Genomic DNA, 40,419 nt, shown 5'->3' on the forward strand with positions numbered 1-40,419 from the left:
ATAACTTTAGTGATGAAGAATTTATTGCTCAGTCAGCGGCTTATCGTTATTCTAAAGCTAAGGGTTCACAAAGGTTATGTAACAGATGTTGCAGCAATTTTGGCGTAGGTTTTCAGGTCAGGCTCCGGGCGTTAGATCCTTGCTGGTACTACATCTGCAGGAACACCAAATTCATCTCTTGTCGGCGCGGGCGGATAAGCTTAAATCCGGCTTATCTGCCCCGGTAAGCCGGCTTGTGCCGTTACAGGGCGCGACAGTGTTAACGGCCTTGCCAGCCCTGTTAAAAGAGTTGCCGGCGAGTGCGGTCAGTATCGTATTGGGTCCGGAGCATTATCAGTTACTGCCGCTGGATAAACCCAATATCCCTGCCGCTGAAATGCATCAGGCTTTGCCCTGGCTGCTGAAGGACATCTGTAATTTACCACCGGAAGATATGCAGCTCGACTATCTTGATATGCCGGCAACTGCCGGTGCCAGTGCTAAGGTGAATGTGGTGGTTGCCAGTAAAGGTTTTTTACAGCAACTCTGTAAGCTGCTGGTCGACGCCGGCCATCAGCCTCAGCAAATTCTGGCCGAAGAATTGTTAAGTCGCGATCTGTTACCGTCGCAGGGGCCGACCCGGTTAATTGTGCAACAACAGCCCGGTCATGAAGTGATTTTAAAGGTCGTTCGCGACGGCCAGCTCTGCTTTAGCCGGCATTTACGCGGCTACCAGCAGCTGTTGAAGAGCAGTAGCACTGAGTTACAGTTTGGCTTGCTGGATAACTTGCTGCTGGAAGTGCAGCGCTCGATGGATTTTATTGAAGCCCAGCTGAAGTTACCTCCGGTGCGTGAAATTTTGCTACTGCTGGCGCACCCGCAGTTAGCCGAGCTGCCGGCGTTATTTCAACAAGCCGGCTTTAATCAGGCCAAGGTGCTGACCCTACCTGATAATTGGCAGTGGGCACGACAGCTGGAGCTGCCATTACACTGGCCAGCGATAGTGGCGCTGCATCGTCTACAGCAACCGGTAGAGGTGACCCTTGAAGCAGCAAGTTAATCTCTTTTCTGCCAGCTTATTGCCGGCACAACCGGTATTGCCGCTGCGCAATCTGGGGATTTATAGCGCCGTATTAGTCGGGCTTATGCTGCTGTTGATGGCAGCATTAAGTTATCTGAGCCAACAGCAATTACAGACAGTGCAGGCGTTACAATTACAGCAGCAACAATTACAGCAACAAGCCGAAACCTTGCAACTGGCTTTATTGCAACGACAGCCAGACAGCCAGTTGCAGCAGCAATTGCTGCTGGCGCAGCAGGATCAGCTGCGACGTCAGGCCTTGTTACAGTTTCTGTTACAGCAGCAAAACGGTACCCGTTTTAGCCCGGTACTGACGGCATTAGTAAAAATAGACCGGCCGGAGCTTTGGTTAGAGCGCTTTCGTCTGAGCAGTAATGGCAGCAGTTGGCAGGGACTAACCCAACAACCGGCCAGTGTCGCGCTCTGGTTAAATGAGCTGTCACAAATCAGCGAATTAAAAGGCCAGCAATTTCAGCAGGTGCAATTACAACAACAGGCAGAGTCATCCTTAGTGCAATTTAAGTTGGATAGTCACCCGGGAGCAACGCCATGAGCGCAACCAGTTGGCAGCAATTAAATTCGCGTTATGACGCACTGAAGCTAAGAGAAAAACGGCTGGTTTTCTTCAGCCTGCTGTTAGTGCTGGTTTATTTGTTACTGATATTGTTGATAGAGCCTGCCTGGCTGCGCTATCAGCAAGCCCAGCGCCAAACCGCGCAGCTACAACAGCAACTGGCGGCATTAACGGCGCAAAATGAACAGCTGGCTCAAGAGCTTAGTGTTGATATTAACCAGCCGCTGCGCCAACAACTGGCACAGCAACTTGAGCTGAATCAGCAGCAGACAGAGCAACTTAAACCCTTTCAGGCCCGTTTTATCACCGGTAGCCAAACTGTGGCGCTGTTACACGATGTCCTTGCCGAACTGAAAGCCTTACAGCTAGTGTCATTACAAGCAGCTCCCGCGCAGCCCATGCATCTGCCGGGACAAGACAGTGCTGAACCGCCGGCTCTGTATCAACACCTGACCACTGTCGTGGTGCAGGGGACATATGACGAGCTGCAGCAGTTAGTGCAGGCATTAGAACGCTTGCCCTGGCTGCTGCGCTGGCAACAACTGGACTATCAGGTCCAACAATATCCGCTGGCGCATCTGACGCTGCAACTGGCTACGGTAAGTGAACATGAAAGCTATATTCAGTTTTAGTCTGTTGCTGTTGGCACTGCCACTGCAGGCCGATCCAACCCGACCACCGGCAACAGTGCAGGCCCAGCAGCAGGGCGCTCAGAGCATGGCTGCGCCAGGGCCGCGGCTGGAGCTGATTATTGAGACAGCCAATGGTTATCAGGCTATGCTAAATGGCAACTTAGTCAAAGCCGGCGATCGTTTCGGGCACTACCGGGTGCAGAGTATTACGGCTGAACGTGTCGTGTTGGTTGGCGATAGCGGGCAGTTACAACTTTCGATTAATAATAAAAAGATCAAAACCTATGAACCTTAGTCGTCTGAGTTATTCCGTTGTCGCCGTATCCTCGCTGCTGTTAGCCGGTTGCAAGATCACACCGGATCCCAAGGTCACTGCCGATGCCACTAATCAGTTATCGCAGGCGGCGTCTATGCCGGCACCTGTGGTGGCAAATCCTGCGGTACCTTTAGCGGTGCAACAGGAAGTGCTGGCCGAATCGCTGCGGCCGCTGCTGCGCAATGAACCCCGATTTAATGTGAATGCGCAGGATGTGGCCTTGCCGGATTTTCTGCGCTCGCTGGTGGCGGATACGCCATACAGTATGGTGGTACACCCCGAGGTGAGCGGCCGCATCAGCCTGCAGTTAAAGCAGGTTACGTTGGCCGAGACGTTGGAGCAGGTCAGACAGCTGTTTGGCTTAGATGTGCGGCAAAGTGGCAGTATCTTTCAGGTATTTCCGGCGGCGCTGCGTACCGAAACTATCGCCGTTAACTATTTGATGTTACAGCGTCAGGGCTTGTCGGCCATTACCGTGAACTCGGGTGGCGTCTCGCAAAACAGTAATAATCAAAGTAATCAGAATAACCGTGGCAATTTTAATAGCAATAATCTGGGTAGCAGCAATAGCCTGGGAAACCAGGGCTCGATGGGTAATCAGCAGCAGTTTAGTGGCAGCAGTATCCAAACCGAGAACCGCACTGATTTTTGGAAAGATTTAGAGCAAACGCTGCAGGCCTTTTTAGCTCAAGCACCGGAGCGAATGGTGGTGGTTAGTCCGCAGGCTGGCCTGGTAACAGTACGCGCCATGCCGGATGAAATTGCGGCCATCCGTGCCTTTCTGGGGCAAACTGAGCAGCATTTGCAGCGCCAGGTGGTACTGGAAGCACGGATTATTGAAGTTACACTTAATGACGATTACCAGCAGGGGATTAACTGGCAAAATGCCCTGGCCTCTATTCGCAGCACCGAGTTTAACTTAACGACCTCTGGTATTACCCCGGCAAACGCCTTAACTGCTCAGCTGGGCGGCGTAACGGCGATCAGTTTTAATAATGCCGACTTTAACGGTGTGATTAACCTGCTGCAAACGCAGGGCAATGCCCAGGTCTTATCCAGCCCTCGGGTTACGGCGATGAATAATCAAAAGGCGGTGATTAAGGTTGGCCAGGATGAGTACTTTGTGACCGATGTGACCAGTAACACTACCATTGCCGGCACCGGTGCCACCACCACCTCACCCAACATCAGTTTACAGCCGTTTTTCTCCGGTATCGCACTGGACGTGACACCACAAATTGATGCCCAGGGAGCGGTGATCCTGCATGTTAACCCGTCGGTAACCGAAACCTCGGAGCAAAGCAAAACCATCCGTTTTAGTGACGAAACCGTGGTGTTGCCGCTGGCGCAAAGTAATATCCGCCAGTCGGATACCCTGATCCGCGCCCGTAGCGGTGAGATAGTGGTCATCGGTGGCCTGATGCAAACGGTAAAGTCTGATTCAGTCTCACGTACGCCAATCCTGGGTGCGATTCCGGGGCTGGGCCAGCTATTTACCAGCAAACGGCAAATCGAACAGAAGAAAGAGCTGGTGATCCTGTTAAAGCCGACGGTTGTCGAGCCGGGTGTCTGGCAGCAGCAAATTGGCCAATCCAGCGAGCAGCTGCAGCGCTGGCAGCAAGGGCAATAACGCATGTATACCGGCTATTTTCAGCTGACGCAGATTCCGTTCAGTCTGACGCCGGATACCGCTTTTTATCTGCAGTTACCTCAGCATGAAGCCGCGCTGACCACCTTGCGTACCGCTATTGACAGTGGCGAGGGCTTTATCAAGGTTACCGGTGAAGTCGGGACCGGTAAAACGCTGCTTTGTCGTTTGCTGCTCAAGCACGCGCCAGCCAGTTGGCAGTTGGCTTATTTGCCGGATCCGGCGCTGACACCGCTGGAGCTACGCTGGGCGCTGGCGCAGGAACTGGGGTTGAAATACTCAGCGAATATCGATACCCCGCAGTTACTGCAATTATTACAACGTCAGCTAGTTTTGCTGGCTGGGCAGCAAAAACGGGTGGTGCTGGTCATTGATGAAGCTCAGGCACTGCCGGATGATACGCTTGAAACGCTGCGGCTATTAACCAATCTGGAAACCGAGCAGCAAAAACTGTTACAGGTGGTGTTGTTTGCTCAGCCAGAGCTTGATAAAAGGCTGGCGAGTTCTGCTTTTCGCCAGTTACAACAACGTATTACCTTTTCGCAGCAACTTACAGGAATGACCGCAGCACAGCTGCAGCATTATGTGCAGCACCGCCTACAGATCGCCGGCTCTACGCAGCAGCGTTTTTCTGTTACGGCATTAAAGCTGCTGCATGTATACAGCCGGGGTATTCCCAGGCTGGTGAATATTCTGGCGCACAAATGCCTGATGCTGGCTTATGGCGAGGGCGCCGCGCAGGTTAACTGGCGTCATATCCGTTTTGCCGCGGCAGATACGGCAGCAGTGCGCTGCCGTTCACATCACTGGCCGTTGCTGGGCCCGGCTTTACTCTGGTTAACGGCATTAAGGGTAAGCGGATGAGTGTGATTAATAAAATGCTGCAGGATTTAGAGAAGCGCCAGGCCAGCACTAATGCTATTGGCCATTCTGCTGCGTTAAGTACCGACGTCCGCGGCGATAAGCCTTCGCAAAGTCATTGGCGACGTAATCTGCTGCTATTTGTGCTGGGCTTTTTAAGCTATCAGCTGGTGAAGTACTTTTGGTTTGATACTGATAAGTCTCTGGCTTTGCCGCAGTTCCAATCCCAGCCTCAGTCCCAGATCAGCGTGGCCTCACCGGCATTAGCTGTTACTGACACTGTCGCGCCTGAGCCAGTGGCAGCTTTGCCAGTTACGCTAACCGAACCTGAGGCTGGGGGCACGTCAACCGATGCTGTGATGCCGGCAGCAGCGCAGAACACGGCTGCCATTAGCAGCCAAAATGCGGTTGTGCTGGTTGCGTCGGCGCAGCCATTAGCAGAGCTATCTGTAATAGAGAACCCGGTAACAGAGAACCCAACTAAGCGGCAAACAGTACAAGAAGACGATGCAGCCTTGGGATCTGAGCCAACAACACCTGTTGCTGTTGCAACAAGGCAGCCTCAGGCAGCCGCCAAGCCGCAGCCGGCAGCAAACCGTGGTGCCGGACAACAAGCACCAACTTCAACTCAAGCCGGTAGCGGTCAGCTGGCGATTGAGCAAAGCCGGCCATCCTACTTAGAACAACAGATGTCGCAGGCCGCGGCCTTAGTAGCAGCCGGGCAGTTACAACAGGCTTTGCTTGAGCTTAATTCGCCTGTTTCGGCCAGCGAGTTTCCGGAATATCTGGCGCTTAGGGCTGCGATCCTGCAGCAACAGCAGGACTGGCCGGCTGCACTCTCGCTATATCAGCAGCTATTAACGGTTGAGCCGGCGCATCCAGGCTGGAACCTGGCGGCCGGAATAGCGGCAGCGCAGCAGGGGCAACAGGCATTGGCCAGGCAGTATTATCAGCAAGCCTGGCAACAACAGCAGCGTTTGGCACCGGCCAGCCAGCAATTTTTACAACAACAACTGAATCAGATGAACTAACACCATGCAAAAACCAAAACTTAAAATGCGGCTGGGCGATCTGCTGGTTCACGAAAAAATTATCAGTGAACAGCAACTGCTGGAAGCCTTAAAGCGGCAGCAGGAAAGCGGTCGCAAGTTAGGGGCGACGCTGATTGAGCTGAATTTCCTGTCGGAGCAGCAGCTATTACAATTTTTGGCGCAGCAGCTGCAGCTGCCTTTTTTGGATATTGCACAGCGGCGGATTGAAGCTAAGGATGCCCAGCTATTATCCGAAGTCCAGGCGCGCCGCTTTCGGGCGCTGGTGCTGGAGGCCAATGAGCAATCCGTATTACTGGGAATGAGCGACCCGGCGGATCTGACGGCGCTGGATCAGTTATCGCAGTTTCTGGCGCCGCGGGAGATCCGACTCGCGGTAGTGCGGGAAAGCCAGCTAATGCAGGCGTTTGATACCCTGTATCGGCGCACCAAAGATATTGAAAGTTTTGCCACCCAGCTAAAGCAGGAATACGGTGCTGCGCCTGAGCAGGAATTTGCACTGGCCGAGCAGTCGGAAGCCGACAACACCATCTCGCGGTTACTGCAGTCGATTTTTGAAGACGCAGTGCAGGTCCGCGCTTCAGATATCCATATTGAACCGGATGAAAAAGTGCTGCGCATTCGCCAGCGGATTGATGGCGTACTGCAGGAAAATATTCTGAATGAGGTCAGTATCGCGTCAGCACTGGTATTGCGCTTAAAGCTGATGGCCAGTCTCGATATTTCGGAAAAACGCTTGCCGCAGGACGGTCGCTTTCAGATCACGGTAAAGCAACATAAGATTGATGTGCGGATGTCGACCATGCCGGTGCAATATGGCGAGTCGGTGGTTATGCGCTTACTGGATCAATCAGCCGGGGTGCTGACGCTGGAAGATACCGGTATGCCGGAGCAGATGCTGCGCCGGCTCAGACGCATTATGCAAAGCCCGCATGGTATGTTGCTCGTTACCGGGCCGACCGGCTCCGGTAAAACCACTACTTTGTATGGCATGTTAAGTGAACTGAATCAGCCGGGCAGTAAGATTATTACGGTGGAAGATCCGGTGGAATACCGCCTGCCAAGGATAAATCAGGTGCAGGTAAACCCAAAAATTGATTTAAGTTTTAGTAAGGTACTCAGGACCACCCTGCGGCAGGACCCGGACATTATTATGGTGGGGGAAATGCGCGATCAGGAAACAGCTGAAATGGGCTTGCGTGGCGCCTTGACCGGCCACCTGGTGTTGTCTACCCTGCATACTAATGATGCGGTAACCAGTACGCTACGCTTAATTGATATGGGGGCCGCGCCTTATCTGGTAGCCAGTGCACTACGCGCTATTATTGCGCAGCGCCTGGTACGTCGGCTGTGTGAATATTGTAAAACCCCATACCAGCCAGATGAGCTGGAGCAAAACTGGCTGCGCCATCATAAAATTCCGGAAGGCACGTCTTTCTGGCATGGGCCCGGTTGTCAGTCCTGCAATAATACCGGTTACAAGGGGCGGCTCGGGGTGTTCGAGCTGCTGGTACTGACTAAGCCGCTGGCTGATGCATTGAGACGAAACGATGCTGAGGCCTTTACCAGCCTGGCGTACCATAGCGAGGGTTTTGTCAGCCTGGGACTGATGGCGCTGGACTACGCCCGTAAAGGCGTGACCAGCCTGGAAGAGGTGATGAAGGTGTCGGAATATCTGGAGTCAGACCCGCAAAGCGCCTTTAGTGCGCTGTTAGCAGAGAGTTAAGCCGATGCCCGGTTTCCAGTATAGCGCCCGTGATTTAAAAGGGCAGCCGGTAGCGGGGCAGTTAGAGGCTGCGGATCTGGCCGCTGCGGCCAATACGCTGCGTGAACGCGGCCTGATCCCTGTTGCGATTAACCCGCTGGCAGAGAGCAAGGGCGCAACCTGGTTTAGTTGGCAGGCTAAAGTTGGGCTGGATGAACTGATTATCTTTTCCCGGCAAATGTACTCGCTAAACAAAGCGGGGATCCCGATTATCCGCGCCATTAGCAGCTTACTGGAAAGTGCCCGTTCGGTGGCGATGCAACGGGTACTGACAGACGTGCTGGAGCAATTGCAAAATGGCCGTAATTTATCCACAGCAATGGCGGCACATCCGCAGGTATTTAACCGGCTGATTATCAGTATGGTGCATGTTGGCGAGAATACCGGCCGGCTGGATGAAGCCTTTATGCAGCTCAGTTTTTATTTTGAGCAGGAGCAGGAAACCCGTAAACAGATCAAACAGGCCAGCCGTTATCCGACCATGGTGCTGATTGCCTTGTTGGTGGCGGTCGTGATTATGAACCTGTTCGTGATCCCGCAATTTGCTGCCATGTTCAGCCGCTTTAATGCGGAACTACCCTGGTCTACCAAGGTTCTGCTGGCCAGCTCAGGCTTTTTTACCGCTTACTGGCCCTATTTGTTATTTAGCAGCGTGGTACTGGTTTTCTGGTGGCGGCATTATCTGCAAACGGCCGCGGGCAAGCTCTGGTGGGGGCGGATAAAACTGCGCTTGCCACTGGTCGGCGATATTATTAACCGCGCCACGCTGGGGCGCTTTGCCCGCAGTTTTGGCATGATGTTAAAGGCCGGGGTACCTATTACTACCGCGTTAAATCTGGTGGCAGAGGCGGTGGACAACGATCATCTGGGCGAGCTAATTCGCGAGATGCGGCGCAATATTGAACGCGGCGAGAGCCTGTACCGGGTGGCGCAGCAAAGCGGTATCTTTACGCCGCTGGTGCTGCAGATGTTATCGGTAGGCGAGGAAACCGGTCAGATGGATGAAATGCTGACGGAAGTGGCAGGCTTTTATGAGCGGGAAGTGGGCTTTGATTTAAAAAGCCTGACCAGCAAAATCGAACCGATTTTAATTGCGATAGTGGCAGCGATGGTCCTGATTCTGGCACTGGGCATCTTTACCCCAATGTGGGATATGCTGGATGCCTATAAAGGGCGTTAGCTTAGTCCGCCAAAGACCCCAGCTGGGTTAAAACTGTACTGGCGCGTATCAAGGTTATCGCGCATAATCAATTAAAAGGGCAGTGGATACACTAAGATGTTAAAGCGTAACGGTTTTACCCTGATTGAAATAGTGATCGTGATCATCATCCTGGGCTTATTGGCTGCGGTGGCTTTGCCACGTTTTATCAGCGCGACCAAGGATGCGGAAGAGGTGTCTATTGAAGCTGTGGCCAGCGCCTTTGCCTCGGCAGTAAGTTTAACCCGTAGCCAGTGGGAGTTGGCAGGGCGTCCCAGCGGGCAGGTATTGTTAGAGGGAACGCCAATTTTGGTTAGTCCCAACGGCTACCCAACCGGAGGTGGTTTACCACAAGCCATGACTGCACAGCAGTGTTTACTTGTGCTGGACAGCATTATGCAAAGCCCGCCACGGGCCACCACCTCGAGCAATATCGAGGATATCCGCCGCGCCCGGCTGTTTGTCCGGGTCGATACCCAGCTATTTGCCCCGGATCACGCCTGCACTTACTATCAAACAGCGGGGTTGGTAGCAGCACCAACTAATCAAATTAATCTGAATGGTTTTGTTTATGTCCCGGCCACCGGTCGGGTAAGTACTTTTATTAATAAGAACTGAGGTATCAGCATGAAACGGCAACAAAGTGGCTTTACGTTAATTGAATTAATTATTGTGATTGTGATTCTGGGGATCCTGGCGATTACAGCGGCACCGAGGTTTTTTAATTTTGGTAGCGATGCCAGAAAGTCAACCTTGAGTGGTGTCAAGGGTGCTTTAGAGTCAGCATCAGCATTGGTATATGGTAAGGCTGTGATTGCAGGAGTACAAAATCAGCCCACTCTTGCAGCTGATGCTGTTACAAATCCAACAAATGTTGCTTTGGTTTTTGGTTATCCCGCTGCAACAGCAGTTGCGATAAGAGCTGCTGTAGATTTGGATTCAGATGACTGGAATATCGTACCAAGTACTGCAGATAATGTACCAGCTTTTGGAGCACAAGGTACTGTAAGCGTTGTGATATCTGCAGCTGGTACAGCTTTAGGTACAACCGAAGCAACTTCTTGCCATGTCATTTACGTTCAAGCTGAGGACGTAGCTACAAAGCCATCAGTAAAAGTCTTCGCGGATGGTTGCTAGCAAAAAATGAATAAGCAACCACACGGCTTTACACTAGTCGAGCTTATCGTGGTCATTATTATTATCGGGGTACTGGCGATAAGCCTGGTACCCCGTTTTTTTTCATCTGCTGGTAGCAGCGAATATTTGCTGCGTGAGCAGGCGGTCGCGGTACTGCGGCGTGCGCAGCAACAGGCGATGCAGTGTACTGCAACTAACCCGGCAATTTGCCCGCCGGTTAGCATCCGGCTGACCTCTGATCGCCTGGGTACGACAACGGCATGCTTAAATGATGCCAGTCATCTGTGTATCACCGATGGCAGTGTGCAACTCAGTAGCCAGCCAGCGAATTTAACGGAACTTAACTTTGATAGCTGGGGCCGGCCGGTGCAATGTCAGGCTATCGGCTGTCAAATTCAGTTACAGGGCCAGGCTGCACTTAGCCTGTGCCTGGAAAGCGAAGGCTTTATCCATCTATGTTAGCCTGTACCGCCTCTTTCACCGCAATAACTCAGGCCCTGCGTAAACAGCAGGGGGTAACGCTGGTTGAGTTAGTGGTAGGCATAACGGTGCTGGCGATAGCGCTTACCCTGATCACCTCGATACTAAGCCCGTTATTTGTGCGCAGTACCGATCCCTGGCATCAGGTGCGGGCGGCAGAGCTTGGGCAAAGCTTGCTTAATGAAATTCTTGCCTTAAGTTTTGATGAAAACAGTAATCGCAGCGGCGGCTTGCTGCGCTGTGCTGAGGCCGGTGCGCCTGCCTGTACATCTGTGGGGCAGTTTGGTCCGGATGGCAGCGAAACCCGGCTTAGCTATAACGATGTGGATGATTTTCATGGCTTTGTCGGTAATGCCAGTGAGTTAAGTTCGTTATTGGGTGAGGAGCTGGCCAGTGTCTATCTGAACTATCAGGTAATGGTGACCGTGAGTTATCCGGCGCCGGAGCAGGTTGGTGGTATCAGTTTACCGGCTTTTAGTGCTAAGCGCATCACAGTGGCAGTGACCACGCCGACAGGTAGCACCCTGCAGTTTAGTGCCTATCGGGGGAATTGGTAATGGCGCGCGGTTTTACGCTGATTGAGCTGGTGGTGGTAATGGTATTGCTGGCGTTGTTAGCCCTTGGTACCAGTCGCTATCTGGGCACCGGTGCCCGCATGTTTAGCGATGCCGCCGAGCGCGAGCAAATTTTAAGTGCCGGGCGTTTTGCTGCTGAGCGACTGGTGCGGGAGCTACGCCAGGCTGCACCGAATAGTGTACGGATTGCTACTGCTGCGCCCTGGCATTGCCTGGAGTTTACGCCACTACTTAGTAGCGGCCTGTATCAGCAGGCACCGATAGCGCCGGACAGTGGTAGTCAGTTGCTTTTGCTGCATGCTAACTGGCAAGCCAATTTTGTTGGTTTGCCGTTTAGTATTTATCCAAGACAACCGGCCGATATTTATCAGCAGGGTGGGGCGACGATTTTACTTAGCGGCGCGCTGGCGCCGGATAGTGATGCTAACCCCGGTACTCATCAGTTTAATCTTAGTAGCAATCACAGCTTTCCGGCTGGCTCGCCGGAGCAACGTTTTTTTATTCTCGCTGACAGCCCGGTAAGCTTTTGTTATAACGCAATAAGCCGGGAGCTTAGACGTTTTAGTGGCTATGCCTTTAATGCGGCTCAGCCCTTACCTCCCGCGGGTAGCGGCGTGCTGATGGCAAAACAGCTGGCCGAGGTGCGTTTTAGCCAGCAAGAAGTATCGCTGACGCGCAATAATGTGGTCAACTTATTACTGCGTTTTGCATCTCAAAGCGGCGACGATTTGTTTTTTAACTATGAGGTGCATCTTTACAATGTACCCTAAATCGCACCCTGAATCGTACCCTGAATCGCGCCAGCCAACTTATTACCCTGCTACGGCATTTAAGCAGCGCGGCAGTGCCCTGGTGATTGCCGTTTTTATTATTGTGGTGATGCTGGCGGTGATCTTAAGTTTATCGCGGTTATTGTTAAGCTCATCTGAGTCGTTGGTATATGAAGTGCAGGGCAGCCGGGCGTTTTTTGCCGCACAAAGCGGGCTTGAGCTGGCGCTAACCCGGGTGTTTCCGTTAACAGGAGCCGCCAGTTGCGGTGCACAGAGTTTAAATTTTAGCGATGATGGCTTGCGTGGGTGTCGCGCCGAGGTAAGTTGCCAGGCGCTGAGCTTACCCGCTGGGAATGTGGCAACGGTGTTATATCAGCTTAGCAGCACCGGTATCTGCCAGGCGGATAACTTTGTCACCAGCCGCGAATTGGTGCTGGAGGTCAGGCAATGAGGGGGGCAGTGTTACGTCTGGTGCTGGTGAGCTGGCTGTTGGGGCTGCCAACCCTTGCCTATGCGGTAAATTGTAATGAGATCTGGACTCAGGCAATCCGGCCCAACAGCCCCGTGCCAGGAGGGATTAGCTTTCCGGCAGCTAATCCGAATTTTCCGCAGCCACTGACGAACACCGACTACTATTATGATCAGCCTGGTAGTTATCAAATTCAGAACAGTACGACTCGCACTACCAGCGGCCCTACCAGCCGGCTGTTTATTAACGGTGACCTGACTATTGGCGCCAATACGCAGCTAAACAGTGCGGGGCCGCCGGAAAATCTGATTATTGTCGTCAGCGGTAGCCTGGCTATTCAGAATAATGTGCAGATAAATGGTTTTATTTATGCAGCTGGCGCCATTTCTATCGGCAATGATACGGTGATTTCTGGTGGCGTTACCGCCGGTGGCGCCATTGCCGCGCCGGGCGCACTGGTTCAGTTTGAGCAGAATGCGTTAATTCGTTTAAATGGCGGAACTTTCTGTGCTCTGGGCCTGGGATGTGGCGTTGATAGTTTTAGTGATGCTGCACTGTCTGATAATTGGGTTACAGCGACCAGCAGTGGCAATTTTACTCCGCAAATTGTCAATGGTCGCTTGCGCATGACGCAGGCTGTAACCAATCAGGCAACTTCCGTTACCTATCAGCGGCTCTATCCGGCGCGAGATAACCTGGTGATAGTAGAGTTCGACTATCTGGCCTATGGTGGCAATGGTGCCGATGGTATGGCGGTAGTGTTATCTGACGCCGCTATTACACCTCAACCAGGTGCTTTTGGGGGACCCTTAGGTTACGGTTTTAAGCCCGGGATCCCAGGTTTTGCCGGTGGTTGGCTCGGTTTTGGCCTGGATGAATTTGGTAATTTCTCTAATGAGGGCGGTAGCACGAATGTCGGGCGGCGGCGCCAGGCTGTTGCTGTGCGTGGTTCAGGCAGTGGCACCAGCGGTTACCGATATTTACGCGGCACCTGTAATAATGGCACCGTCAACCCCAACGGCAATTGCCTGAGCCCGGCCGTTGATGGTAATCAGAATAATCCACATCGCTATCGTATTGTGGTTGATTCGCGCAGTGGCAGCAGCACCCTGGTGTCAGTAGAGCGTAATACCGGTTCGGGTTTTACAACGCTGATTGCTCCTTTTGATGCGCAATCTCAAACTGGCCAGGCGCCGGTGCCGGAGAATTTCTTTCTGTCATTGACGGGCTCAACTGGGGGGTCAACCAATATTCATGAGTTAGATAATGTCAGTATCTGTGCCTTACGATCATTGCCAGTGGGACAGCAGATCGATCATTTTGAATTCGATTACAGCAGCACACCGCTGACCTGTAAAGCAGAGAGCTTTACGGTCAGAGCCTGTGCCAACCCAGCCTGTAGTGAATTGGTTACTACGCCGGTTACCGCAACCCTGGCGCCGGCAACGCTGGCGAATGGTGGTTGGGTTGGCGGCAATGTGATTAGCTTTAGCGGGGGATCTACGCAGGTCACTTTGCAAAATCGCACAGCGTCTTCGGTAACGGTAGGGGTGACCAGTTCGCTGCCCGCTACCCGGCCACTGAGTCAAACGCTATGTCGTCGTGGCAACAGTACGCTAACAGCGCAAAATTGTAATGTTCCCTTCGCTGCCAGTGGTTTTATCTTTGATGTCCCTGATGATATTGCTGGTCGGCCGCGCTCGAATATTACATTGTCTGCGGTAAAGCAGGACGATGTGAGCCAGCAGTGTATCCCTGAATTTGCGAATGTCAGCCGTAATATCAGTTTCTGGAGCAGCTATATCAATCCCGGGCCCAGTGGCCGGCCGGTAAGCTTGCCGGTGCAGGTGAATTTGAATGATGTGGGTCTTAGTCAGGCGCAGGCAACGACTATACCGCTGAACTTTAATGCCCAGGGGCGGGCGACCATTAGTGTGAATTACCCGGATGCCGGACAGATGGAGCTCAATGCCCGTTATGTCGGATCTGCTGCAACCAACGATGCCGGCCTGATTATGACCGGATCAGATCGCTTTATTCGTCGCCCGGCGGGGTTGTGTGTCAGAACCACTGCCACATGCAATGCTGCCGACGCCAGTTGTCCGGCCTTTGCGGTGGCGGGAGACCCGTTCCCGCTAACGATCACTGCCCACAGTTGGGGTAATGGCAATCTGAATTATTGCGAAAATCCGATAACGCCTAATTTCGAACGTACCGCCATACCATTGCAGCTCCAGCTTTTGGCTCCCGCTGCAGGTGCGCTGGGTAGTCAGGGGGTGGCGCAGTATAACCATAGCCGTAACAGTCAGGCACAGACGGTGGTGCAGCAGTCTGTCTCCGAGAGTGGGGTATTCCGTTTTGGTACCAGCGCCTTTAGTTATCTGGGGATGGCAGAGCAGGTACCCCAGGCATGGAGTAATAGCACCGGACGTTTTGTGCCTGCTCGTTTTCGTTTATCGGAGTTAGAGCTGCTTCGGACGCCGACGTGTAACGTAAATGATAATTTGTATATGCGACAGAATCTTGCGCTGAGCTATCGCCTGACGGCGTTAAACCGGCAAGGCAATGTCACCACCAATTACCACTCGGGCTTTGTCCGCGCCACCCCGGTATTGGGTGCAGCCAGTTTATCTCCGGCCCAGAATCTGGCGGATCGTTTGCATTTTCAGGCTAACGCTGGCAGCTGGGCAGCGGGATCAGCTTTTTATACTACAGCAAGTCTGGCTGGTGAGTCACAGCTCTGGCTTAACCGGCAAAGCAATGGCCAGCCCGATGGCCCCTATGAAAATACGGTGCTGGCGCTACAGGTGTTGGATGGTGAAAACCCGCAACTCGCGGCAATCGAGAATCCGGATTTTAATGTCCTGATCCCTGGTTGTACCGGTGCCCAGTGTAATAGCCGGCGCCTTGCGACGTATACGCTGCGCTATGGCCGCCTGGCGCTCGATAACGCCTTCGGGCCGGAATTTGACGCCTTACCGCTGGTGTTACGGGCGGAATACTGGCAACAGGGACGCTTTATTACTAATCCGTTTGATCAATGTTCGGTCGTAGAGTCCGGTCGTTTAAGCTGGGTGAGTGGCGATTTTAATCTTGCTGCCAGTGGTGGCAGTACCGTTTTGGCAAATGGCATCAGTTCACCGCTGGCATTACTATTGGCTGCGCCCGGTCAGGCGGGCAGTGCCCGTTATCGTTATCAGGCACCACCCTGGCTAACTTACGATTGGGCACAAAGTGGTAGTTTTAACCAGCATCCGCAAAATGAAGTGATCTTCGGCCGCTACCGCGGCAACCCACGCCAAATCTTCTGGCGCGAACGCTAACTTATCCACAGCACTCCGGTACCGGTCAGAGGTCAGACCGGTACCGGAGTGCTGTGGATAAGTGTTGTGTGATATGGTTTTGCGTGTTTGCAGTTTTGCAGATACACTGAAGTTATCTGGTTTTGCAAGCCGAGGTACGCTTGACTGAGCCGCATCCCCCCGCAGATAGCTTTTTTAATATGGTCGCCACCATTTCGGGCGCTTTTGTCCAGGCGACGGCGGCTGACGTGGACGAAGTGATTAACTCTGCACTAGCGGCTATTGGCCGTTTCTATCAGGCAGATCGCTGCTACTTATTTAAGTTTTCCGCTGATTTAACAACCGCCAGTAATAGCCATGAGTGGTGTGCGCCAGGCGTGAGCCCGCAGCTGGAGCAGTTGCAGCAGTTGCCTTCTGCCGCTTTTGGTGACTGGTATCGGCAATGGACAGCAGGTTTGCCATCGATTCTTTGTGATATCAATAGTTTACCGCATGATTCCGCTGAGTATCAGTTATTAGCTCCGCAAGGGATCCAATCTTTACTGATGTTGCCGCTAAAAAGCCGGGACCGTCTGCTTGGGATGTTTGGTCTTGATATAGTGCGTGGTTTACAACAATGGTCTGCTGAACAAATTGCTGGGCTGCAGCTCATTGCGGGTAATATTTGTAGTGCCTTGATCCGGCAACAAATTGAACATCAAGCCGAGAGCCTGGCTTTTTATGATCCGGTAACCGGGTTGGCAAACCGGCAACTGATGCTGGACAGGATCCTACAGGCGCAGCTGCAAAGTAGCCGCAGCCAACATTACGCGGCTTTACTCTTTATTGATATCGATGATTTTAAAACCCTAAACGACAGTTTGGGATACAACACCGGTGATCGGGTTCTGAAATTGGTCGGGCAGTCGCTGCAGGCGGTGCTGCCGTCCGGTGATACCGTGGGTCGTTTAAACGCTGACGAGTTTCTGATCCTGACCGAAATGCTCTCAACCCAGCGGGCGGCGGCAGTGCAGGAGGTGACAGATTTGGCTGCCGCGCTGCAAGCTGCTGTGGCGCAGAATGTGGCACTAACTCAGTTACGACCGAAGAATACCCTTAGTATAGGCGCGACCTTGTTTTTAGGTGATCAGCTGGATACTGATGTCTTGATCACCCAGGCGGATATGGCAATGCATCAGGTTAAAGCTGTGGGAAACGGTTTGGCGTTTTTTGACGCAGAGATGCAGTTACAAGCCAGCCGCCGTTTGTTATTGGCGCATGAGCTGCGTGAGGCCATCAGCAATGATCAGTTTGAGTTGTACTTTCAGCCACAACTGGTGCATCCGGGCGTGGTAACCGGTGCTGAAGCGTTGTTACGCTGGCGACATCCAACACGTGGCATATTGGGACCCTATGAATTTATTGATTTCGCTGAGGAGAGTGGCCTAATTCTTCTAATAGGGGAGTTGGTATTGCGCAAGGCTTGCCAGCAGTTGGCGCTTTGGCAGCGTCAGGCTGGAACCAGCCGGCTCGAGCTGTCAGTTAATATTAGTGCCCGGCAGTTTCAGCAACCCGATTTTACGGCTCTGGTTATTGAAATCTTGCAGCAAAGCGGTGTTGATGCGACGAGTCTAAAACTAGAGCTTACCGAAAGTATGTTGGTAGATAACTTTGAGCAGGTCGTGGCCAAGATGCAGCAATTACGGGCTTTGGGTATTCGTTTCGCGTTAGACGATTTTGGCACTGGCTATTCGTCTCTGGTTTATCTGAAACGTTTACCGCTGTACCAGCTTAAAATTGATCGCGGTTTTGTCGATGAGTTGGTTCAGGACGATAATCAGCAAGCGATAGTGCGTACTATTATCATGCTGGGACAAACGCTTGGTCTGGAAGTATTAGCTGAAGGTGTTGAAACGGAGGCTCAGTTAAAATCACTTTTGCAATTAGGATGTTACCATTATCAGGGATACTATTTCGCCCGGCCTCTACCACACTCTGAGTTTGAACACTTTCTACGTCAACATCATGCCGGTTTAGGCTACTAACTTATCCACAGCACTCCACAGCACTCCGGTACCGGTCAGAGGTCAGACCGGTACCGGAGTGCTGTGGATAAGTTAGCCGGCGATGGTGTGGTAGTGAATCATCTGCTCGCGGATGGCGCCTGACAGGTCTGATTGTAAATGGGGTTCTGCTTCGCTGAATGGCACGCGCAAACCTGTGACCAGATTTATCTGATTACGGCCGTTTACTTTGCTGAGGTATAGCGCCATATCGGCTACCTGAAGTACCCGCTCCCAGTTAAATTGATGCTCTGGCACGCCTGCAAAAGGCAGGTTGATAAAACCGCCGCTGATTGTTACCGGAATCGTCTTACCTTCAAATTCGACTGGTAACTCGGACACTTTTCGCAACAAGGTTTGGCAAAGGTCATCGATAGCCGTTTGTTGCGGACGCTGTAGCACCAGTAAAAACTCTTCGCCGCCCCAGCGAATCACCAGTTCATTTTCCTGGCAAAGTGCGCTTAATCTTTTGCTGATTTCGACTAACACCGCATCGCCGGCGGCGTGGCCGTAATGATCGTTAATATGCTTAAAGAAGTCGATATCAAGCAGTAATAAACTGCAATGTTCAGCCTGAGGTTCCTGATGGCGTTTTGCCATCTTTTCCTGCATAGCACGGCGGTTAAACAAACCGGTAAGCGGGTCGCGGATGGACTGATATTCTAACTGCTTATTCATCTCCCGCAGGCGTAGGTTGGAACGGCGTACTTTGCGGTATAGTTGCACCAGCATTACCGCAGCCAGTGACATTAACAGTATAAACAGCAAGGTAATGCGTTGTTGTAACTGCTTATTCTCCAGTAACTGCTGCTGTAGTTCGTTTTGTTGCTGCAGTATCGTAATGCGCTGCGTCTGGGCTTTCATATCATAACGGGTTTGCAGATCGCTGATGCTTTTCTAGCGTTTTTCCGACATGATTTCTTCGCGCAATCGCAGTTGCCACTCCAGCGTGTCGGCGAGCTTTTGATAGTCTTTTAGCTCGCGATAAGCGTTGGCGAACCAGGTCAGATAGCCTTCAATCTCTGCTTTATTGCCTTTTTTCTGATAATAAGAAAACGCCTGATGCATTTCTGCCAGTCCTTGCTCGGCATCGTCTTGTATTGCTTTAATATAGCCGAGGTTAAAACGGATAATCTGTTCATTATCAGGATCGTTTAATGGTAGAACTTCGGTAAGCGCCTGAGTGAGTACCTGACGTGCTGACGGGTAATCTTTATGCTCAATATAGATAGAGCCGAGATTATTGAGAAAAGTCAGCGCCAGCAGCTGATTATTTTGCTGGCGGGCACCCTCAAGCCCCTGCTTATTAATAGCCTCCGCCGCGGTATAATCTTTTTGACCAGCTAACACATACCCCAGCGATAAATATAAGTCAGGTAGGATCTGCGTCTGATTTTGCTGTTTGGCCTCGCTAACCAGCTCTTCCATTAGCTGGCGGGCACGTTGCCAGTTTTGCAACTCTGAGTGAACCAGGGCTATTTGCAGATTCAAGTAACTGCGGCGGGTTAGGGTGCGCTCATCATTAGTTGTCATTAAGGCCACCAGTGCTGCATCATAATGCACCAGCGCCTTATCATACTGACCGTCGATGCGGTATAAACGCCCTAACAGAGCATGCACCCAATAAAGTACCCGTGGGTTTCGGGCATCCGCCAGCAATTCACTTAGGCTATCAGCCAAAAGATAGGCTTCATTTAGTTGATTCCGTTGTATATGTACTTCTAATTCCGCTGCAATAATCTCGGCTAGCGCATTAGCGCCCGGCTGCTGTTGTTTTATCGCCAGTAAATCATCCAAGGCTTGCTGTGTCTGTGGTTCCTGGCGTTGATACAAATAGCTAAATAACAGATAGGTTTGGGCCCGTACCCTTGTTTCTAAAGGGGTTTGCTCACTCATTGAATCGAGAATGGCTTGAATTTGCTTGACCGCGACATCGGCGTCAAAAGATTGTTGAGTTAAATACTGGTCAAGCTGACGCTCCAGAACAGGATCGGTTCCGGGAGGTGGATTGTCAGCCCAAGTGTTGAAGCTAAAGCTTAAACACAGAAGCATAAATAATAAAGCCGGCTTTAACATAATTATAATAGTGCCGTAAACAGCAGATTTATCTGATATTTGTAACGAAATTTTACGCCAAAGTCTAGGTTGTCAAAAAATATACTTTCAAATCGCGTATAATCAGCAACAATATTCGGGCATCAGGCCCGAATTGATGGATGTAACGGAACACCTATGACCACCCTCGAATACTTATTAATTATGTTTATGCTGGTCGCAGCCAGTGCCTTTTTTTCTATTTCAGAGATTGCGCTGGCGGCTTCGCGCAAAATGCGGCTGCGGATGTTAGCGACTGAAGGGGACCTGCGGGCAGAAAAAGTGTTGCAGTTACAGGATCATCCCGGAAATTTTTTTACTGTGGTGCAGATTGGTCTGAACGCCGTGGCGATCCTTGGCGGTATTCTTGGTGAATCGGCCTTTACCCCCTATTTCGCGGCGTTGTTAGGGTTGCTTAGTGCCGAAGCCTGGGTGCAGCCTGCAGCCTTTACACTCTCGGTATTTTTTGTAACCTCGTTGTTTATTCTGTTTGCCGACCTGATGCCTAAGCGGCTGGCGATGATTGCACCAGAGCAGATCGCACTGCGCATAGTGTCACCTATGTTATTGCTGGTGATGTTGCTACGTCCTTTCGTCTGGTTATTTAATGGCCTGGCCAATCTGTTTTTCAGTTTGTTTAAAGTTCCGACCATGCGTAAAGATGACATCACCCCAGATGATATCCTGGCGATGATGGAAACGGGCGCGCAGGCTGGTGTGCTACAACAGCACGAGCACCAGCTACTGGAAAACGTCTTTGATATGGAATCGCGTACTGTTACCTCGGCGATGACGGCGCGGGAGAGTCTGATTTTCTTTACCAAAGATGAGTCACAAGACAATATCAAACTGAAAATTGCCGAGCATCCACACGCCAAGTTTTTAGTCTGCGATAAAGTTCTGGATCAGGTTGTCGGCTATGTTGATACCCGGGATATTCTAATGCAGGTGCTACACAACCAGCCGATCTCACTTAGCAAAGATGGCATAGTGCGGGCACCGCTAATTATTCCCGATACGCTTACCCTGTATGAGGCACTGGAGCATTTTAAATCGGCTGGTATTGATTTTGCGATTATCTTAAATGAGTACGCGCTGGTGGTGGGGATTATCACGCTTAAAGATGTGATGAGTATTGTGATGGGGGAGCTGGTCAGTTCTGAGGAAGAACAAATTGTCGCCCGTGATAACAACTCCTGGCTGGTCGAGGGCTTGACACCTCTGGCTGATGTAATGCGGGTACTGGATATTGATAGCTTTCCGGATGAAGAAAATTATGAAACGATTGCTGGATTTATGATGTATAGCCTGCGTAAGATCCCGAAACGGACAGACTTCGTCTTGCATGGTGGTTATAAGTTTGAAGTGGTCGACATTGATAGTTATAAAATCGACCAGTTGCTGGTTACCCGCATCGAGTCTTTGCCAGCGGCCAGAGCCGAATAGGGCATGTGATCAGGCCCTCGATACTGAACGAGGGCCAGCTTGTTCAAGTTAGCTTTTCGACTGTTCTGCTTGCTCGGGTTGCTTAAAGCTATCCAGCATCTGCTCCCGGAACTTCTGTAATCCCTGCATCACCAGATTATAGGTAGTATCGACACCGCTTTTTACTTCACCACTAAAAACCTGTAATCCCTCCAGAATTTTGATAGCATCAGCGAAGCCTTGCTCTATACCTTTACCTATCACATCCATAAAGTCGTTCAGCTGTTGCTCTTGATCATCTGACGGACGCTGCTGCTGGTAAAGGGTAAATAGACTGGTGGCAAAACCGACGATGCGCCCTGCGGTTGCTTCTGGCGAGGTGTCGATGCCGGAGTCATAAATTTTTTGCGCCGCATTACTACCGAAAATCGGTTCCAGTTCTTTGTTAATGCCTTCCAGCGCGGTTTTATATAGCAAGCTAAGCGATTTGTTACCGCTTTGCAGCGCAACCTTCTCGTTGGCTTGCATAATGGATTGGTTAAGCACATCTTTACCCGTTTTCTGCAGCATCTGGCTGTAGTTTTCCTGAGCCTTTGCGTTCGCTGTAGCCGGTAATTCGGTCTTATAACCACTGGGCCGACTGGCGTTTACTGCGGCATCCGGTTTAATGGTACTCATCTGGGCGCTCCTGTTACATTTTGGCCTTAACGGGTTAACGGCTGCCCGTGATTAAACTTTAGCTTTTTTTTGCTTGTTTTTTGTGCTGCGGCAATAAAAAAAGGGAGCGTTACTCGCTCCCTCTTTTTATTGCTGCTTAATCAGCGTTAACCGGCACTTTTGCTGGTAATGCTATCCAGGCCATGACCTGTTGGCCCTTGTTCGGTGCGCCATAGTTTATAAGAGAAATATAAACCCAGTGACGCCAGCGCCGTATACAGCCACATACCCGGAGTATAGCCAGCAATATTTTCTGGCCCGGCCAAAAAGCGATCGTTTAAGAACCCGATAGTCAGCGGCACTATTGCCCAGCCAATTTGCTGACAGAACGTCATCAGCGCATAAGCAGACCCCAGGCGACGGCCATCGACGATATAGGCGACAGAAGGCCACATTACTGCCGGGATCAGCGAGAAGACGATCCCCAGTACTGTGATAACAAGCAATAAGGTTAGCGGTACGACGGCACTGCCGATCAGCGGAATACTAATACCAACCAGCGGACCGGCCGGTGCATAGGTTACTATTAAGAATAGTGGTAACAACACCAGTGAGCCGGCAGCCATAAAGAGGGCGCGCTTACCAATACGGTCTACCCACAGACCAAACAGTGGCGTGGCGATAATGGCGGAGACTGGCAGAATGCTGCTTAAAATGCCGGCAGCTTCGCGGTCGAGGCCATGCGCTTGTTGAAAGTAGTCGATGGCAAAGCTGCGAAACGGAAAGACGGTGGCGTAAAACACGACGCACAGCGCGACCACATACCAGTAAGAGGCACTAAAACTGTACAGGCCTTTAAATTCCAGTTTTTCGTTATTTTCCGCCACACCCAGGCTATAACGGCCTTCGGCGCGGCGCTCTAAAATCCAGTAAAGGATAGCGGCACTGACCGAGATACCGGCTACCGCAGTGGCCAGCCATAATGGATCTTGCCAGTTGGCATACAGCGGGCTGGCAAAACCGGTCGACCAATCGGCGGCAGTCGAGCCTAAGCGGGCAATCGACAGGTTAATACCAAAGGCAAAGCTCAGTTCCTTACCTTTAAACCATTTTGCCAGCACTGTGGTAGCTGCCACAATCAGCGGTTCTGCTCCCAGGCCCAGTAAAAAACGGCCGGCTAGCATCATTTCAAAGTTTGGGCTCCAGGCAGTTACGATGGCCGCAAATAAGCAAATGAGCGCGAATAGTGTAATAGCCCTTTTGGTGCCCCAGCGGTCAATCAGATAGCCACCGGCCAGTAATACCAGCAGCGCAGCGACGTTATAGGCGGTGGAAAGCCAACCAATTTGTTGATAACTAAAGCCGCGCTGTTCGCGCAGTAAGTCAACAATAGGCCATAAGGAGTCATAGATATAGTAGTTACCAAACATCGCCAGGCTGACAAACAGCAACACCATCCAGCGATAGAAAGGCGTGGGCGGGGGTAAGTCCCGCCAGGATGCATCATGCATAAAGTCATTTCTCGTTATTAGTATATAAAGGTAAAAAGGGGCCAGATCTGCCGATCTCACCCCATTCTTGACCTGATAACTGTACCCGAGCTGACAGCCAGCTGCAAGCAGGCCGCGATAACGCAGCTCAAACCCCTTCTGGTAGCGGTGTGAGCTGCGCTTTTCGCTTTAAACACCGGCCCGCGGATAATCGGTATAGCCTTTGGCATCGTGGGTGTAGAAGGTGGCAACGTCGGGCTGGGCCAATGGCAGGCCTTGTGCCAGCCGCTCGACCAGATCCGGGTTAGCGATAAAGGCACTGCCAAAAGCTACCGCATCAGCTTTGCCAAGACCAATCACCTGATTGGCTTCAGCCAGATCATAGCCCATATTTACCACCAGTTGCCCCTGGTAATGAGCGCGGGCAGCGCTCACGACATCGCCAAATTGCAGGCCGGCAAAGTCGGCGCGCATCAGGTGCAGATAAGCCAGCTTTAATGGGCTTAATGCTTTGGCCAAATAGCTGATCAGGCCAATAGGGTCACTGTCTTTGGCACTATTAAAGCTGTTTAGCGGTGATAAGCGCAGGCCCACCCGATCGGCGCCCCAGACACTGATGACCGCCTGCAGCACTTCCATTAAAAAGCGTGCGCGGTTTTCCAGACTGCCGCCATAACGGTCAGTGCGATTATTAATGCCATCACGCAGGAATTGGTCAATTAAATAGCCATTGGCGCCATGCACTTCTACACCGTCAAAGCCGGCTTGTTTGGCATAGATCGCCGCCTGGCGGAATTGCTCGACCACCTCTGCAATCTCAGCAGTCGGTAATTGCCGCGGCGCGGTGTAGCTTTTTTTACCTTCCGGCGTGTGGGTGTAATCGTCGATGGCGTCGGTGCCCGCTGAAACCGGCACCTTGCCGTTATTTAAGGCCGGATGACAGGCACGGCCGCCATGCCAAAGTTGCAGAAAAATCTTACCATCTTTCGCATGTACTGCCTGAGTAACCTGCCGCCAGGCATTGGCATGTGCGGCCGAGTAAATGCCCGGTTCGCGGTAAAATGCAGAGTTGCCTTCCGCAATCATGGTGGCTTCCGCGATTAATAAACCGGCACTGGCACGCTGGGCATAATGCTCGGCCATCAGTTCGGTGGCATAGTGGTCCAGGGTGGCGCGGCAGCGGGTTAAGGGTGCCATCAGGATGCGGTTTTTTAGCGCCACAGCGCCCAGTTTTATTGGTGAGAAGACGGTATTCATAGCACTCCAGTTAGTTTAGGGTTGTTAATTACAGTCCAGGCTAGATATGGGCGCGGTTGCGGTAAGACCAGTGCAATAAATCCAACTAATCTTTCGATTTTCTGCACTTTTCAGCCTGGACTGGGTTTTAAGTCGATATTGGCGCTAACTTTGCCATTACGCATCCGACGGCGCCCGGGATCGGTTACAATAAGGCTCTGAGTAGAAACAGGATCACCGGCTTTGATTGAATATAAATCGGCAGCGTTTTATCGCAGTGCATTGGCGCTTTGTGTGGCCGCCGCTGCGGTATTTGCCAATTTGCATCTGATGCAACCGCTCTTGCCGGAGTTAAGCCGACAATTTCAGCTCTCGGCGTTAACGGTAAGCTGGGTCTATACCATAGGTACCCTGTGTCTGGGCTTGTCGTTACTGGTGTATGCCGCACTATCCGATGCCTGGGGCCGCAAAAAACTGCTGTTAATCACCCTGATTGGGATGACGCTCAGTACACTGATCCTCAGTCAGGTTTCGTCATTTCAGGCGTTGCTGTTCTGGCGTGCGGTACAGGGGCTCTTTCTCGGTGGCCTGCCGGCTATTGCCATTGCCTGGATGGGCGAAGAGTACAGCAAACCCGCGCTGGTCAGTGCGGTTGGGCTTTATATCAGTGCCAATTCTCTGGGCGGTATCAGCGGCCGTTTATTATCGGGCGCCATGGCTGACCTTGGCCACTGGCAGTGGGTGTTCTATCCAATGACGCTGCTGGGTTTGCTGAGTTGCTGGCTGGTATGGCGTTATTTACCCGCCTCGTTACAATTTCAGCGCCAACCATTCCGGCTGAAACAAGCCTTGAGTGATAACCTGTTTCATCTGCGCCAGCCGTTGTTGTTGCTGGTGTACTTGATTGGCGGCCTGAATTTTCTGGTGTTTTTAAATCAATATACCTATATCGCTTTCGTGCTGGCGGCAGCACCGTTCTCCCTTGGCAGTAGTTTGATTGGCTTGCTGTTTGTCACCTATTTAACCGGCACTGTTGGCTCTGCACTATCGGCAAAAATTGCGGCGCGCTTGTCTGCACCCGGTGCCATGGCGGCTGGTATTCTGATTATGATGCTGGGGTCGGTCATTACCCTGGGGCAAAGTTTAGTGCTGATTGGCGCAGGCTTTTTTATCAGTGCCTTTGGTTTCTTTTTATGTCACTCACTGGCCAGTAGCTGGGTCAGTCAACATGCGCTTCGTGCCAAGGCGAGCGCCAGTGCGCTTTATCTGGTGTTTTATTATCTGGGCGCCAGCACGGGAACTTTATATCTGCAGCCGTTCTGGCAGGCAGGGCAGTGGTTGGGCGTGGTGATCGGGTCGGTATTAATGTATGGCCTGACGTTATTACTTTGTCTGCTGCTATGGCGACTTAAGCGGCAACCCTCTGCTACAGCAATGCCAGCTCGGCAGCACTAAGCGGTCGCAGCTCGCCTGCTGCTAAGCTGCCAAGCGCCAGATCGCCAATAGCCACCCGGCACAGATCCTGTACCCGATAACCAAGCTCGCGGCACATATAACGAATTTGCCTGTTCTGGCCTTCATATAAGATAACTTCAAAACGGTTTGTACTAAGCGGCCGCGCCTGGCAGGGCTGGGCCTGGTAGCGATGCGGCCCGACTTGCCAACTGATACCTGCTGCAAAGCGAGCACTGAGATCTGCTGCAAGAGGTTTATCCACCTCAACCCAATAGGTTTTGGCCTTTTGGGCACCCGGATGTAATAACCTTTGGGTCAGGGCACCGTCATTGGTTAGTAGCAGCAGGCCGCGCGAGTCTTTATCCAGCCTGCCAACCGGGTAGAGCCTGGCAGGTAAATCGCGAAGTACCGCCGCGATACTGGCCGGATCTTCGGGGCGGATATTGCAGTCAATACCTACAGGTTTATGGTACAGGTAATAGCTCAGTTTGGCCGGGGTAGGTAAGGGTTTGCCATCGACACAGATGGTGCTGGCATCGGGCAGGTGCAGGGTATGGCTGGCCGGCTGGTCATTGACGCTAACCCGGCCGGCCGTGATTAACCGGCTGGCTGCCCGGCGTGAACATAAACCACTTTGTGCAATCAGCAGCGCCAGGCGTTTGCCATCAGCTAAGGTTGCACTGCCCGTTGCTGCGGCGTCGAATTCATTATTCTGCAAGCTATTCGTCATAAAACTGCCATGCTGCTAACGGATAATCGCAGCCGTTATACCTTCCTTCCTGGATATTACTCTGCGATTGAGTGCAGGGGGCCTTTGGCCCCCGCTTTTTTTTTGCGCAGTCAGTTACTGACTGACGAGTCTGGTTGGATAACGCTGAAAAATCAGATTGACGGTGTCGTTGATCGCCTGCTGCGGTTGCTGCATAGCTTTGTTGGATAGCCGACCTTCCAGCATACCCTGCCAGATCACTCTGTTGGCTGAGGCATCAATCACTTCGATTAATACTGAGCCCACTTTATAGTCGACTTTTTCGACGCCGCCATAAAGCGGAAAGCCAACACTAAAGGCGCTGTTGCGGCCAAAAAAGCCAAAACCGGTGTTAACACTAAAAGGCGAGCTGCGCACATCCTGGCGGTTTTCAACATTGGTCAGGTAGTTCACCAGTAACTGCGGGGCGGTTTCGTCCAGTGTGTAACCCAGGGCGGTCATTTCACGGCTGATAGCAGTTTTAAAATGTTGTTCCAGCAGCGGATCATAGGCCGGCTTGGCGGCCTCTTCGCCTTCTGCCGGCGCTGCTTGATAAAAAGCAAAGCGCTGGTACTGGCTGAAATTGACGCTACGATCATAATCGATATTGGCCTGACGCGGACTGCTGGCGCAGGCAACCAGCAACAAACTGGCACAAAGTAACAAGGCGGTTGGCAACAATTTCATGATAGGACCCCCGGTAATACAGCCTTTGGCTATTGAACGGCCTTTGGTCTGCAGCAGATCAATCTGGTAGCAGTGTACCTGAATTTGACTGCTATCGATAAGAATAGTTTAGTAAAAGGGCGTGAACGCCCGCTGAAAGCCAGCGGGCAATAAAAAGGCAGAACGTCTTAGAATTGATAGTTAAACTGCACACCCAGCACATGGGCTTTATTGCGGTAGTTTGCCTGCAGATTGGCCTGATTCAGCCGGTTATCGGCAACACCATACTCAAACTCATTAATGGCGACATCATCCATAAACATATAGCCGTAGGCCAGATCCAGCGTGCTCTGGGCAGAGAGCCGGGTAGTTAACCCTGTGGTTAACCAGACCCGATCTGAGGTTGGGATCCGTGCTGTTTTGTGAACTGTGCGGATCGGGTTTTCGTCATAGGCGATGCCGGCACGTAATGTTAAATCAGCCTGATACTGATAAGTTGCCCCGAGCGAAAAAGACCAGGTATCGTGCCAGTATTCCGGGATATAGCCAATATAACCCATGCCACCTAACTGGGCACCGGTACTGAGGGAGATACTGGGGTTAGCATCTTTACTGACGATATCGATACTTTTAAATACACTCCAGCCAGTCCATAGCAGGCTACCCTGTACACTGAGTTTGGCATTAAGCTGCTGATCCAGACTAAAGGTCAGGGTCGCAGGTGTGGTCAGCGCCAGTTTGCTGCGTTCCGTCAGCAAGTCGCGGGCAGCAAAACGCCCGGTACTGGCATCCACCAATGGCAGGCCCGGAGCAACGCTGATAAGCCCTGGGGTATTGCCCGCCGTGGCTGCCGTAATAGGGGTATTGGTAATTTCGGAGTCGCCACTTAGGGTATAACGGACCGCTGAATGGTAAATCAGCGCCAGCCGGGTACCGCTTAGCGGCTCGGCATGCAGGGCTAGTGTATATCCCAGGCTAACGTCACTGCCTGTGACTTCATAATGACTGTCACAAAAGGCGGCGTTAGACAGATCGCGCCCGGCCAGCTGCGCAATACCGCTACCCAGTTCACACAAACCTGAGTGATCTTTGTATTTGGATAAGGTGCCTTCAGCGCGGTTCAGACTGATGGCGCCACCTACTGAGAGCCAGTCAGTTAATTTGTAACCGAGTGCCGGTTGCAGGCTTAAGACCTGAACTGCCGTTTCATCGGCAAAGTAGCGGCCAACCCAGTCTTGCTGGTAGTTGGAAGACAGGCCAAAGGGCACATAAAAGCCGAGGCCCCAACTTAAATTGTCGTTCAGTTGCTGACTATAAAAGGCAAAAGGCACCACTTCGGTTAGCAATACCTTACCGTGATCCCTGCCTGTCACCTCCAGGCCGCGGGCATTCACCGCCTGGGCATCGCTGTAGCGGGTACGGGCATGGATCAGGTTTAAGCCACCGGAAAAATGCTCGCCCTTAAGCTCGGTTAAGGCAGCAGGATTGGAATAAACCAATGTCGCATCAGTAATTTGTGCACCGCGGCCGGCATAGGCATTGCCCATGCTACTGACCGACTGCTCCAGTAATTTATAACCTTCCGCCTGCACAGTCAGGCTACTCAGTGCCACTAAAACGGCAGTGGCGACCGAGGTTTTTCTTAGCATAAGTTGTACACCTTGTTGGGACAAAGGGGGCGCAGTATAGAACGATTATTATTTAGAGTACAGACTCTAACGTGGGTTTGCGATGAGCTGATCTGATCTGTACGGCTGTGGCAGCGCCCACGACGAATAAACGGATTTTGCCTAAAAGGTGGTGTGTTTTACTATTTTTTGGTGTTTCAATTGTCGTGATTTGTAACAATTTAAAGCTAAGTAGCTGATCTTAAATCTATTAAACTATTGGCATAGTGGCTGCAATTTAGAAAGCGTCAGATTAACAGTAACGGGTTGAAATCAACCCTTTATGCAAGGAACACGAAAATGAAAACGATAATGCCGCTTGCGGCCGCCGTGCTGTGCAGTACCTTAGTCTTAACCGGTTGTAATAAGGCGCAAAGTAGTATTAATGCGACTGCTGCGACTGAAGTCGCAGTGCCGGTAGAAATTTCTGTGGCGAAGAATGGCGCCATCAGCAGTAGCTACCGTACTACCACCACCTTAACGGCCCGTGCTGAAGCCGAAGTGATGGCGAAAAGCAGTGGGCTGGTGCAGAAAATCCTGGTTGAAGAAGGCGATCAGGTACAGGCCGGACAATTACTGGCGGTGCTGGAAAATGAGCGGCAGCGTCACCAACTGGCGAAAGAGCGGGCGGAATTAGGTCGCTTAAGTTCAGAGCTGACCCGGATGACGGAAATGCATCAGCGCCAGTTGGTCAGTGCCGATCTGTATGAAAAATTAAAATGGCAGGTTGCGGCAATGCAGGCTGCAGTTGAGCTGGCAGAGCTGAATTTGCGGGAAACCGAAATTCGTGCGCCGATAGCTGGTGTCGTAGCCCGTCGTTATGTTAAGGCCGGCCAACTGATCAGCCAGTTAACGCCGAATTCGTTATTTCATCTGGTTAGCGAAACCGAGCTGGAAGCCGTTGTGCATTTACCTGAGCAGCAAGTACTGCAAGCGCAAGCCGGACAACAGGCGGTGCTGAGCTTTGCCGGTGTGCCGGAAGTTAAGGCGGCGGTAAGCCGGGTCGCGCCAGTGGTGGATGCCAGCTCAGGCACAGTGCGTACCACCTTGTTAATTGATAACAGCGCGCGCCAGTTAAAAGCCGGGATGTTTAGCCAGGTAGAAATTAAATTTGATACCCGTGACAACGCCTTATTGGTGCCAAAGCGGGCACTGCTGACACTGGATAATCTGCCGGGCGTACTGGTACTGGATGCCGAGAGCCGTATTGTGCGCCGGCCGGTGACCCTGGGCTACACTGCCGATAACGTAGTGGAAATTATCAGCGGCGTCGAAGCCGGAGAGCAGGTCGTGGTGGCAGGGCATGCTGCGTTAAAAGAGCAAAGCCTGGTCAAAGTCGTATCTGAGCGCGAATTCTGACAGGGACGAGAAGATGAAACTAGTAGAAACTGCCGTGGCCCGTCCGGTCACGGTCTGGATGTTCACGCTTGCCATCCTGCTGTTCGGGATGGTGTCAGTAGGTCGGTTAGCGGTTAATTTGTTACCTGACTTGTCTTATCCCAGTTTAACGGTGCGCACCACCTACGTCGGTGCCGCACCGGCCGAAGTGGAGCAACTGGTTAGTAAGCCGGTAGAGGAAGCACTCGGTATCGTCAAAGGCGTGCGTAAAGTCACCTCGGTCTCCCGTGCCGGTCGCTCTGACGTGGTGCTGGAATTTGACTGGGGCACTGACATGGATCTGGCCTTGCTGGAAGTGCGGGAAAAGCTCGATGTCCTGTTCCTGCCGCTGGATGTCGAAAAGCCGTTGTTACTGCGTTTTAACCCTAATTTGGATCCGGTAGTACGCTTATCGCTGTCCAAGCCGGAGATGACCCAGGCTGACTTAGTGGCAATGCGCACCTTCGCCGAAGAAGAATTCCGCCGCAAACTGGAGTCCTTTCCGGGTATTGCTGCCGTGCGGCCCGATGGCGGTTTAACTCAGGAGATCCAAATCCTGGTCGACCCGCAAAAACTCAGCCAGCTGCAGCTGGATATCAGCCTGATCACCCAGCGTTTAAAAGCCGAAAATATCAACCTGGCCGGTGGTCGGCTGGAAACTCCAGCTTATGATTATCTGGTGCGGACGATTAACCAGTTTGCCAATTTAACGGAAATTGAAAATCTGTATCTGGCTACCGTTGGTAACAGTCAGATCCGGTTAAAGGATGTGGCACAGGTCAAGGATGCCTTTGCTGACCGGCAGAGTATCAGCTATATCAATGGCGCTCAGGGCATTGAACTGGCGATCTATAAAGAAGGCGATGCCAATACGGTAAAGGTCGCCGAAGGCTTGTTATCCCGTCTCGACGAATTGAAAAAGATGCTGCCAGCCGGTTATCAGCTGGATGTACTCTATGATCAGTCGCAATTTATTAAACAAGCGATCAGCGACGTGAAATCGGCCGGTATTATCGGCGGTATTCTGGCGATGCTGGTGCTGTATCTGTTTTTACGTAATGTCTGGGCGACGGTCATTATCTCGGTATCGATCCCGGTGTCAGTGATCGCCACCTTTAATCTGATGTACGGTCAGGATATTACACTAAATATGATGAGTCTGGGTGGTATTGCGCTGGCAGTTGGCTTGCTGGTAGATAATGCCATTGTGGTACTGGAGAATATTGCCCGCTATAAAGAGCAGGGCATGCCGGCGAAAGACGCGGCGCGTAAGGGCGCTGGTGAAGTATCGATGGCGATCACGGCCTCCACCCTGACCACAGTAGCCGTATTTTTCCCGCTGGTATTTGTCGAAGGCATTGCCGGCCAGCTGTTTCGCGATCAGGCGCTGACGGTGACCTTTGCCTTGTTAGTCTCTTTGGTTGTCGCGTTAACTCTGATCCCAACTATGGCCGCGCGCTCCTGGCAAAAAGGCGCTGCAGCAACCGAGATCACGCCTTTACCCTCCTTGAAACCCAGCCGCTGGTATCACTGGCCGCTGTTGCCGCTGCGTGCGGCCGGGCGTTTGCTACATCTTTCAGTGCTGGCGCTGCTGACGTTACTAAGCTTGCTGGGCAAAGCCATTGCCAAGGGGGCTTACTGGTTATTCCGGCCTGCGGTATTGCTGGTGCAGGGGCTGTTAAAAGCAATTGAAGCGCTCTACCTGCGTTTGCTGCGTGCTGCGTTGGCCGCCAAAACGCTGACCCTGGCTTTAACGCTAACGGCTGCGGCGCTGTGTTTTAGTCTGTTGCCGCGCCTGGGCGCGGATGTGATCCCGCAGCTGAGCCAGGGCGAGTTCTATGTCGATGTGCAATTACCGGTCGGGACAGCTATTGAGCAAACCGATACCTTGTTAAAACAATTATCCGGGCAACTGAAGCAGTATCCGGTGGTAGAACGCAGCTATGGTTTAGCCGGTACCGGCGCCCAGATGTCAGTGGATCCGGCGATCGGCGGCAGCCATTGGGGCCGCCTGCATGTGGTGATGGCAGAGGATAGCAATGCTGACGATGAAGCCCTGGTGCAGGAAGAATTACGCCGTACCCTGGCATTGTTGCCAGGGGTAACCAGCCGCTTTGACAGGCCGCAATTGTTTAGTTTCAGTACGCCATTGGAGATTGAGATCAGTGGCTATGATTTGGCCCAGTTGTCTGAGTCTGCGGAACGTCTGGTTAATTTGCTGGAGGCGGATAATCGTTTTACCGATATTAAATCCAGCTTAAGACCGGGTCAGCCGGAAGTGACCCTGTATTTTGACCATGCCCGCTTATCGCAGCTGGGGATGACGGCGCAGCAGGTCGCACGCCGCGTTGCCACCTATATCGGTGGTGAAGTGGCCGGTCAGTACTCATTGCACGATCGCAAAATTGATATCCGGGTGCGGCTGGATGAGCAGTACCGTCAGCATGAATTGCAGCTGGCCGAGTTGATTATTAATCCTGGTGCATCTGAACCCTTACCGTTAAGTGCGGTGGCGCAAATTCGTCGCGAAGTCGGCCCCAGTGAAATTACCCGGGTGGGCCAGCAGCGGGTGGCGTTGGTGACGGCCAACCTGGCTTATGGCGATCTGGAGCAGGCGACGGCCGCCGCCGAGGCCGCACTGTCACAGTTAGTTTTATTACCGGGCCAGCAGGCGCTGGTGATGGGGCAAAGTGAAGAGATGGCGCGGGCATACAGCTCATTAATGTTTGCCTTACTGCTGGCGGTATTCCTGGTCTATCTGGTGATGGCATCGCAGTTTGAAAATCTGCTGCAACCCTTGTTGATCCTGTTTACGGTGCCGCTGGCGGGAGCAGGTGCGGTACTGGGGCTCTGGCTTACCGATACCCGTTTGTCGGTGATTGTGTTTATCGGTTTAATTATGCTGGCCGGGATCGTGGTCAATAATGCCATAGTCCTGATTGACCGCATTAACCAGCTGCGTGCTGAAGGGTTGGCGCTGCAGGAGGCCATTATTGCCTCGGGGCAAAGCCGGTTGCGCCCGGTGTTAATGACCACCCTGACCACAGTACTGGGCTTACTGCCGCTGGCACTGGGCACCGGTGAAGGCAGTGAAATCCGCGCCCCGATGGCGATTACAGTGATCGCCGGTTTAAGTTTGGCCACCTTGTTAACGCTGGTATTTATTCCGGTGCTGTATAGCCTGCAGCGGGATAAGGCTGTGGCAGTAGAGCAGGAGGCAACGCTATGAGCCAACAGCCTTTAGACGATACGCTAACCAGCAACAATCACGCCGGACCGGCAGCGGACGAGCAAAAGCCAATCTGGTTAACCCGGGTGGCACTGCGCCGGCCGGTGACCATCTGTATGCTGTTTATCTCCATGTTGTTATTTGGTGGTTTAGCCAGTCGGCTGCTGCCGCTGGAGATGTTTCCTGGCATTGATATCCCGGAGTTGTACGTCAATGTGCCTTATCCGAATGCCACACCAGCTGAAGTGGAGCGGCTGATCACCCGGCCGCTGGAAGAGGCATTGGCAACCGTCAGTGGCATTAAAGAGCTGCGTAGCTTCGCTAATGAAAACAGTGGTGATATTTCACTGCAGTTTCGCTGGAGTGAGAATATCAGCAGCAAGAGTCTGGAAGTGCGGGAGCGGCTGGATACGGTGCGCCACTTGCTGCCGGCAGATGTAGAGCGGGTACTGGTATTCCAGTTTAACACCAGCGATATGCCGATATTCCAGTTACGGATCTCTTCTGAGCGCGATCTGGCGATGGCTTATGACTTGCTGGAACAACAAATAAAACGGCCGCTGGAGCGGGTACCCGGTGTCTCCAAAGTTGAGCTTTATGGGGTGGAAAAGCGCCAGGTGATTATCCGCCTGGACCCGGATCGGATGCGGGCGCTGCAGGTTGACCCTACGGCGTTATTAAATCAGTTACGTGGCAGCAACTTTGCTTTAAGTGCCGGAGAGCTGCGCAACGGCGAGCAAAGTGTGCTGGTAAAACCGCTTGGTGAGTACAAAGAACTGTCGGAAATTGCCGCCTTGCCGATCCGGCCGGGCCTGCAACTGCGCGAGGTCGCCAGTGTTGAACTGGAGCTGCCAAAACGCGAAGACGGCCGGCATTTAAACCAGACCTATGCAGTGGGGATGAACGTTTACAAAGAGTCTGGCGCGAATCTGGTCGAGGTGGCCAAGGCCGCGATGCAGGTGGTAGCCGCCGCCGATGCCAACCCGGCCTTTAATGGTATCAGCCTGTATGTGATGGACGATTTGGCCGACAATGTCACTAAATCGCTCAGCGACTTGCTGCAAGCCGGTGCTATCGGTGCCTTGCTGTCTTTTATTGTGCTGTATTTATTCCTGCGACATCTGACGACCACGCTGATTGTAGTGCTGTCGGTGCCAGCGGCAATCGTGATTGCGCTGGGTGCCATGTATTTTATGGGCTACAGCCTGAATATTCTCAGTATGATGGGCCTGATGCTGGCGATCGGTATGTTGGTCGATAACGCTGTTGTGGTCACTGAGAGCATTTTCCGTGAGCGGGCACAGGGCGGCGATCTGCGCGCAGCAACTGAACGCGGGGTAAAACGGGTTGGGCTGGCGGTGCTGGCTGGCACCGCGACCACCGCCATCGTATTTTTACCGAATATTATCGGTGAAAAGATGCAGCTGACCATTTTCCTCGAGCATGTGGCTATCGCCATTTGCTTATGTCTGGCGATCTCGCTGCTGTTATCCCTGACGCTGATCCCTTTGCTGACCACCAAACTTAAAGTTCAGCCGGTCAGTGATCCGCAAGGCTCAGCTCTAGATCGTGGCTATCGGCGGCTGCTGACCAAGGTGATGCACTGGCCTAAAACCGCAACGCTGCTGGCAGTGCTGGTATTACTGAGTGCGGCACTGCCTTTTTCACAAATAGGCAGCAGTAATGAAGATGAAGAAGACCGTGGCCGGCTGTTTTTAAACTATAACATCCAGGGCAATTATAACCTGGAAGAGGTGCGCGCTGAGGTGTCAGCGATGGAGGCCTTTTTATATAGCCGCAAGGACGAGTTCTATATCGAGTCGGTATATAGCTATTACCGCTCCGGGCATGCTATTTCGATTATTTTGCTACAAGAACAGGTGCCGGTTGAGGTAAATAGCCTGAAGGAGCAAATTCGCAAGGAATGGCCACCGCTGGTACGCGCCAGACCGAGTTTTAGCTTTGGTAATGACAATAGCGGGCTGCGGCTGCATTTACTAGGTAACTCGACTGAGCGCTTACTGGAGTTGGCAGCTGAGCTGGAGCCGGCATTACAAAGCTTACCGGCGGTAGCAGAGGTGCGTTCGGATCTGGCACGTGGGCAGCAGGAAGTACAGATTTTGTTTAATCGCCCAGAGCTGGAGCGCTTAGGGCTTTCGGCCAATCAGGTAGCGCAAAGTGTGGCCTTATCGCTTCGGGGCGTAAACCTGCGGACCTATCGCAGCGCCGAACAGGGTGAGCTGCAGATCCGGCTGATTTATGACGAGCGCATTAGCCGTTCCTTGTCTGAATTAGCCGACTTACCGGTTGCCGTAGTGGCGGGCGTCAGTATTCCGCTGTCGCAGCTGGCTGAGCTAAAAGTGGTGCCAAGGCTGCAGTCGATCCGTCGCTTTAACCGCGAAACCGGTGTTGCCTTGCAGTTGTCACTGCAAAAAGATATCAGTATGGATCAGGCGCGTAAGGAAATTGGTCAACTGATGCAGCAGGTGCAATTGCCGGATGGTTATCGTTGGTCCTATCAGGGCGGCTTTACCCGCCAGAATGAGGAGCAGCAGGTGATGCTGGTGAATATGCTGCTGGCGTTAGCGATGATCTATATTGTGATGGCGGCCTTGTTTGAGTCTTTGTTAATGCCCAATGCGGTGATTGGCAGCTTACTATTCTCTTTTGTTGGGGTGTTCTGGACCTTCTTTATTACTGGCACTGGTCTTGGGGTAATGGGGATGATCGGCATGCTGGTGCTGATGGGCATCGTCGTGAATAACGGCATAGTACTGGTTGATCGTATTAATCAGGATCGGGCGTTAATGCCGGATCTGCCGCTGAAAAATCTGATTATCGAAGCCTGTACCGCACGCTTAAAGCCAATTCTGATGACCGTTGCGACCACCGTCTTGGGGCTGGTACCGCTGGCGCTGGGTGGCACTGCCATTGGTGGTAATGGCCCAAGCTATGCGCCGATGGCGATTGCCATTATTGGTGGCTTGTTGTTCTCCACCCTGACCAGTTTGTTGCTGGTGCCGCTTAATTACTATGGTTTAGTAAAACTGCGTACCGCAACAGGGCGCTTACTGGCCCGCAGCGGTTTGTGGCAGCGGCGTTTATTGCGTCAGGCTTAATAGCTGGGCCCGGGAATCGCTCCCGGGCGCAGGCTTGGTTTTTCTGCAGCCAGCAGTTATACTGCGCGCCTCTTTAAGGGAGTAATCGGCCGTAAGGCGCCTATATCAACATACTTGTGCCGCATGCATATGGTATAGGCAGCAAGCTCAACTCTCCGGGCTTGTGTGATGAGACTTAAGATAAGACACTGACCGAACGCGGGAGTCAGCTCTTATCTTTTGTCGATAATATCCCGCGCTAATGCAGGATGTTATGGACGCTTTATTATCTTCTTTTACCGCTGTCGCCATTGCTGAAATCGGTGACAAAACTCAACTGCTCTCCCTGTTTTTAGCTGCGCGTTTTCGCAATAAAACCGCCATTATCGCCGGTATTCTGGTCGCGACCTTATTAAATCATGCGGCATCAGCCTGGTTAGGCGTTTGGGCGGCGCAGTTTATCCCTGCCGGTTGGGGCCCGTGGTTGTTAGGTGGCTCCTTTATCGCTGTGGCGCTATGGCTGCTGATCCCGGATAAAGACGATAGCGACGATACTGCCATGCTAAAGTACGGCGCCTTTGTTGCCAGTTGTGTGCTGTTTTTCCTGGCCGAGATTGGCGACAAAACTCAGGTGGCAACGGTGATCCTGGCGGCGGCGTTTGACGATGCGGTCTGGATGGTGATCTGGGGCACGACGCTGGGTATGCTGGCCGCCAACGTGCCGGTGGTCTATGCCGGTAGCTGGTTATTGCAGAAAATTTCGCTGGATTGGGCACGACGTAGCGCCTGTGCAATCTTCATCTTGCTCGGTATCGCTACCATTATCAGCAGCTAACTTATCCACAGCACTCCGGTACCGGTCTGACCAGTTAAGGTGCCTTAAAAAGGCTTCAGGTAGGATTCAGTTCTGTTGGTAATAATCGACAGCAGTATTTAATGGGGAATATTATGCGTAAAATGGTTTTAGTTTTCGCTCTGACCGCAACCAGTGCTGCTGTGTCGGCAACGACAGTTTTAACTGAACAAAATATTGCCCGGCTGGAAGCGGCGTTGCCGGAGCTGGTCGCTATTGAACAGGATAATCCACAAGGGCTAACCAAACTGCGGTTGAAAAAGCATTGTGACTGGCAGCAGCATGCCAGTGATCTGCGCCAACAAGAGCAGGGCAAAGCCTATGTGGCAGAGGTTGATCAGGTGTTGGCAAAACATCAATTAACAGCGCCGCTGTTTTTAGAGTTAACGGCGAAAGGCAGCTGGCCGCTATTACAATCTTTGCAACCGGTACAACAACTGACCCGCCAGAGCTTACCCTTTTTACCTGAGCCACAGCGGCGCATCGCGGAGCAGAAAATTCATCAAACTGAGCAGATGCAACAGGCGATAGAACCTTGTTTGACTGCTGCCGATAAGACAGCGTTACAGCACCACAAGCAGCGGCTGTTAAAGTTAGCCACCAGTTTACCGGGTGCCGCGTTTTAACGCCCACCAGGTAAATACGCTGGCACTGCCAAACATCAGTAAACTGTAAACGCTTGGTGCGATGGACATCGCTGAGCTTTGCAGAATACCAGTAGTAATTAGCAATGCCAGGGTGCCATTTTGTAAGCCTACTTCCAGACAGATGGTCCGCGCTTGTTGCTCGCTATGTAGCAACCAGCGCCCCAGACCATAACCCAGAGCCATCGACAGCAGGTTTAGTGTCAGTGCCGCCGGGCCGCTTAGCAGCAGATAGTGCCAAAGTGTGTCGCCCAAATCATAGGCAATACTGACAATCAGCAGCAGTAATACCAGTACCGAAAAACGACTGATTTGTGGCTGGGCGCGCTCGGCAAAATGCGGAAACTTCGCTTTGACTAACATGCCAATAATCACCGGGATCACGCCAACGATCAGTAGTGTTAACCAGGTTTTGAGTAGTGGTAGCTGTAATAAACTCTCGGCGCCTAAAAACTGTTGCATTGCCCAGGCAGCTAAAAAAGGCAGGGTAAAGGGGGTAACGAAACCGACCAGTGCCGTCAGGGATACTGATAAGCCAACGTCGGCTTTCGATAAATAGCTATATAAGTTCGACGTAGTGCCACCCGGACAGAGTGCCAGGATAAATAAGCCGACCGCCAGCTCCCCCTGAAGTTGAAACACCGCAATCACACCAAGCGCCAGCAGCGGCAGTAGTATCAGTTGTGCCACCGCCCCAACAAAAAATGCTTTCGGCTGGGTTGCGACTTGGTGAAAATTCTGCGGTCGCAGGCTCATGCCGACACCGGTCATAATAAAGATCAGTGCTAGCGGTAAACCAATCTGAGTCAGAGTTTCGAACATAGGTGTTTAATTTTAAAAGCAGAATGGCTTTTAAACTAACCTGTTGTTCCCTTTAGCGCAACCTCAACTTATCCACAGGTGTCCGGTACCGGTCTGAGGTGGTCTAGCCGGTACCGGAGTACTGTGGATAAGTCAGGGGTAGGGTTCGATATGGACGATAAGCTGCACGTTTTGGCTGGCGAGTTGTTGTTCGGCTTGATCGGCCAGTTGATGCGCACGTTCGACGCTCCAGTGGCCGGGTACCAACAAATCGGCTTGGGCGAAGGACTGGGTTGCTGCAGTACGGGTACGCAGATTAGTAAACTGCACCTCAGGCCCGCCAATGTCTGCCAAACTGAGGTTGATTTGCGCGATCCGCTCCGCCGGCAGAGCGTTATCCATCAGGCCGTTAATGGCTTTATGTAAAATGCGGCCGCCTTCACGCAGAATGTGCAGGGCAACCAGAATGGCAACCAAAGGGTCGAGCCAGTTTTTTTCAAATATCACCGCCAGCGCAACACCGAGCACCACACCTGCTGTGGTCCAAACATCAGTAAGCAAATGTTTGCCATCGCTTTCCAGCGCGGGGGAGTGCCAGTCTTTACCGCCGCGTAGCAATAACATTGCCACGGCCAGATTAATCACGCTGGCCAGCACAGTAAGCAGGGTACCGATACCCAAAGCATTAATTGGCTGTGGGTTGAGTAAACGCTCGCCGGCCGTAAACAAAATCGCCAGAGCCGCCAGAAATATCATGCCACCTTCAAAGGCGGCTGAAAAATACTCGGCTTTACTATGCCCAAAGGGGTGGCCATCATCTGCTGGCCGTCGGGCGATGGTCACCATCCATAAGGCGAAGCCGGCACCGGTAACATTAACCAGTGATTCCAGCGCGTCGGATAAAAAGCCAACAGAGTCGGTTAGATACCAGGCCAGGGTTTTCAGTGCCATGGTTAAAAAGCCGGCTAACAATGACAGCGTCAGTAACTGACGGGGGCGAAGACGTGGCATCAAAGGCTCCATCGCTTAGAAAAAAGACATAGATTGCTTATCTATACCCTTTAACCAGATTTTAGATTGAACGCTGACTAAATAACTGTG

The 40,419-nt window shown here is 52.2% G+C and carries 34 protein-coding genes; 24 read left to right on the forward strand and 10 right to left on the reverse strand.

Annotated features, from left to right (window positions below):
• The first annotated feature begins 85 nt into the window (after positions 1–85).
• From AEST_RS07025 to AEST_RS07105, 17 genes are all read left to right on the forward strand, one after another.
• On the forward strand, positions 86–1,039 hold the full coding sequence (locus AEST_RS07025) for a hypothetical protein (RefSeq protein WP_008608050.1): 954 nt from the start codon (positions 86–88) through the stop codon (positions 1,037–1,039).
• Positions 1,023–1,613, forward strand: a complete 591-nt coding sequence (locus AEST_RS07030; RefSeq protein ID WP_008608051.1) for a PilN domain-containing protein — start codon at positions 1,023–1,025, stop codon at positions 1,611–1,613. The genes AEST_RS07025 and AEST_RS07030 overlap by 17 nt, the downstream gene beginning before the upstream one ends.
• A complete protein-coding gene (gene gspM, locus AEST_RS07035) occupies positions 1,610–2,266 on the forward strand; it encodes a type II secretion system protein GspM (RefSeq protein WP_008608052.1) in 657 nt (218 codons plus the stop codon). Before AEST_RS07030 ends, gspM begins: the two co-directional genes overlap by 4 nt.
• Entirely contained in the window at positions 2,244–2,561 is a 318-nt protein-coding gene (locus AEST_RS07040) for a hypothetical protein (RefSeq protein WP_008608053.1), read from the forward strand. The genes gspM and AEST_RS07040 overlap by 23 nt, the downstream gene beginning before the upstream one ends.
• On the forward strand, positions 2,551–4,212 hold the full coding sequence (gene mshL / locus AEST_RS07045; RefSeq protein WP_008608054.1) for a pilus (MSHA type) biogenesis protein MshL: 1,662 nt from the start codon (positions 2,551–2,553) through the stop codon (positions 4,210–4,212). Before AEST_RS07040 ends, mshL begins: the two co-directional genes overlap by 11 nt.
• A gap of 3 nt (positions 4,213–4,215) precedes the next feature.
• Positions 4,216–5,094: an ExeA family protein gene (locus tag AEST_RS17370; RefSeq protein ID WP_008608055.1), complete on the forward strand. Its 879-nt coding sequence runs from the start codon at positions 4,216–4,218 to the stop codon at positions 5,092–5,094.
• Positions 5,091–6,122 carry a hypothetical protein gene (locus tag AEST_RS17375; protein ID WP_008608056.1) on the forward strand — a complete coding sequence of 344 codons (1,032 nt, stop codon included), beginning with the start codon at positions 5,091–5,093 and terminating at the stop codon, positions 6,120–6,122. The genes AEST_RS17370 and AEST_RS17375 overlap by 4 nt, the downstream gene beginning before the upstream one ends.
• Positions 6,123–6,126: 4 nt before the next feature.
• Positions 6,127–7,866 carry a GspE/PulE family protein gene (locus AEST_RS07060; RefSeq protein WP_008608058.1) on the forward strand — a complete coding sequence of 580 codons (1,740 nt, stop codon included), beginning with the start codon at positions 6,127–6,129 and terminating at the stop codon, positions 7,864–7,866.
• A gap of 4 nt (positions 7,867–7,870) precedes the next feature.
• Positions 7,871–9,085, forward strand: a complete 1,215-nt coding sequence (locus AEST_RS07065) for a type II secretion system F family protein (protein WP_008608060.1) — start codon at positions 7,871–7,873, stop codon at positions 9,083–9,085.
• A 96-nt stretch (positions 9,086–9,181) separates the two neighbouring features.
• Positions 9,182–9,721, forward strand: coding sequence for a prepilin-type N-terminal cleavage/methylation domain-containing protein (locus tag AEST_RS17505; protein ID WP_008608062.1), 540 nt, complete (start codon positions 9,182–9,184; stop codon positions 9,719–9,721).
• 9 nt (positions 9,722–9,730) lie between these two features.
• Positions 9,731–10,240, forward strand: a complete 510-nt coding sequence (locus AEST_RS17510) for a prepilin-type N-terminal cleavage/methylation domain-containing protein (protein ID WP_008608064.1) — start codon at positions 9,731–9,733, stop codon at positions 10,238–10,240.
• A 6-nt stretch (positions 10,241–10,246) separates the two neighbouring features.
• On the forward strand, positions 10,247–10,702 hold the full coding sequence (locus AEST_RS07080) for a prepilin-type N-terminal cleavage/methylation domain-containing protein (protein ID WP_008608065.1): 456 nt from the start codon (positions 10,247–10,249) through the stop codon (positions 10,700–10,702).
• Complete coding sequence (locus AEST_RS07085) at positions 10,696–11,277, forward strand: type IV pilus modification PilV family protein (RefSeq protein ID WP_008608066.1); 582 nt, start codon at positions 10,696–10,698, stop codon at positions 11,275–11,277. The genes AEST_RS07080 and AEST_RS07085 overlap by 7 nt, the downstream gene beginning before the upstream one ends.
• Positions 11,277–12,065 (forward strand): prepilin-type N-terminal cleavage/methylation domain-containing protein, encoded by a 789-nt coding sequence (locus AEST_RS07090; RefSeq protein ID WP_008608067.1) that lies wholly within the window; start codon positions 11,277–11,279, stop codon positions 12,063–12,065. Before AEST_RS07085 ends, AEST_RS07090 begins: the two co-directional genes overlap by 1 nt.
• Positions 12,055–12,516 carry a hypothetical protein gene (locus AEST_RS07095; RefSeq protein ID WP_008608068.1) on the forward strand — a complete coding sequence of 154 codons (462 nt, stop codon included), beginning with the start codon at positions 12,055–12,057 and terminating at the stop codon, positions 12,514–12,516. Before AEST_RS07090 ends, AEST_RS07095 begins: the two co-directional genes overlap by 11 nt.
• Positions 12,513–15,857, forward strand: coding sequence for a DUF6701 domain-containing protein (locus tag AEST_RS07100; RefSeq protein WP_008608069.1), 3,345 nt, complete (start codon positions 12,513–12,515; stop codon positions 15,855–15,857). The genes AEST_RS07095 and AEST_RS07100 overlap by 4 nt, the downstream gene beginning before the upstream one ends.
• 140 nt (positions 15,858–15,997) lie before the next feature.
• On the forward strand, positions 15,998–17,860 hold the full coding sequence (locus AEST_RS07105; protein ID WP_008608070.1) for a putative bifunctional diguanylate cyclase/phosphodiesterase: 1,863 nt from the start codon (positions 15,998–16,000) through the stop codon (positions 17,858–17,860).
• Positions 17,861–17,932: 72 nt separating this feature from the next.
• On the opposite strand, the gene AEST_RS17390 is transcribed toward AEST_RS07105, so the two are convergent.
• On the reverse strand, positions 17,933–18,742 hold the full coding sequence (locus tag AEST_RS17390) for a GGDEF domain-containing protein (protein ID WP_008608071.1): 810 nt from the start codon (positions 18,740–18,742) through the stop codon (positions 17,933–17,935).
• Between the two features lie 33 nt (positions 18,743–18,775).
• On the reverse strand, positions 18,776–19,930 hold the full coding sequence (locus AEST_RS17395; protein WP_238534570.1) for a tetratricopeptide repeat protein: 1,155 nt from the start codon (positions 19,928–19,930) through the stop codon (positions 18,776–18,778).
• Between the two features lie 180 nt (positions 19,931–20,110).
• On the opposite strand from AEST_RS17395, the gene paeA reads away from it, so the two are divergent.
• Positions 20,111–21,418 (forward strand): polyamine export protein PaeA, encoded by a 1,308-nt coding sequence (paeA, locus tag AEST_RS07115; protein ID WP_008608073.1) that lies wholly within the window; start codon positions 20,111–20,113, stop codon positions 21,416–21,418.
• Positions 21,419–21,466: 48 nt separating this feature from the next.
• Here paeA and AEST_RS07120 read toward each other — a convergent pair whose 3' ends face one another.
• From AEST_RS07120 to AEST_RS07130, 3 genes are all read right to left on the reverse strand, one after another.
• The gene (locus tag AEST_RS07120) at positions 21,467–22,075 is read right to left on the reverse strand and encodes a DUF5610 domain-containing protein (protein WP_008608074.1); all 609 of its coding nucleotides are present in this window, start codon (positions 22,073–22,075) and stop codon (positions 21,467–21,469) included.
• Positions 22,076–22,221: 146 nt separating this feature from the next.
• Positions 22,222–23,565, reverse strand: a complete 1,344-nt coding sequence (locus AEST_RS07125) for an MFS transporter (RefSeq protein ID WP_039925246.1) — start codon at positions 23,563–23,565, stop codon at positions 22,222–22,224.
• A 168-nt stretch (positions 23,566–23,733) separates the two neighbouring features.
• The gene (locus tag AEST_RS07130) at positions 23,734–24,801 is read right to left on the reverse strand and encodes an alkene reductase (RefSeq protein WP_008608076.1); all 1,068 of its coding nucleotides are present in this window, start codon (positions 24,799–24,801) and stop codon (positions 23,734–23,736) included.
• Between the two features lie 222 nt (positions 24,802–25,023).
• On the opposite strand from AEST_RS07130, the gene AEST_RS07135 reads away from it, so the two are divergent.
• Complete coding sequence (locus AEST_RS07135) at positions 25,024–26,235, forward strand: MFS transporter (RefSeq protein WP_008608077.1); 1,212 nt, start codon at positions 25,024–25,026, stop codon at positions 26,233–26,235.
• Here AEST_RS07135 and AEST_RS07140 read toward each other — a convergent pair.
• The 3 genes from AEST_RS07140 to AEST_RS07150 all read right to left on the reverse strand — a co-directional run bounded on the left by AEST_RS07140 (position 26,207) and on the right by AEST_RS07150 (position 29,298).
• Positions 26,207–26,965, reverse strand: a complete 759-nt coding sequence (locus AEST_RS07140; RefSeq protein ID WP_008608078.1) for a pseudouridine synthase — start codon at positions 26,963–26,965, stop codon at positions 26,207–26,209. The genes AEST_RS07135 and AEST_RS07140 overlap by 29 nt on opposite strands.
• Positions 26,966–27,079: 114 nt before the next feature.
• Complete coding sequence (locus tag AEST_RS07145; RefSeq protein WP_008608079.1) at positions 27,080–27,670, reverse strand: DUF4136 domain-containing protein; 591 nt, start codon at positions 27,668–27,670, stop codon at positions 27,080–27,082.
• A gap of 167 nt (positions 27,671–27,837) precedes the next feature.
• Positions 27,838–29,298 (reverse strand): OmpP1/FadL family transporter, encoded by a 1,461-nt coding sequence (locus tag AEST_RS07150; protein ID WP_008608080.1) that lies wholly within the window; start codon positions 29,296–29,298, stop codon positions 27,838–27,840.
• 318 nt (positions 29,299–29,616) lie between these two features.
• On the opposite strand from AEST_RS07150, the gene AEST_RS07155 reads away from it, so the two are divergent.
• From AEST_RS07155 to AEST_RS07175, 5 genes are all read left to right on the forward strand, one after another.
• The gene (locus tag AEST_RS07155) at positions 29,617–30,675 is read left to right on the forward strand and encodes an efflux RND transporter periplasmic adaptor subunit (protein WP_008608082.1); all 1,059 of its coding nucleotides are present in this window, start codon (positions 29,617–29,619) and stop codon (positions 30,673–30,675) included.
• Between the two features lie 13 nt (positions 30,676–30,688).
• A complete protein-coding gene (locus tag AEST_RS07160) occupies positions 30,689–33,922 on the forward strand; it encodes an efflux RND transporter permease subunit (RefSeq protein ID WP_008608083.1) in 3,234 nt (1,077 codons plus the stop codon).
• On the forward strand, positions 33,919–37,041 hold the full coding sequence (locus AEST_RS07165; protein WP_008608084.1) for an efflux RND transporter permease subunit: 3,123 nt from the start codon (positions 33,919–33,921) through the stop codon (positions 37,039–37,041). The genes AEST_RS07160 and AEST_RS07165 overlap by 4 nt, the downstream gene beginning before the upstream one ends.
• Positions 37,042–37,294: 253 nt before the next feature.
• Positions 37,295–37,855 carry a TMEM165/GDT1 family protein gene (locus tag AEST_RS07170; RefSeq protein ID WP_008608085.1) on the forward strand — a complete coding sequence of 187 codons (561 nt, stop codon included), beginning with the start codon at positions 37,295–37,297 and terminating at the stop codon, positions 37,853–37,855.
• A gap of 113 nt (positions 37,856–37,968) precedes the next feature.
• Positions 37,969–38,499, forward strand: a complete 531-nt coding sequence (locus AEST_RS07175) for a hypothetical protein (RefSeq protein WP_039925253.1) — start codon at positions 37,969–37,971, stop codon at positions 38,497–38,499.
• On the opposite strand, the gene AEST_RS07180 is transcribed toward AEST_RS07175, so the two are convergent.
• Positions 38,479–39,339 (reverse strand): bile acid:sodium symporter family protein, encoded by an 861-nt coding sequence (locus tag AEST_RS07180; protein ID WP_008608087.1) that lies wholly within the window; start codon positions 39,337–39,339, stop codon positions 38,479–38,481. The genes AEST_RS07175 and AEST_RS07180 overlap by 21 nt on opposite strands.
• A 132-nt stretch (positions 39,340–39,471) precedes the next feature.
• The gene (locus tag AEST_RS07185) at positions 39,472–40,329 is read right to left on the reverse strand and encodes a cation diffusion facilitator family transporter (RefSeq protein WP_008608088.1); all 858 of its coding nucleotides are present in this window, start codon (positions 40,327–40,329) and stop codon (positions 39,472–39,474) included.
• Positions 40,330–40,419 lie beyond the last annotated feature (90 nt).

It is taken from the genome of Alishewanella aestuarii B11 (genome assembly GCF_000280055.1).
In the GTDB taxonomy this organism is placed as follows: Bacteria; Pseudomonadota; Gammaproteobacteria; order Enterobacterales; family Alteromonadaceae; genus Alishewanella; species Alishewanella aestuarii.

Bases quoted from the DNA above. Each gene is read 5' to 3' on its own strand.
- AEST_RS07150 (WP_008608080.1), bottom strand. From the start codon at position 29,298: ATGCTAAGAAAAACCTCGGTCGCCACTGCCGTTTTAGTGGCACTGAGT.
- AEST_RS07155 (WP_008608082.1), top strand. From the start codon at position 29,617: ATGAAAACGATAATGCCGCTTGCGGCCGCCGTGCTGTGCAGTACCTTA.
- AEST_RS17375 (WP_008608056.1), top strand. From the start codon at position 5,091: ATGAGTGTGATTAATAAAATGCTGCAGGATTTAGAGAAGCGCCAGGCC.
- AEST_RS07100 (WP_008608069.1), top strand. From the start codon at position 12,513: ATGAGGGGGGCAGTGTTACGTCTGGTGCTGGTGAGCTGGCTGTTGGGG.
- AEST_RS07125 (WP_039925246.1), bottom strand. From the start codon at position 23,565: ATGCATGATGCATCCTGGCGGGACTTACCCCCGCCCACGCCTTTCTAT.
- AEST_RS17370 (WP_008608055.1), top strand. From the start codon at position 4,216: ATGTATACCGGCTATTTTCAGCTGACGCAGATTCCGTTCAGTCTGACG.
- AEST_RS17510 (WP_008608064.1), top strand. From the start codon at position 9,731: ATGAAACGGCAACAAAGTGGCTTTACGTTAATTGAATTAATTATTGTG.
- AEST_RS07175 (WP_039925253.1), top strand. From the start codon at position 37,969: ATGCGTAAAATGGTTTTAGTTTTCGCTCTGACCGCAACCAGTGCTGCT.
- AEST_RS07040 (WP_008608053.1), top strand. From the start codon at position 2,244: ATGAAAGCTATATTCAGTTTTAGTCTGTTGCTGTTGGCACTGCCACTG.
- AEST_RS07130 (WP_008608076.1), bottom strand. From the start codon at position 24,801: ATGAATACCGTCTTCTCACCAATAAAACTGGGCGCTGTGGCGCTAAAA.
- AEST_RS07120 (WP_008608074.1), bottom strand. From the start codon at position 22,075: ATGAGTACCATTAAACCGGATGCCGCAGTAAACGCCAGTCGGCCCAGT.
- AEST_RS07060 (WP_008608058.1), top strand. From the start codon at position 6,127: ATGCAAAAACCAAAACTTAAAATGCGGCTGGGCGATCTGCTGGTTCAC.
- AEST_RS07140 (WP_008608078.1), bottom strand. From the start codon at position 26,965: ATGACGAATAGCTTGCAGAATAATGAATTCGACGCCGCAGCAACGGGC.
- gspM (WP_008608052.1), top strand. From the start codon at position 1,610: ATGAGCGCAACCAGTTGGCAGCAATTAAATTCGCGTTATGACGCACTG.
- AEST_RS07065 (WP_008608060.1), top strand. From the start codon at position 7,871: ATGCCCGGTTTCCAGTATAGCGCCCGTGATTTAAAAGGGCAGCCGGTA.
- AEST_RS17390 (WP_008608071.1), bottom strand. From the start codon at position 18,742: ATGAAAGCCCAGACGCAGCGCATTACGATACTGCAGCAACAAAACGAA.
- AEST_RS07090 (WP_008608067.1), top strand. From the start codon at position 11,277: ATGGCGCGCGGTTTTACGCTGATTGAGCTGGTGGTGGTAATGGTATTG.
- AEST_RS07145 (WP_008608079.1), bottom strand. From the start codon at position 27,670: ATGAAATTGTTGCCAACCGCCTTGTTACTTTGTGCCAGTTTGTTGCTG.
- AEST_RS17505 (WP_008608062.1), top strand. From the start codon at position 9,182: ATGTTAAAGCGTAACGGTTTTACCCTGATTGAAATAGTGATCGTGATC.
- AEST_RS07180 (WP_008608087.1), bottom strand. From the start codon at position 39,339: ATGTTCGAAACTCTGACTCAGATTGGTTTACCGCTAGCACTGATCTTT.
- paeA (WP_008608073.1), top strand. From the start codon at position 20,111: ATGACCACCCTCGAATACTTATTAATTATGTTTATGCTGGTCGCAGCC.
- AEST_RS07160 (WP_008608083.1), top strand. From the start codon at position 30,689: ATGAAACTAGTAGAAACTGCCGTGGCCCGTCCGGTCACGGTCTGGATG.
- AEST_RS07165 (WP_008608084.1), top strand. From the start codon at position 33,919: ATGAGCCAACAGCCTTTAGACGATACGCTAACCAGCAACAATCACGCC.
- AEST_RS07095 (WP_008608068.1), top strand. From the start codon at position 12,055: ATGTACCCTAAATCGCACCCTGAATCGTACCCTGAATCGCGCCAGCCA.
- AEST_RS07025 (WP_008608050.1), top strand. From the start codon at position 86: ATGTTGCAGCAATTTTGGCGTAGGTTTTCAGGTCAGGCTCCGGGCGTT.
- AEST_RS07170 (WP_008608085.1), top strand. From the start codon at position 37,295: ATGGACGCTTTATTATCTTCTTTTACCGCTGTCGCCATTGCTGAAATC.
- AEST_RS07185 (WP_008608088.1), bottom strand. From the start codon at position 40,329: ATGCCACGTCTTCGCCCCCGTCAGTTACTGACGCTGTCATTGTTAGCC.
- AEST_RS07085 (WP_008608066.1), top strand. From the start codon at position 10,696: ATGTTAGCCTGTACCGCCTCTTTCACCGCAATAACTCAGGCCCTGCGT.
- AEST_RS07080 (WP_008608065.1), top strand. From the start codon at position 10,247: ATGAATAAGCAACCACACGGCTTTACACTAGTCGAGCTTATCGTGGTC.
- AEST_RS17395 (WP_238534570.1), bottom strand. From the start codon at position 19,930: ATGCTTCTGTGTTTAAGCTTTAGCTTCAACACTTGGGCTGACAATCCA.
- mshL (WP_008608054.1), top strand. From the start codon at position 2,551: ATGAACCTTAGTCGTCTGAGTTATTCCGTTGTCGCCGTATCCTCGCTG.